The 57,671-nt window shown below is 73.3% G+C and carries 42 protein-coding genes (2 of these 42 cut by a window edge); 21 read left to right on the plus strand and 21 right to left on the minus strand.

Features of this window, described 5'->3' with window-relative positions:
- On the minus strand, window positions 1–969 hold the beginning of the coding sequence (locus B056_RS0108660) for a hypothetical protein (protein ID WP_018501478.1). It extends 1,206 nt beyond the left edge of the window; the window shows 969 of its 2,175 coding nt (coding positions 1–969); the start codon lies at window positions 967–969; its stop codon lies off the left edge, out of view.
- A 121-nt stretch (window positions 970–1,090) separates the two neighbouring features.
- On the opposite strand from B056_RS0108660, the gene rfbD reads away from it, so the two are divergent.
- The 5 genes from rfbD (at window position 1,091) to B056_RS0108685 (ending at window position 8,421) form a co-directional block, all read left to right on the plus strand.
- Window positions 1,091–1,996, plus strand: a complete 906-nt coding sequence (gene rfbD, locus B056_RS0108665) for a dTDP-4-dehydrorhamnose reductase (protein WP_026239480.1) — start codon at window positions 1,091–1,093, stop codon at window positions 1,994–1,996.
- A gap of 118 nt (window positions 1,997–2,114) precedes the next feature.
- Entirely contained in the window at window positions 2,115–3,812 is a 1,698-nt protein-coding gene (metG, locus tag B056_RS35860) for a methionine--tRNA ligase (protein WP_035750803.1), read from the plus strand.
- Window positions 3,813–3,906: 94 nt separating this feature from the next.
- Complete coding sequence (locus B056_RS0108675; protein WP_026239481.1) at window positions 3,907–5,595, plus strand: hypothetical protein; 1,689 nt, start codon at window positions 3,907–3,909, stop codon at window positions 5,593–5,595.
- Window positions 5,592–6,449: an NAD(P)-dependent oxidoreductase gene (locus B056_RS0108680; RefSeq protein ID WP_018501482.1), complete on the plus strand. Its 858-nt coding sequence runs from the start codon at window positions 5,592–5,594 to the stop codon at window positions 6,447–6,449. Before B056_RS0108675 ends, B056_RS0108680 begins: the two co-directional genes overlap by 4 nt.
- Before the next feature lie 97 nt (window positions 6,450–6,546).
- Window positions 6,547–8,421 (plus strand): hypothetical protein, encoded by a 1,875-nt coding sequence (locus B056_RS0108685; protein WP_154676926.1) that lies wholly within the window; start codon window positions 6,547–6,549, stop codon window positions 8,419–8,421.
- Between the two features lie 162 nt (window positions 8,422–8,583).
- Here the strand turns inward: B056_RS0108685 and B056_RS0108690 are convergent, their stop codons facing one another.
- From B056_RS0108690 to B056_RS0108710, 5 genes are all read right to left on the minus strand, one after another.
- Entirely contained in the window at window positions 8,584–9,723 is a 1,140-nt protein-coding gene (locus B056_RS0108690) for a glycosyltransferase family 4 protein (RefSeq protein WP_026239482.1), read from the minus strand.
- A gap of 100 nt (window positions 9,724–9,823) precedes the next feature.
- Window positions 9,824–11,437, minus strand: a complete 1,614-nt coding sequence (locus B056_RS0108695) for a glycosyltransferase (RefSeq protein WP_018501485.1) — start codon at window positions 11,435–11,437, stop codon at window positions 9,824–9,826.
- On the minus strand, window positions 11,434–12,885 hold the full coding sequence (locus tag B056_RS0108700; protein WP_020572395.1) for a glycosyltransferase family 2 protein: 1,452 nt from the start codon (window positions 12,883–12,885) through the stop codon (window positions 11,434–11,436). Before B056_RS0108700 ends, B056_RS0108695 begins: the two co-directional genes overlap by 4 nt.
- The gene (locus B056_RS0108705) at window positions 12,882–14,138 is read right to left on the minus strand and encodes an ABC transporter ATP-binding protein (protein ID WP_020572396.1); all 1,257 of its coding nucleotides are present in this window, start codon (window positions 14,136–14,138) and stop codon (window positions 12,882–12,884) included. The genes B056_RS0108700 and B056_RS0108705 overlap by 4 nt, the downstream gene beginning before the upstream one ends.
- Complete coding sequence (locus B056_RS0108710) at window positions 14,138–15,100, minus strand: ABC transporter permease (RefSeq protein ID WP_230202901.1); 963 nt, start codon at window positions 15,098–15,100, stop codon at window positions 14,138–14,140. Before B056_RS0108710 ends, B056_RS0108705 begins: the two co-directional genes overlap by 1 nt.
- A gap of 308 nt (window positions 15,101–15,408) precedes the next feature.
- Between B056_RS0108710 and B056_RS0108715 the strand changes: the two genes are divergently transcribed.
- Window positions 15,409–18,000 (plus strand): HAD family hydrolase, encoded by a 2,592-nt coding sequence (locus tag B056_RS0108715; RefSeq protein ID WP_018501489.1) that lies wholly within the window; start codon window positions 15,409–15,411, stop codon window positions 17,998–18,000.
- A complete protein-coding gene (locus tag B056_RS45340) occupies window positions 17,997–20,243 on the plus strand; it encodes a class I SAM-dependent methyltransferase (protein WP_018501490.1) in 2,247 nt (748 codons plus the stop codon). The genes B056_RS0108715 and B056_RS45340 overlap by 4 nt, the downstream gene beginning before the upstream one ends.
- Before the next feature lie 91 nt (window positions 20,244–20,334).
- Here the strand turns inward: B056_RS45340 and B056_RS0108725 are convergent, their stop codons facing one another.
- The 3 genes from B056_RS0108725 to B056_RS0108735 form a co-directional block, all read right to left on the minus strand.
- A complete protein-coding gene (locus B056_RS0108725) occupies window positions 20,335–22,944 on the minus strand; it encodes a WD40 repeat domain-containing serine/threonine protein kinase (RefSeq protein ID WP_018501491.1) in 2,610 nt (869 codons plus the stop codon).
- 63 nt (window positions 22,945–23,007) lie between these two features.
- Window positions 23,008–25,095 (minus strand): DUF2142 domain-containing protein, encoded by a 2,088-nt coding sequence (locus B056_RS0108730; protein WP_018501492.1) that lies wholly within the window; start codon window positions 25,093–25,095, stop codon window positions 23,008–23,010.
- A 4-nt stretch (window positions 25,096–25,099) separates the two neighbouring features.
- Window positions 25,100–25,774, minus strand: coding sequence for an acyltransferase (locus B056_RS0108735; protein WP_195905863.1), 675 nt, complete (start codon window positions 25,772–25,774; stop codon window positions 25,100–25,102).
- A 140-nt stretch (window positions 25,775–25,914) separates the two neighbouring features.
- Here B056_RS0108735 and B056_RS0108740 point away from each other — a divergent pair, with 140 nt between their 5' ends.
- The 8 genes from B056_RS0108740 (at window position 25,915) to manB (ending at window position 34,001) form a co-directional block, all read left to right on the plus strand.
- Window positions 25,915–26,859, plus strand: coding sequence for a glycosyltransferase family 2 protein (locus B056_RS0108740; protein ID WP_018501494.1), 945 nt, complete (start codon window positions 25,915–25,917; stop codon window positions 26,857–26,859).
- Between the two features lie 8 nt (window positions 26,860–26,867).
- Window positions 26,868–28,061, plus strand: coding sequence for a glycosyltransferase family 4 protein (locus B056_RS0108745; protein WP_018501495.1), 1,194 nt, complete (start codon window positions 26,868–26,870; stop codon window positions 28,059–28,061).
- Window positions 28,062–28,191: 130 nt separating this feature from the next.
- Entirely contained in the window at window positions 28,192–28,905 is a 714-nt protein-coding gene (locus B056_RS0108750) for a class I SAM-dependent methyltransferase (RefSeq protein WP_018501496.1), read from the plus strand.
- A 64-nt stretch (window positions 28,906–28,969) separates the two neighbouring features.
- The gene (locus tag B056_RS0108755; protein WP_018501497.1) at window positions 28,970–29,164 is read left to right on the plus strand and encodes a hypothetical protein; all 195 of its coding nucleotides are present in this window, start codon (window positions 28,970–28,972) and stop codon (window positions 29,162–29,164) included.
- Window positions 29,165–29,348: 184 nt separating this feature from the next.
- On the plus strand, window positions 29,349–30,536 hold the full coding sequence (locus B056_RS0108760; protein ID WP_018501498.1) for a glycosyltransferase family 4 protein: 1,188 nt from the start codon (window positions 29,349–29,351) through the stop codon (window positions 30,534–30,536).
- Between the two features lie 65 nt (window positions 30,537–30,601).
- A complete protein-coding gene (locus B056_RS0108765) occupies window positions 30,602–31,732 on the plus strand; it encodes a glycosyltransferase family 4 protein (RefSeq protein ID WP_020463323.1) in 1,131 nt (376 codons plus the stop codon).
- 101 nt (window positions 31,733–31,833) lie between these two features.
- A complete protein-coding gene (locus B056_RS0108770) occupies window positions 31,834–32,745 on the plus strand; it encodes a glycosyltransferase (RefSeq protein ID WP_018501500.1) in 912 nt (303 codons plus the stop codon).
- A 182-nt stretch (window positions 32,746–32,927) separates the two neighbouring features.
- Entirely contained in the window at window positions 32,928–34,001 is a 1,074-nt protein-coding gene (manB, locus tag B056_RS0108775; protein WP_018501501.1) for a mannose-1-phosphate guanylyltransferase, read from the plus strand.
- On the opposite strand, the gene B056_RS0108780 is transcribed toward manB, so the two are convergent.
- On the minus strand, window positions 33,982–36,666 hold the full coding sequence (locus B056_RS0108780) for a sensor histidine kinase (protein ID WP_026239485.1): 2,685 nt from the start codon (window positions 36,664–36,666) through the stop codon (window positions 33,982–33,984). The genes manB and B056_RS0108780 overlap by 20 nt on opposite strands.
- Before the next feature lie 146 nt (window positions 36,667–36,812).
- Window positions 36,813–38,492, minus strand: a complete 1,680-nt coding sequence (locus B056_RS44250) for a lytic transglycosylase domain-containing protein (protein ID WP_018501503.1) — start codon at window positions 38,490–38,492, stop codon at window positions 36,813–36,815.
- A 1,722-nt stretch (window positions 38,493–40,214) separates the two neighbouring features.
- On the opposite strand from B056_RS44250, the gene B056_RS0108795 reads away from it, so the two are divergent.
- Complete coding sequence (locus tag B056_RS0108795) at window positions 40,215–40,940, plus strand: hypothetical protein (protein ID WP_018501505.1); 726 nt, start codon at window positions 40,215–40,217, stop codon at window positions 40,938–40,940.
- A gap of 205 nt (window positions 40,941–41,145) precedes the next feature.
- Here the strand turns inward: B056_RS0108795 and B056_RS35875 are convergent, their stop codons facing one another.
- The 3 genes from B056_RS35875 to B056_RS0108810 form a co-directional block, all read right to left on the minus strand.
- A complete protein-coding gene (locus B056_RS35875) occupies window positions 41,146–41,985 on the minus strand; it encodes an IS630 family transposase (protein WP_084647117.1) in 840 nt (279 codons plus the stop codon).
- Between the two features lie 183 nt (window positions 41,986–42,168).
- The gene (locus tag B056_RS0108805; protein ID WP_018501507.1) at window positions 42,169–43,176 is read right to left on the minus strand and encodes a septum formation family protein; all 1,008 of its coding nucleotides are present in this window, start codon (window positions 43,174–43,176) and stop codon (window positions 42,169–42,171) included.
- Between the two features lie 141 nt (window positions 43,177–43,317).
- Complete coding sequence (locus B056_RS0108810; RefSeq protein ID WP_018501508.1) at window positions 43,318–44,586, minus strand: septum formation family protein; 1,269 nt, start codon at window positions 44,584–44,586, stop codon at window positions 43,318–43,320.
- 805 nt (window positions 44,587–45,391) lie between these two features.
- On the opposite strand from B056_RS0108810, the gene B056_RS0108820 reads away from it, so the two are divergent.
- Together B056_RS0108820 and B056_RS0108825 are read left to right on the plus strand one after the other, a co-directional pair.
- Window positions 45,392–45,631: an Ig-like domain-containing protein gene (locus tag B056_RS0108820; RefSeq protein ID WP_018501510.1), complete on the plus strand. Its 240-nt coding sequence runs from the start codon at window positions 45,392–45,394 to the stop codon at window positions 45,629–45,631.
- 69 nt (window positions 45,632–45,700) lie between these two features.
- Window positions 45,701–46,033: an Ig-like domain repeat protein gene (locus B056_RS0108825; RefSeq protein WP_018501511.1), complete on the plus strand. Its 333-nt coding sequence runs from the start codon at window positions 45,701–45,703 to the stop codon at window positions 46,031–46,033.
- 96 nt (window positions 46,034–46,129) lie between these two features.
- Here B056_RS0108825 and B056_RS35880 read toward each other — a convergent pair whose 3' ends face one another.
- The 3 genes from B056_RS35880 to B056_RS0108840 all read right to left on the minus strand — a co-directional run bounded on the left by B056_RS35880 (window position 46,130) and on the right by B056_RS0108840 (window position 49,849).
- Window positions 46,130–47,041: a septum formation family protein gene (locus B056_RS35880; protein ID WP_084647118.1), complete on the minus strand. Its 912-nt coding sequence runs from the start codon at window positions 47,039–47,041 to the stop codon at window positions 46,130–46,132.
- Window positions 47,042–47,090: 49 nt separating this feature from the next.
- Window positions 47,091–48,155, minus strand: coding sequence for a septum formation family protein (locus B056_RS0108835; protein WP_154676928.1), 1,065 nt, complete (start codon window positions 48,153–48,155; stop codon window positions 47,091–47,093).
- 389 nt (window positions 48,156–48,544) lie between these two features.
- Window positions 48,545–49,849, minus strand: a complete 1,305-nt coding sequence (locus B056_RS0108840; protein ID WP_026239487.1) for an acyltransferase family protein — start codon at window positions 49,847–49,849, stop codon at window positions 48,545–48,547.
- Window positions 49,850–50,337: 488 nt separating this feature from the next.
- On the opposite strand from B056_RS0108840, the gene dnaN reads away from it, so the two are divergent.
- Window positions 50,338–51,582, plus strand: a complete 1,245-nt coding sequence (gene dnaN / locus B056_RS0108845) for a DNA polymerase III subunit beta (protein ID WP_018501513.1) — start codon at window positions 50,338–50,340, stop codon at window positions 51,580–51,582.
- A gap of 87 nt (window positions 51,583–51,669) precedes the next feature.
- Here dnaN and B056_RS0108850 read toward each other — a convergent pair whose 3' ends face one another.
- The 4 genes from B056_RS0108850 to B056_RS0108865 all read right to left on the minus strand — a co-directional run bounded on the left by B056_RS0108850 (window position 51,670) and on the right by B056_RS0108865 (window position 56,645).
- Entirely contained in the window at window positions 51,670–52,473 is an 804-nt protein-coding gene (locus B056_RS0108850; RefSeq protein ID WP_018501514.1) for a DUF3105 domain-containing protein, read from the minus strand.
- Between the two features lie 279 nt (window positions 52,474–52,752).
- Window positions 52,753–54,270: a coenzyme F420-0:L-glutamate ligase gene (locus B056_RS0108855; RefSeq protein ID WP_018501515.1), complete on the minus strand. Its 1,518-nt coding sequence runs from the start codon at window positions 54,268–54,270 to the stop codon at window positions 52,753–52,755.
- Window positions 54,271–54,292: 22 nt separating this feature from the next.
- Window positions 54,293–55,411, minus strand: a complete 1,119-nt coding sequence (gene cofD, locus B056_RS0108860) for a 2-phospho-L-lactate transferase (protein ID WP_018501516.1) — start codon at window positions 55,409–55,411, stop codon at window positions 54,293–54,295.
- Between the two features lie 646 nt (window positions 55,412–56,057).
- On the minus strand, window positions 56,058–56,645 hold the full coding sequence (locus B056_RS0108865) for a TetR/AcrR family transcriptional regulator (RefSeq protein ID WP_018501517.1): 588 nt from the start codon (window positions 56,643–56,645) through the stop codon (window positions 56,058–56,060).
- Window positions 56,646–57,058: 413 nt separating this feature from the next.
- On the opposite strand from B056_RS0108865, the gene B056_RS35885 reads away from it, so the two are divergent.
- Together B056_RS35885 and B056_RS0108875 are read left to right on the plus strand one after the other, a co-directional pair.
- Window positions 57,059–57,370 (plus strand): hypothetical protein, encoded by a 312-nt coding sequence (locus B056_RS35885; RefSeq protein ID WP_018501518.1) that lies wholly within the window; start codon window positions 57,059–57,061, stop codon window positions 57,368–57,370.
- Between the two features lie 52 nt (window positions 57,371–57,422).
- A protein-coding gene (locus B056_RS0108875) for a bifunctional FO biosynthesis protein CofGH (protein ID WP_026239489.1) crosses the window boundary here: on the plus strand, window positions 57,423–57,671 show its 5' portion. It continues 2,577 nt past the right edge of the window; 249 of the gene's 2,826 nt are visible here — the first part of the coding sequence; it begins with the start codon at window positions 57,423–57,425; the stop codon falls past the right edge of the window.

Below are 57,671 nucleotides of genomic sequence, written 5' to 3' on the forward strand. Positions count from 1 at the left end.
GATGAGGATGCCGTCGTTGTTGAAGGTGGCGCCGACCCGGGTGAACCCGGGGATCGCCAGCGGAAGGGCCGCCGCGGCCGTGGCGAGCGGGCCGCGCAGGCCGAACCGGCGCGCCGCGGCCCACGCCAGCAGCGGCAGCGGGGCCACGATCAGGATGTTGAGCAGCCGCAGGACCAGCACCTGCTGGTCGTAGGCCCAGTGCTCGGAGCCGGGCAGCGCCTCCAGCAGGCCCGCGCCGACGGCGTAGACGAGCGGCGGATGCTGGATCATCTGGTTGGACAGCCGGCCGTCGTCCACCGGGGTCGGCCCGCCGAGCTCGTCGAACGACTGCCGGGCGTCGCGCGGGGTGGGGGTGATCTCCGCGAACGACGGGGAGCCGCGCCGCTTGCCGCCGGACTGGAACATGTCCTGGAACCGGCCGCGGTCGAAGTCGTCGGACGTCGCCGCCACCCCGGTGGCGATCATCTTCTCGCCCGGTGCCGGCCAGCCGGCCCCGTGCTGCAGGCCGTAGACCATGTCGACGTGCTGGGCCTCGTCGTAGCCCGTCCAGGTCGTGTACACGAACGAGTAGGTCACGAGCAGGGCCACATGCAGCGCGGTGATCAGTAGAACGATGATCGGTACCCGCCGCCCACGTCGCGGGCGCCGGGCGCCGGGCGCCGGCTCGCCGGGCGCGGACTCGTCTGACTCCGGCTCGCCGGGCGTGGGCTCGTCCGGCTTCGCCGCCGGCTCGTCCGACGCCACCGCGGATGCCGCCGGGTCGGCCGGCGCCGGGATGACCGGGATGGCCGGGACGGGTGTGGCCGGTGCGGCTGGCACATCCGGGCCGGGGGGCACCTCGAGGCCACCTGGTGATTGCGGGCCGGCGGTCGCGGCCTCCGCGGTGCCCGTGCCGGCCGGGCCGCCTGACCTGCGGGACTGATCCTCGCGCAGGTCGGGTTTTTCGGTCATCGGCGTCTCGGGCGTCACCGGGATCAGGGTAGCCGCCCCTTCTCGGGCCGGTCGGTGTCGGTCCGGCCGACTGCGCGTGATGGCGAGGTCACTGTCGGGGTGTCGCCGGCTGTTCGGATACGTCTGCCAGACTCGCGGGGTGCGCATCCTCGTCACTGGTGCCGGTGGACAGCTCGGTAGCGATCTGTGTCGTCTCCTCGACGCGGCGTCGCAGGTTGACAACCCGCGAGTGCGGGCCTGGTGCGGGCTCGCCCGATCCGAGCTCGACCTCGCCGACGCGGCCCAGGTGCGCGCGGTCATCGCCGACCAGGCCCGGCCGGCGAAGATCCAGGGCGGGCTGGTCGTGATCAACACCGCCGCCTGGACGAACGTGGACGGCGCCGAGTCGGACGAGGCGGGCGCGTACGCCGTGAACGCCACCGGCGCGGCCCACCTGGCCGCCGCGTGCGCCCAGGCCGGCGCGGCACTCGTCCACCTCTCCACCGACTACGTGTTCGACGGTGACGCGGCCAAGCCCTACGAGGCGGACGACCCGCCGGCCCCGGTGTCGGTGTACGGCCGGACGAAGCTCGCGGGGGAGGAGGCCGTCCTGGCGCTCTGCCCGGAGTCGTACGTCGTGCGGACGGCGTGGGTGTACGGGCGTACCGGCGGCAACTTCGTGAAGACGATCGCCCGGCTGGCTCGTGAGCGCGACGAGCTCGCCGTCGTCGCGGACCAGCACGGCAGCCCGACCTGGTCGGCCGATCTCGCCGCCGGCCTGCTCGACCTGGTCACCGCGCGCCCGGCGCCCGGGGTCTACCACTGCACCGCGGCCGGGGAGACGACCTGGTACGGCTTCGCCCGGGCGATCGTCGCGGCGCTCGGCCAGGACCCGGCGAAGGTCCGGCCGACGACGACGGAGGAGTTCCCCCGCCCGGCCCGCCGGCCGGCCTACTCGGTGCTCTCGGCCCGGTCGTGGCTGGACGCCGGCCTGCGGCCGCTGCGCTCCTGGGAGGACGGGTTCGCCGCCGCGTTCGCCGAGTTCGGCGCCGAGCTGCACGGCTGACACCGGCGTGGCCACGCCGGCGGGCCGCCCGGTCGTCGAGCGGCCGGCGACCGGCCGGCGACCGGCCCGGGGACTCGCCGTCGGTGCAGATCTCGGCTCACGTCCAGCGGGTAGCTTGATGGCTGTGAGCACTCAGACTCCCGACACGGCGGCGCGGCACGGCAGCCGTCCCGTCCTTGTCGCCGTCGCGTGGCCGTACGCCAACGGTGCACCGCATCTCGGGCACATCGCCGGCGCCTACCTGCCCGCGGACATCTTCGCCCGCTACCAGCGCATGGCGGGCAACCGGGTGCTGATGGTCTCCGGGTCCGACGCGCACGGCACCCCGATCACGGTGCGGGCGGACGAGGAGGGCGTCTCCCCGCAGGAGATCGTCGACCGGTACCACCCGGAGTTCGTGCGCATCTGGTCCGACCTCGGGATCAGCTTCGACCTCTTCACGAGCACCCGCACGGACAACCACACCGCGGTCGCCCAGGACGTGTTCACCCGCCTGCGCGAGGCCGGCTACATCTACCCGAAGGAGACCTCGCAGTTCTACGACCCGGACGCGGGGCGCTTCCTGCCCGACCGGTACGTCGTCGGCACCTGCCCGCACTGCTCGTACCAGCAGGCGCGCGGCGACCAGTGCGAGAACTGCGGGCGCACCCTCGACCCGGAGCTGCTGATCGACCCGCGCAGCAAGGTCACCGGGGCCGTCCCGGAGATGCGCCAGACGACGCACTTCTTCCTGCGGCTGTCCGGCCTGGCCGACCAGCTCCTCGACTGGCTGCAGACCCGGCAGGGCTGGCGTCGGCACGTCCTGAACTGGTCGGTGCAGTTCGTCAAGGACGGCCTGCACGACCGCGCGATCACCCGGGACCTGGACTGGGGCGTCCCGCTGCCCACCGACGAGCTCGGCCCCGGCAAGCGGCTCTACGTCTGGTTCGAGGCCGTCATCGGCTACCTGTCGGCGAGCAAGGAGTGGGCGGCCGCCTCGGGTGACCCGGAGGCCTGGCGCGCGTGGTGGGAGGACCCGGAAGCGGCGGCGTACTACTTCGTCGGCAAGGACAACATCCCCTTCCACACCGTCATCTGGCCGGCGATGCTGATCGGCTACGGCGGCCTGGACCTGCCGACGGACGTCCCGGCGAACCAGTACGTCACCTTCGGCGGGGCGAAGGCGTCGAAGTCGGCGGGCATCGGGCGCGGGGTGCGCGAGTACCTCGACCTGCTCCAGCCGGACGCGCTGCGCTTCGCCCTGGCCTCGGTGCTGCCCGAGCAGAACGACACCGAGATCTCCGACGCGGACATCATCCGCCGGGTGAACGACGAGCTGATCGCCAACTGGGGCAACCTCGTCAACCGGGTCCTCGCCCAGATCAACAAGTTCTTCGACGGCGAGCTGCCGGAGACCGGCGAGCTCGACGGTGTGCACGCGGCGCTGCTCGACTCGGTGGACGCCGGCCTCGTCCGGGTCGGCGAGCTGCTGGGCAGGGTCGAGCAGCGGGCGGCGCTGCGGGCGGCGATGGAGATCTCCGCCGAGGTGAACGCCTACCTCTACCGCGAGGAGCCGTGGAAGACCGTCAAGGTCGACCGGGCGGCCGCGGCGCGCAGCCTCGCGGTCTCCATCCAGGCGATCTCCGGCATCACCACCGCGCTGGCCCCGTTCCTGCCGTTCAGCTCGGCCCGGGTGGCCGAGGTGCTGGGCATCGACCTCGACGGCTGGGAGCGCCGGCCCGTCCCGGCCGGCCGTCGCCTCACCTGGTCCGGCGGCCTGTTCACCAAGCTGGACGTCGGCGCGCTGGACAAGGCCCCGGCGGACGCCGGCGCCTGACCTGGGGCCCGCCCGGTCGGGGGCCTGCCCCGCCGGGGCGCCCCGGCGGGGGTGCCGCCGAACGTGTCGGACCGGCCTGGGAGACTGGGGCGCAATGGCGAGCTCATCGGGCCCGCCGCCCGCCCTGGGTACGCCACCCTCCCAGGCCGGGCCGGCGGCGGGGAACCTACCGCTACAGCCCGACCCTGCCTCGCTTGATCGTCACAATTCGCGATCTCATCTTGCGGATCGGCGGCTCGCGGATCAGCCCTCTGCGGACGAACACCCCACGGAGCAACACCGTGCGGAGCGGCCGTCCGCGGCGCGGCGCCTCGGTGGCTTCGCGCGGCGCCATGCCGCCTTCCTGATCCTGCTCGTGCCGGCCGTCGGGGCCCGGGTGGCCGTCCTGCTGGCCTACCGGCCCGCGCTTTTCTACTACGGCGACTCGCCGGCCTACCTCGACCAGGCCACGAACCGGCTGTGGGCGGGTGACTGGCGGCCCTCGGGCTACCCGATGTTCCTGCGGGTCATCGGCGCCCCCGACCACCTGACCCGGCTGGTGCTCGTCCAGCAGACGGCGTCGCTGCTGGCCGGGGTCGGTCTCTACGCGGTGGCGCGTCGCCTGTTCGAGCGGCACGGCCCACTCACGGCGGCCCGCCGCACCGGGAGCTGGCCCGCCGCGGTGGTCGCGGCCCCGGCGCTGCTGGCTCCCTGGGTGCTCGACCTCGGCCAGTTCGTCCTGGCCGACAGCCTGTTCGGGACGCTCGTCCTCGGCGGCCTCGTGCTGCTGGCCCGGCCCGGCCGGCCGTCCGCGTGGCGCTTCGCCGTCGCCGGGCTGCTGCTCGGCGCCAGCCTCACCGTCCGCACGGTCGGCTACGGCCCGCTCGCGGTGGGCGCGGCCGGCGCCGTCGTCCTGGCCGGCACGCACTGGCGGCGGGCCCGCGCGGCGGTCGTCGCGGCGGGGGCCGTGCTCGCGTTCCTGCTGGGGGCGGCCGTCCCGGTCGTCGCGTACTCGGCGTGGAGCGCCGGGCAGGGCAAGGGCTTCACCGTCACCGCGCACTCCGGCTTCTTCCTCTACGGGCGGGTCGCCCCCTTCGCCGACTGCGAGCGGCTGCCGGGCGATCCCGAGCTGCGGTCGCTGTGCGACCCGCGCCCGGTCGGCGAGCGCGGCTCCCCGGTGACCTACCTCTGGCCGGACGACTCACCGCTGCGCCAGGGCAACGACCTGGTGCCACCGGGCCGCGAGGAGCTCGCCGGCGAGTTCGCCCGGCACGTGCTCCGCGAACAGCCGTGGGCGATGGTCACCTCGACCGCCCGCTACCTGGCCGGGTACTTCTCGCCCGTCCCGTACGAGAACCGGCTCACCAGCCGTGCCGACACCTGGGAGCTGCCCCGGACCGGCACCAACCGGCTCGGCGCGGACGGCCCGCACGCCGCCGACGGGTACTTCTCCGTCGCGCGGCTGCACGACCCCCCGGCCGAGCTGCTCGCCTTCTACTCCCGGCTGGGCTACGGGCCGATGCCCCTGGTCGGCCTGGGCCTGCTCGCCGGGGTGTTGGCGGCGGTCGTCGCGCCGGCGCGACGCCGCGCCGGCCCAGGCCGACTGTTCTGGCTGCTCGGGGGAGCGAGCCTGGCCACCCTGCTCCTAAGCTCCCTGACCTCGGCGTTCGATTACCGCTATCTGGGATCGGTCGTCGGCCTGCTCGCCCCGGCCGCGCTGCTCGGCGCGGCCGGGCTGGGGCGGGTGCTTCGACCGCGGCCGACTGGTCGCGGCGAGAGTGTCGACGAGGGAGGTACCGCGTGAGGGTCGCGTTTCTCGGCCTGGGCCGGATGGGCGCCCGGATGGCCCACCACATCCTGGCCGCCGGGCACGAACTGGTCGTCTGGAACCGGACACCCGGGCGCGCCGGCGAGCTGACGGCCCGCGGCGCCGGCGAGGCCACCGACCCGGCGGCGGCGGTGCGCGGCGCGGACGCCTGCGTGCTGATGCTGTTCGACCCGGCCTCGGCGGCCGACGTCCTCGCCGCGGTGATCCCCGCCGCGCCGCCCGGCCTGCTCGTGATCAACTGCACGACGGTCGGCCCCGCGGCCGCCCGTGAGCAGGGCGGCGTCGCCCTGGCGGCCGGCCTGCGCTACCTGGACGCGCCGGTGATCGGCACGATCGGTCCGGCCGAGGCGGGCACCCTGCGGGTCCTGGTGGGCGCCGCCGCCGCCGATCTCGCCGCGGCCCGCGGCATCCTCGGGACCTTCGGTGACCCGGGGCGCGTCGACCACGTCGGGCCGGTCGGCGCCGCCAGCGCGCTCAAGACGGTGTTCAACCTCGGCCTGGCCGAGGCGACGGCCGCCGTCGCCGAGGTGCTCCGCTACGGCACCGAGCTCGGCGTCGACCGCGGGCTGCTGCTGTCCGAGCTGGCGGCCGGGCCACTGGGGTTCGTCGTCGAGTACAAACGGGCGATGCTGGAGTCGGGTGACTACTCCACCCCGGCGTTCACCGTCGCCGGGCTCGCCAAGGACGTCCGGCTGGCCACCGACTCGGTCGCGGGACGGCTGCCGATCGCCGAGGCGACCCTGGCCCTGACCGCCGCCGCCACCCGGGCCGGCCACGCCGAGCACGACTTCGCCGCGCTGGCCGCCGCGGATGTGCCCGACCCGGCCTGAGCCCGCCCGAACCGAAGCCGGCGCGGGCGGGCGCCCCGCGGGGCGGTTCCGGCCGAGGCCGCTCCGGCTTCGGCCGGGCTCGCGGCGGCGCTGGCTGGTGATCGGTGTGGCGGGCGCGGGGCTGCTGTTCGGCTCCGTCGGCCTGCTCACCGCGTTCGCGACCGCCCCGTTCGCGGGGGCGGACGAGGCCCAGCACACCGCCTACGCCCTCGAGGTCGCCGCCGGCCGGCTTCCGGAGCTGGACACCGCGGTGCGTGCCGCCGTCCCGGGCATGCCCGGGCTGCCGGCCGGCTGCCGGGTTCCCCCCGTGGAGGCACGGGCCGCGATCGACCTGCGGGACGTGGCGATCCTGCCCGGCTGCGCCCGCCGTCCCGGCGGGCTGAGCAACTTCGACCTGGTCTACACGGCGAACCATCCGCCGCTGTTCTACCTGCTCGAAGCCGTCCCGCTCGGTGGTGGCCGGGCCGCCGGTCATCCGCTGGCCGGCTTCTACGGGGCGCGGCTGCTCAACCTGGCTATCGGGGTCGCCGCCCTGGTGGCCACGGCGGCGCTGGCCCGGGTGCTGCTGCCCGCCCGGCCCGACCTGGCGGTCGCCGCGACGGCGTTCACCGCGGTGATCAGCGGGTTCGTCGCCGTCGCCGCGCAGGTCTACAACGACGCGCTCGCCGTCGCGCTGATCACCGCGGCGACCGCGGCGACGCTCACCCTCGCCCGGCGCGGGCCCTCGGCCCGGACCCTCCTCCCGGTACTGCTGCTGATCCCGGCGGCCGCGCTGAGCCGGGCCAGCGGCGCGCTGGCCGCCGCGGTCCTCGTGCCCGCCGTCGGCGCCGCGTTCGCGTTGGGCCGCGCCGCGCGCCGCGTGCCGGATCTCGGCGTGCCGGACCGCGCCGCGCCGGCCCGGGCCCGCGTCGAGTGGGCCCGCGACCTCCTGCTGGGAACAGCCGCGGCCGCCGGGACAGCCGTCCTCACCGTGCTGGCCGCCGGCTGGTTCTACCTGCGTAACATCCGGCTCTACGGCGATCCGACGGCCACCGGACGGATCGCCGACATGTTCCCCACCGGAGCGGAACCGCGCTCGGCGCGCGAGGTGATCACCTCCGGTGACTTCTGGTGGTTCGTCTACCGCGGCTTCTTCGGCCGCCAGGTCCTGCTGACCGGCGCGGCCCGGTGGGTGGCCGGCTGCGTCGGCCTGGTCATGGTCGTCGGGCTGCTCGCCGCGGCCGTCCGCGCGGCCGGGAACCTCCGACGCACCACAGTCGTCAGCCCGCCCGGAGACAGCCCGCCCGGAGACAGCCCGCGTGGTCACGTGACGTCCGACGGCGGGACGTCTGACGGCGGGACGTCCGACAGCAGAACGCCTGACGGCGGGATGTCTGACGATGGGACATCCGACGGCGTCGGCCCGGCCACTCGCCGCCGTGTTCGGCGAAGTACCGCGGTCGGCGTGCTGTGCTGGCTTGTCGCCATCGCGCAGGCCGCGGTCGCGGTCGCCACGCTGGTCGGGTTCGTCGCCGCCGGGGGCGCTCCGTTCACCCGTTATCTGCTGCCGGCGCTGCCCCTGCTGGCGGTGGCACTGGCCGGCGCGTGCTCGGCGCTCCCGGCCGCGCGGGGCGGGCTGCCGACATCCGCCCTGGTCACGGCGCTCGGGATCACCGTCGTGGTCATGCTTGGCCGCGAGCTGGCCCGGCGTGATCCGCGGCTCGCCGGCCGGAACGTCCTCGGCCGGCTGCATGACGCGCTCGCGGTGACGGCCGTCGGCTCGGACGGTGCCCTGGTGTTACTGGGCGTCCTGGCTGTGCTGGGCGCGCTCGGAGTAAGCCTGGTCGGTCTTTCGCTGGTCATGTTGGGCGCCGCGGAACCCGGAAACGGGGAGAAGCGGCCGGCTCGGGTCCGTGCTGATCGGCGGCCTGAGGGCGCTCGACCAGTGGAAGACCCAGATCCAGTTCCGCAGGTGGGCGATTACTCTCGGTAGTGGCTACCGTGCTTTCTGGCACCCGGCCACTCGCCATTTGGTTTCTTCCTCGCCGTTCAGACAGCATCCCCGGTGAAATCTGCCCTGAAAGGGCAAGGAAGGCGCCAAACGGCGAGCAGGCCCGCCGAAACGGCGAGCAGGCCCGCGGGGCGCGTCGGGCGGTCAGCCGGCGACACGGCGGTAGACGGCGGCGGTCAGCTCCGCGGTGCGCCGCCAGGTGAACGCGCGGGCGTGCTCGCGGCCGGCGGCGGCCTCGGTGGCGGCCCGGGCGGTGTCGGCCGGTTCGGCGAGCGCGGTGCCGAGGGCCCCGGCGAGGTCGTCGGCGAAGACGTCCCACCGGCCGGGGGTGACCAGGCGGACGCCGGCGGCGGCGCCGACCACCTCGCGGACCGCGGGGATGTCGGCGGCCACGACCCGGGTACCGGCGGCCAGCGCCTCCAGCGGCGGTAGCCCGAAGCCCTCGTAGCGGGACGGAAAGCACAGCGCGGCCGCGCCGGCGACCACGGAGCGCAGCTCGGCGTCGTCGAGGTAGCCGAGGGTGACGACGGCGTCCGCGGGCAGGCCCGAGGTGTCGAGCGCCGGGCCCCAGCCGGGCGGGCCGACGAGCGCCAGCGGCGGGGTGTCGGGCTCGTCGGCGCGCAGCCGGCGCAGCGCCTCCAGCAGCACCGGCAGGTTCTTGCGCGGCTCCGCGGACCCGACGAACAGCAGGTACCGCTCGGGCAGGCCGCGGGCGGCGAGCCAGCCGCGGGCCGGGGGAGCGGCGTCGAACCAGGCGGGGTCGACGCCGAGCGGGGTCGGGGTCACGATGTCCGGGTCGAGCCGGTAAGCGGCGATCACCTCGTCGGCGACGGCGCGGCTGGGGGTGAGCACGGCGGCGGCGCGGCGCAGCCCGCGTGGCACCAGCGTCGCGTAACGCGCGGAGGCGGCCGACACCGTGTCCGGGGTGCGCAGGTAGGACAGGTCGTGCACGGTCAGCACGCCGCGCGCCGACGACAGCGGGCCGAGGACGAAGTTCGTCCCGTGCACGATGTCCGCCCGCCCGGTGAGCCACTCGGTGGGCGGGCGCTCCGAGCGGGTCCAGGCGTCCTGCAGCAGCCGCGCCGGGACGCGCCGCGCCGCCGGGCGGACCCCGGCCGGCAGTGCGGCGCCCAGCCCCGCCCCGCCGCGCCAGGTGAAGGCGGTCGCCGCCACGTCGAGCTCCGCCCCGGGCAGCTCGACCAGCCCGGTCAGCAGCGCCGCCGTGTACCGGCCGACGCCGGTGCGCGGCCCGAGCAGCGGGGTTCCGTCGAGGACGACGCGCAGCTTCGACACCGTGGTCAGCGGCCCGTGCCCGGAAGCGAATCCGTGCCCGGAAGCGAGTCCATGGTCAGCGGTGAGCCCGTGGTCGGCGGTGAGTCCATGGTCAGGAGTAGAGCCGGCGCTGTTCGGCGATGCCGTGCCAGCGTTCGGCGAACGCGGCGTCGGAGAACTGCTGGGCCCGCTGCACGGAGGCGGCGGCCAGCCGGGAGCGCAGCCCGTCCTCGGCGGCGAGCCGGCGGGTGAACGAGGCGACCTGCTCCGGGCCGGTCCAGCGGTAGCCGTCCACCCCGTGCCGGACGATCTCGCGCTGCCCGGCCCGGTCGATGACCACCGGCACGCAGCCGCCGGCCATCGCCTCGACGGTCGTCATCCCGAAGTGCTCCGCCGTCCAGGGGCGTTTGCGGTCGTCCTCGCCGTAGCCGGTCGCGGACCAGAACACCGAGCTGGTCGACAGCAGCCGCTCCACCTCGGCGCGCGGGGCGTTCGGCAGGACCTCGACGGGTACCCCCGCCCCGGCGGCGCGGACCTGCTCGACGTAGGGCTTCTGCGAGTCCTCGCAGCCGCCGACGACGTACATCCGCCAGTCGGGCAGCGCCCCGGAGCGGTACAGCTCGGCGAACCACTGGACCATCTCGAGCTGCCGCTTGGCGTGGCCGAGGCCGGGGGCGAAGAACCGGCCGACGGTGACGACGGCCTTCTCCCGCTCCGGTGCCGGGGTGAGCCGGTCGACCTGGATCGGCGGGAAGAGCACGTCGGAGTCCCGGCGCCACATCCGCCGGATCCAGCCCCGGGTGTACTCGGAGTTGGCCATGACGGTGTCGTAGCCCTCGAGGTAGCCGAGGTCGGCCGGGTCGCGCAGCAGCCAGGGGAAGCGCAGCGCCATCCGCTCCAGCGCGCCCTCGTCGGCGTCGGTGACCCGCGGCCGGCTGACGGCCACCCCGAGCTCGCGGACGTCCGCCGGCCCGGGGGAGAAGACCTCGCTGACGAAGGTGAGCTCCGTCCCGGCGGTCGAGGACGGCAGAGTGATCTCGAACGGCGCGAACGCCTGCTCGATCTGGAGCTTGGCGAGGACGGTGCCGTCCGCGTCGACGACCCGCAGCCGCACGCCCTCACTCGCCCCGGGACGCCCGATGTCCGCGCGCAGGGTGCGCCCGCCGCCCGGGTTGACGGCCAGGATGCCGTCGCCGTTCGTCCAGGTCCACTGCCGCCGACGGCCCCCTTCGGGCGGGTACCAGCCCTGCCCGAAGCTGACGGCCGGGCTGACCCCGCGCAGCAGCGGCCCGGCGGTGCGCACCGCGGCCTTGCGCCAGGCGGCCATGTCGTGGTCGAACGGCGTCGGGAAGAAGCACAGGTAGGCCGACCGCGGTGAGCGTGGGGCGAGCCGGCTCATGTACGAGCCGTTCACGAACAGGTGGTAGGACTCGGACAGCGCGGCGATGGCGTCCTCGCCGCGGTCCGGCAGCCGCCGGTAGCGGCAGCCGGACAGGTCCAGGCCCAGGTGGCTGCCGAGCGCGTCGAGGTCGACGTCGGAGTGCCCGATCAGGTCGACGTCGAGCCCGTCCGCGGCCAGCACCTGCGCGATCATGCCGTTGTGGCGCTCGCCGCCGCCCATCGAGTGCCAGAAGCGGTTGTAGACCGCCGCCCGCAGCCCGGGAGTGGCCCGCGGACCGGCCGCCGCCGGCAGCTCCGCGGCGTCAGCGGAGTCGGGGGTCGTCATCGCTCGACCAGCCAGCTCTGCAGGCTGACCCGGCGTTCGGTGGCGGTGGCGCCGATCTCCCGGCGGCGGCGCAGCATCGCCGGCAGCAGCCGCAGGTAGGAGGCGAAGACCCGCACCCGCAGCACGGTGGGGCGCACCGCCGGGCGGCTGCGCGAGCGCCAGGCCTGCCGCCAGGTCCGCACGGCGATCGACGCGGTGGTCAGCGGGTAGCGCGCGACCGCCGAGACGGCCGTGCGCGCGGTCGCGTCCTTGGTCAGCATCAGCAGCCGGTTGCGGTCGGTGTGGAACACGAACAGCGGTGACCACTCGACACTCGACGCCGAGTGGACGTGGCGCAGCACCGCGCCCGGCACGTAGCGGATCTGGTAGCCGCGGGCCCGGATCCGCCAGGAGAGGTCGGTGTCCTCGTAGTAGAGGAAGAAGTCGTCGTCGAACCAGCCGAGCGCCTGGCCGAGCTCGGTCCGCATCGCCATGCCGTTGCCGCAGGCGGTGAAGACCTCCTCCGGGTTGTCGAACTGGCCGGCGTCGATCTGCTGGTAGCCGCGGTCGGCGCCGTAGCCGTCGGTGAGCACGATCCCGCCGACGTTGTTGATCACGTCGACGCGCGGGGCGCCCTCGTCCACGGTGAACGACACGGTGGACGGCTCGGCGCCCGCCGGCAGCGTGCGCGTCGCGGTGGTGTCACCGGCGCCGGCCCAGCCCAGGGTGACCTGCTTGGCGGTGTCGCCGGCCCAGGTCAGGCCGATGGTGACCGGGCCGCCCTCGGGCACCGGCACGCACAGCTCGCCCTCGCCGCGGGTCCAGAAGAACGGTGCGTCCGCCGGGCCCTCGGCGCCGAAGGTGAGCTTCTCCCACAGCACCTCGCGCAGCGCCTCGCGGCCGTTCACCGTCACCGAGCTCACCCGGACGCCCAGCTCACGCGGGTCGTGCGGCCCCGGCGAGAAGGTGGACGTCGACAGGGTCAGCCGCAGGAAGCGGGGGAGGAACACGACCTTGCCGGTGACGGCGCCGAGCCGGTTGCCGCCCGGCTCGGCGAACGGCGCCAGCAGCCGGGCCAGCCAGTCCGGCTCGGGGATGGCGTCGTTGTTCAGCAGCACCGCGTACGGGGTGGTGACGCCCCGCAGGGCCAGGTTGTTGCCGCCGGCGAAGCCGAGGTTGCGGTCCGAGGGGACGAGTTTCGCCCAGGGGTAGCGCTGCGCCAGCACCTCCCGAGAGTCGTCGGCCGAGGCGTTGTCGACCACGTGCGTCTCGAAGGTGAACGGCGCGTCCTGCTTGGCGACCGCGTCCAGGCAGGGCGGGAGTAGATGGGCGCCGTTCCAGTTCACGATGACGATCGTGGCCAGTGGCTCGGGTGCCGCCTGGTTCGCCTGGTTCGCCTGGTTCGCCGTGGCCGGGCCGGGGCGCACTCCGTTGCTGGTCGCCCTGTCACTGGTCGCCCGGTCCGTCATCGGCGCAGCCTCGCCTCGTAGTCGACCTTGAGTAGCCCGGCGACCTGCGGGCCGCTGACCCCGAACAGCTCCTCGAAGCGCCGGACCGTCACCGGCTGGCCGGTGGCGGCGTCCGACACCCGGACGTTGATCGCGAACGCACCCAGCAGCTCGGGCAGCCGGGGGACGACGAAGTCCACCACGGCGGTCCCCGGGCCGGGGCTGATCCCGCCGGGCGGGGTCTCCATCATCCAGATCGGTACCTCGCCCTGCCCCATGATCTCCACGTGCAGGTAGACGTACTGCGGCGCGCTGTCGGTCAGGTCGAGCTCGACGCTGACCGTGAGCTGCTCACCCGGGTCGTACTGCACCTCGGACGGCCCGCCCGGGTTGCGGCTGAACATCACCGCGGTCGGCTTCACCGGCGCGAGGTCGAAGGGGAGCGGCCCGTCCACGGGCAGGCTGCCCAGGCGCTGGCGCAGCAGCTTCGTCCCGACCACCGGCTGCCCGTCGAAGATCATGTTGCCGGACTCCAGCACCAGGATCCGGTCGCACATGTTCTCGATCAGGTCGAGGGAGTGCGTGACGAACAGGATCGTCCGGCCCTCGTCGCGGAACTGGGCGATCTTGGCCAGGCACTTGCGCTGGAACGCCTCGTCGCCGACGGCGAGCACCTCGTCGACGAGCAGGACGTCCGGGTCGACGTGCACGGCGACGGCGAAGCCGAGCCGCACGTACTGGCCGGACGAGTAGTGCTTGACCTCGTCGTCGATCTTGTGGCGCAGCTCGGAGAAGTCGACGATCGAGTCGAAGAGCCGGTCGATCTCGCGCTTGGACAGCCCGAGCAGGGACGCGTTGAGGTAGACGTTGTCCCGGCCGGAGAGCTCACCGTTGAACCCGGCGCCCAGCTCGAGCAGGGACGCGATCCGACCACTGACGGACACGTCGCCGTGGGTCGGGCGCAGGATCCCGGCGAGTACCTTGAGCAGCGTCGACTTGCCCGAGCCGTTGGCCCCGGCGAGGCCCACCGTCTGCCCGCGGCCGATCTCGACGTTGATGTCGCGCAGCGCCCAGAAGTCCTCGCCGCTCGTCGTGTCCCGCCGGACGAAGCGTTCCTTCAGGCTGGTCGCGCGCTTGTGGTAGGCGACGAACTTCTTCCCGACGCCGGTGGCGCGGATGACCACCGGGGCACCCGGTGCCGGCGGCGCCGACGGTGCGGCGGCGGCCGGCTGCGCGGGCTGCATCGGGGGCGGGGCGAGCGGTTGCGACGGCACTAGAGGTCCTCGGCGAAGTCGGCCTGCAGCCGCCGGAACACTCGCAGCCCCAGCCACAGCACGGCCAGCGAGATGAGCCCGGCGATCGCCAGGTGTTCGAGGTAGAAGCGATAGCCCGCGTCCGCGAGGACGGTCGTCGACCCGACGGTGTTCCCCGGGGGCGGATCGTAGATCGCCCGTTGGAAGGTGATGACGACCACCGCCATCGGGTTGAGCAGGTACACCCAGGTCCACTCGTGCAGCCGGCTCTGGATCAGGCCGAACTGGTAGACCATCGGGTTGACCCAGAACCAGGCGAGCAGCGCGACGTCCAGCAGGTGCTGGGTGTCGCGGTAGCGGACGTTGAGCGCGGCCACCAGCAGCGACAGCGCCACGGTGAACAGCAGCGCCACCGCCCCGGCCGGGACGAGCAGCAGCAGCTCCGGCCCGAACAGGCTGTAGCCGAGGCCGAGGACCACGACGAAGAGCACAGCGAGCTGGAGTGCGAAGTGCACCGCGGAGAAGCCGACCGCCGACAGCGGCAGCACCAGCAGCGGGAAGCGCACCTTCTTCACCAGGTTGGCATTGGCGACCACGCTGCCACACGCCGCCGAGACACTGCCCGAGAACGCGTTCCAGACCAGCAGACCCGACATCAGGTAGATGCCGAACCGCGGAATTCCGGACTTCATCACGACCTGGAAGACGAACGTGTAGACGACCAGGAGCAGCAGCGGATTCGCCAGTGACCAGGCGAAACCGAGGGTCGAACCCTTGTATTTGACCTTCAGGTCCTTGCGGATCAGGTTTCGCAGCAGCTCCCAGCGGACCCGCGTCTGCGCGCGGCTGCGGTGGTCGACATGGCGCGCACCGGACCCGCGCGGACGGTTCGCCGGAGCGCCGCGCGTCGGCTCCGGTTTCGGGAGCGTGGACAGATCAGCCACCCTCGACATGGCCTTCTTCTCCCCGCGTCGGGCGTGCATCTCGGACCCGCACCGTGCTCGGCCCCTCCTCCGCCCAGCGCAACCGTCACCGGTTGGCTCGTGTCGTCAACTCGGGTTCGTGACGATGGCCGTAGACCGTACCGCGCACCCGCCCGAGAGGTGATGCCCCCAGTCCGGTGAGTGCCACCTCCAGGGTGGTTCATAGTATCGAGCCGTCTATCTGGCTCCGGCCGGCAGCCGCCACGACCCGAACAGCGCGTCTCGTACCCGAGCAGCCTGTTCCCGCCGGGCGCCTGGCCGGCCCAGAAGAGGCGACCGGGGACCCGGTCGCCTGGAGGGGGCGGGCAGTGTTCACCGACGTCCGACTTCGCGAGGTCTGGTCGCATCTGGAGTCGGGCGGTGCGCAGGCCCTGACTCTGGATGTATTCGACACTCTGCTCTGGCGCATGGTGCCCGAGCCGGCTCACGCGTTCATCACGCTGGGACATCGACTGACCGATCTCGGTCAGCTCCCGTCCGGGGTCACCCCGGGGGAGTTCGCCCGGCTGCGTGTCTACGCCGAGCACCAGGCCAGGCTGCACTCGCACGAGGTGCGCGGCACCCACGAGGTGCGCCTGGACGAGATCTGGCAGGTGCTCGTCCCCGCGCTGCCCGGCGCGGGCGGCATCGGCGACCTGATGGACGTCGAGCTCGCCGTCGAGCGGGACCTGTGCCGGGCCGACCTGGCCGTGGTGGAGCTCGCCGAGCTCGCCATGACCAAGCTCGGCCTGCCGGTCTACCTGCTCTCCGACACGTACTTCTCGGCCGCGCAGCTGGAGCGGCTGCTCAGCCGCCCGGAGCTCGCCGGGGTGCCGTTCACCCAGATCTTCACCTCCTCCGACGCGGGCATCAGCAAGAGCGACGGGCTGTTCCGGCACATGCTGGCCGCCTCGAACCTGCAGCCCTCCCGGGTCGTCCACCTCGGGGACCACCCGGTGGCGGACGTGGAGAGCGCCCGCGAGCACGGGCTCGTCGCCATCCACTACCCGAAGTACTCCGGGTCACTGAAGGCGACGATCGAGCTGGAGGGCCTGCTCACCGGCCCCGGGGACGACACCCCCCTCGACGCCGCCAACGGCGACTACGGCATGACCGCGCTGCGGGCCCGCTCGCTGCACCGGGCGGACGCCGCCGCCGTCCCGCCGGGGCTGCGCCGCTACTGGGAGTCCGGGGCGACCGTGTTCGGCCCGGTCTTCACCGGGTTCGCCGACTGGGCGGTGGAACGCACCGGGGACCACGGCGCCGACCACATCTACTGCCTGATGCGCGAGGGTGACTTCCTCTCCCGGCTGATCGCCGACCCGGGCGCCGACGCCGGGGTGACCACCTCGACGCTGTGGGCGTCCCGGCAGGTCTGCGCGCTGGCGAACGTGTTCGAGGGCAGTCCCGAGGAGCTGCGCGGGTTCCTCGTCCGCCGGCACGCGCCCAGCGTCGGCCAGCTGCTGCGCCAGCTCGGTGTGGCCATCGACAACGTCGCCGGCATCTCCTCGCTCACCGACCGCCGGCTCGACGTCCCCGGCCTGCTCGACGACACCCTCGAGGCGCTGTGCTCCGACGAGCGCATCCGCAGCGAGATCGTGCTGACCGCCGGCCGGCTGCGCGACCGCTACGTCCAGTACCTCGACACCCAGCTGCCCGACTCGGGCCGCATCGTGCTGGTCGACCTGGGCTGGGGCGGCACCATCCAGGCGCTGCTCGCCCGGCTGCTCGCCTCCACCGGGCGCGAGTTCGACGTCGTCGGCCTGTACCTGGCGACGAACGCCGCCGCCGGCACGCACCGCCTCGCCGGCCTGCAGATCGAGGGTTACGCGGCCTCCGGCGGGCAGCCCGAGCTGATGGCCAACCAGCTCATGCGCAGTCCCGAGGTGCTCGAACAGCTCTGTATGCCCGACATCGGCTCGCTGGTCTCCTTCGACGACGACGGCCGGCCCGTCCTGAGCATCGACCGGACGTCGCGGACCCAGGTCGCCCAGCGGACCGCCGTCCAGGACGGCATCCTCGCCTTCCAGCGGGAGTGGCTGCGCTACCGGCGCTCGGAGACGGCGATGCCGTCGCTGTCCGAGCCCGGGGCCCGGCACGCGTCGCTGCGGACGCTGACCCGGTTCGTCTCCCGTCCCACCGCGGCCGAGGCGTCGGCGTTCGGGGCCTGGGCGCACGACGACAACTTCGGCTCCGACTCCACCGAGGGCCTGCTGCCGCCCGAGCTGGTCCGCCGGATGCCCTACCTGACCCCCGCGGACGTCGAGAAGATCACGATGCGGGAGCTGTACTGGCCCGCGGGTGTGGCCGGGGTCGCGAACCGGTCGCTCGCGGTGATCAGCGGCCTGGCCGCCGCGGCCGGGGTGCCCGCCGAGGAGGTCTCCCCGGAGGCGGCGGCCGGCCCGGTCGAGCTGTACGTCGACACCGGCACCGACTTCGCCCACGGCCAGAAGGAGATCGCGGTCACCCGCTCCGGCCGGGACGGCATGTCGATCGTCCGCCTGCGCATCGACGGGATCGGCGTCCGGCGGGTGCGCATCGACCCGGCCGGCCGGCGCGGCCTGCTCCGCCTCGACTGGCTGACGATCTCGTTCCACCTGCACAACGCCGTCGAGCCGTACAAGGTCACCGTCACCTCGCTGGACGACCTCGCCGGCCAGCAGCTCGCCCTGGTCGGGGTCCGCCTGCTGCAGGCCAACCTGCTGGAGATCGTCGGCGACGACCCCCAGATCATCTACACGATCGATTTCACCACCCAGCCCACGCTGGGCGGGACGTACGCGATCGAGGTCGAGATGGCCTTCGGCTGGCTCGGGATCCGGGCCGACCCGCTGCAGGTGCGCACGGCCGGCGTCGCCCGCACCGGCCTGCCCGTCCGCGCCGCCCGCAAGATCCGCCGTGAGCTGGGCGGCCTGCGATGACGTCCGAGCCCGGCGGCCCGGACGACATCGACGGGGCCGACCGGGACCACGCGGGCGGCCGAGACCGTTCACACAGCCCGGACCGCCCGCACAGCCAGGACAGCCCGCACAGCCAGGACCGGCCGGACCGCCCGGACCGTTCGGGTGGTCGGGGCCGTGACGACCTGGTCCGCGCGGACGGCGCCGACAGCCCGGACCGGGCGGGCCCGGTCCGGGGTACCGGGCGGCAGCCGGCCCAGGGCCGGAACGATCCCACCGGTGGGGAGGACGCCGCCGGCCGCTGGTTCCGCCCGTCGACGGACCCGACGGGTGCCTGGCCGGGCCGCCAGTCCGAACGCGGGGCGGCCGGCCCGGGTCAGTCCCCGCCGCCGGCGGGCGCGGTGCCGCCGCCGACCGTGGTGCCGCCGGCGGGCGCGGTGCCGCCGCCGACCGTGGTGCCGCCGGCGGGCGCGGTGCCGCCGCCGACCGTGGTGCCGCCGGCGGGCGGGGTGCCGCCGGCGGGCGGGGTGCCGCCGCCGACCGTGGTGCCGCCGCCGGCCCTGCCGAGGCCTCCGGTCGAGCAGCGTCCACCCACGCCGCCCTCGACGACACCACCACCGACCGCGTTGCCCCCGTCCTCCCTCTTCACTCCGCGCCCGGCCCCGCCCGCGGCCGGGCAGCGTGCCGCGGAGCAGCCGGGCCCGCTCGGCGGCCGGCCCGCTCCCGTCTCGTCCGGGTACGTCGTCTCGCCGGGGAGCTCGGCGACGTTCGACGCGCCCGTGGATGACCCGGGCCGCCCGGAACCCCGGGGCCGGCGCGCCGGCCCTCCGGCAGCGGCCCCGTCGAGCGGCGTGACGCCCGGCGGCCCGGTCCCCGGCGGCCCGGTCCCCGACAGCCCGGTTCCCGGTGGCCCTGCTCCGGGCGGCACCGAGCCTGGTGACGCCGGCGCCGGCAGGCGCACACCCGCGACCGCGGCGGCGGCCAAGGCGGCGGACCTGGAGGTGCGTGACAGCTTCGCCGAGCTCGCGGCCGTCACCTACGACGGCGGCGACCACGCCCCCGAGATCACCGAGATCACCGAGAAGACCCTCGCGCCGCTGTTGCTGCACTCGCTGTCGGACCTGCGTGAGATGTGGGTTCCGCTGCTGGAGGCGTCCGGGGCGCGCAGCATCGCCGAGATCGGCTCGGAGAGCGGGGTGACGACGTCCCTGCTCGTCGACCTGCTGCGGCGCGGCGGTGGCGGGCGGCTGCTGGTCATCGACCCCGAACCGGGTGTGGCGCCGTCCTCCGGCGGTGGTCTCGACGTCGAGGTCGTCCGCGGTTACAGCCCCGAGGCGCTGGACGGCCACGCCCCGACCGACGCCTACCTGATCGACGGGGACCACAACTACGCCACGGTCCGCGGCGAGCTCGGGATGATCGAGACCGCCGTGCGCGACTTCGGCCGCTCCTATTTCCCGCTGGTCATCCTGCACGACGTCGGCTGGCCCGCCGGCCGCCGGGACCAGTACTACGCCCCCGACCGCATCCCGGAGTCGGTGCGCCAGCCGAACTCGTGGGACGTTGGCGTGGAGATCGACCGGACGGACGCCGTCCCCGGCCGCGGCTTCCGCGGCATGGGCGCGTTCTCCTGGGCGCTGGCCGAGGGCGGCCCCCGCAACGGGGTGCGCACCGCCGTCGAGGACTTCGTCGCCGAGCATCCCGACCTGCGTTTCTTCACCATCGCGCCGATCTTCGGACTCGGTGTGATCCTCGACCGCCGTGCCCCCTGGGCCCGCCGCGCCGCCGACCTGCTCGCACCGTGGGTCGCCAACACCCTGCTGGCCCGGATGGAGCGCAACCGCGTCGACCTGTACCTGCGGGTCCTCGCGCTGCAGGACGACGCGGTCGGCGCCGCCCGCGCCCGGCAGCGGGAATGGGCCCGGATCGACGCCGAGCGCAGCGAGGCCGCCGCCCGTGACCTGCAACGGCTGAACCGGATCAGCGAGCTCGAACAGGAACTGGCCGCCGCGCGCAAGGTCCCCCGCCCGCCGTGGGTGCCCGCGTCACCGGACGAGTCGAAGCTGGTCACCGCCGCCCGGATCGCCAACGCCGCGCTGCGCTCCCGCCGCGGTGGTGGGCCCGGTGGGCCCGGCGGCCCCGGCGTGCCGTCCGCCGCGAGCTCTCCCGCCAGCCGCGTCGGCAATGCCGTAGTCGCCCGGCTGGGCTCCGGCCTGACCCGCCGCACCGACCACGGATCCACCCCCGGCCGCCCCGCCCGGTGACACCCGCCGAAGTGAGTTGTCAGAGCCGCTCTGTGTGCTGCTCACGCAACTCGCTTCGGTGTGGGCCCGGGCTGGGCCGGCTGGGGTGGGGTCAGCAGACTGGCTGGTAGGGGACGTCTGTGATGTCGCGTTGCCATTCGGCCGCGGTGATCTGGCGGGACGGGTCCGCGCAGGCGCGCGCGACCAGGCCGGCGTCGTCGATGCGGGAGATCCGGGCCGTGTGGTCGTCGCTGACGGTCACGATGGACGTGCCGTCCGGGGTGAACTCGACGGCCTGGACCCAGTCCCCGTGGCCGGAGACCCGGCCGGCCGGCGCGGGCTGGCCCGGCGCGGTCAGGTCCCACAGGTGGACGCTGGTGTCCCAGCCGGCGGTGGCCAGGGTCCGGCCGTCCGGGCTGTAGGCGACGTCGAAGACCCACTTCTCGTCCGCGCGGAACGACGCGGTCGCGCCCGGCCGCGTCGGGTCGGTGACGTCCCAGATCTTGACCAGGCCGTCGTAGCCACCGGTGGCCAGGCGCCGGCCGTCGGGGCTGAAGGCGACCGTCCAGACGAAGTCCGTGTGGGCGGTGATGGCGGCCAGCGGGCGGGGCTGGCGCGGGTTGGCGATGTCCCACAGCCGCGCCGTGTGGTCGGCGCTCGCGGTGGCGAGGAGCTTGCCGTCCGGGCTGAAGGCGACCTCGTTGACCCAGCTGGTGTGCCGGTTAAGCACGGCGAGCTCGTGCGGCTGGCGCGGGTCGGTGATGTCCCACAGCCGGGCGGTGTTGTCGTAGCCCGAGGTGGCCAGCATCCTCCCGTCGGGGGAGAAGGCGGCGTCGAGGACGTACCCGTTGTGCGCCAGCATGACCGACAGCTGCTTCGGCCTGGTCCGGTCGCTGATGTCCCACAGGCGCGCGGAACGGTCGTAGCCGACGGTCGCCAGCAGCTTCCCGTCGGGGCTGAACGCCGCGTCGAGCACCCAGGCGCCGTGCGCGTCGATGGTGGCCAGCTGCCGGGGGCGCGTCCGGTCGGAGACGTCCCACAGCCGGGCCACGTTGTCGGCCCCCGAGGTGGCGACGGTCCGACCGTCCGGGCTGATGCCCAGGCCGAGCACGGAGCCGGTGTGCCCGCTCAGCACGGTCGCGGTGGCGGCGGAATAGGACGTCCGCAGGCTGGCGCGGGCCTGCGGCACCGGGCTGATCCGGAACGCCGCGAGGCTCAGTCGCGCCGCCCGACCGGCGTCGGAGTCGCGCACCGCCTCGGCGGTCGCGGCCACCCGCCGCGCCACGTCGGCCTGTGTCTCCTCCTTGCCGGCACCGGTGCTGAAGGCCAGCGGGATGAGCGCGGCGATCAGCAGCAGCGCGAGCACCGGTGCCGCGAACAGCGCGATCCGGCGCCGCGAGGTGGCCGCGAGGAACCGGGTGGCCCGGGGTCCGGGCCCGCCGCCCGGCGCCGGCTGGCGGCGGTCGGCGGCCTGGTCGTGCTCGGGCGCCGGCTGCGCGGGGACGTCGGCGAGCGAGCGCGCCCCGTGCCCCGCCTCCCCGGCCCCGGTGCCGCCCGTGTCGGGGCCGGTGCCGCCCGTGCCCGCACCGGTGCCGGCGCTCGCACCGGTGGACTGCCCCCCCCGCGCGGTGCCGCCGCTCCGGCCCGGCGGCGGGGTTCCTCCGGCCTGCCCCGGCAGCGCGGCACCGGGGCTCTGGCCCGCCGGTGCGGCGCCGGCGGGAGCGCCGTCCACCGGCGGCGCCGCGGAACCGGCCCGCGGATCCGTGGCCGGGGTGATGACGGGGGTTGATCCCGTCCTGATGACCCGGGTGACGTCGGGGTCGGGATGGGTCGCCGGCCCCATGCCGACCAGCCGCAGGAACAGCTCCTGCGCGGACGGCCGCTGCGCCGGGTCCTTGCGCATGGCCTGCTCGACGATCGGTCGCAGCGCCGGGTCGAGGCCGTCCAGCAGCGGTTCCCGGTGGACGACCCGGTAGAGCTGGACCGGCGTCGGCCCGTCCCCGAACGGATAGGAGCCGGTGCCGGCGTAGGTGACGAGGCCGCCCCAGGCGAAGATGTCGGCCGCGGCGGTCACCGCCAGGCCGTTGGCCTGCTCGGGTGCCATGAACGCCGGTGTCCCGATGCGCTGGATCTCCTGGCTGAGCATGGTCTGGGCGTCGAGGGCCCGGGCGATGCCGAAGTCGATCACCCGCGGGCCGAGGGTCGAGAGCAGCACGTTGGACGGTTTGAGGTCACGGTGCACCAGCCCGGCACCGTGGATGGCCGTCAGCGCGGCGGCGACGCTGACCGCCACCCGCTCCAGGTCCGCCGAGCGCAGCGGGCCCTCGACGGCCACGGCCTGCGCCAGCGTGAGGCCGTCGACGTACTCGGTGACCAGGTACGGCTGCCCGTCGGGCGGGTCGACCACGTCGAGGACCTCGGCCGTGCAGAAGCGGGCGACCCGCCGGGCGACGTCCGCCTCCCGCCGGAACCTGGCCCGGAACTCGGGGACACGGGCCAGGTCGGCCCGAATGACCTTGACGGCCACCAGCCGGTCATCCGGGCTGCGCCCGAGGTAGACCGTGCCCATGCCGCCCTCGCCGAGACGCCCGAGCAGCCGGTAACGGCCGAGTTGTTCGGGGTCGTCCGAACCGAGTGGCAGAGCCAGGTTCGACGCGGCGGTGGTCGAGGGTCCGGTGGGATCCGGAGGCGGCGCGGTCTCCCAGTCCCGCTTTCGACGCACGGCTCCCCCCGAACCGAGATGGCTGACACCGCAGAGCCTACGCGTGCGCTCCGCGGCCTGCTTTCAGTGTGACGGCACCGGGCTCGTCACGCTCGGCGGGTCGCCTTTTGCCGTGGAACGCGTTGTCGCGGTCGTGGGGGTACTCGTGGCCTGGGAGCGTCCCGGCCCGGAAGGCCGGGAGTCGACGGATGCGATGTCCACGGGTTCGGAGTCGTCCATCGTCGTGGATTCGGTCGACCCGTCCGGGGAAGACACCGGATGTGAATCCGCCGGTCGTGAATCCGCCGGTCCCCAGTCGGTCGTTCTCGGATCGTTCGTTCTCGGATCGTTTGTTTCCGGGCCGGCGGTTCCTGGAGTGGCGGTTTCCGGAGCGGCGGTTCTCAGGCGGGCCGCGCCCGGACCGGTCGGGCCCGGACGGGTCGGGCCCGGGTCGGCGTCAGGACCCTGGAACGCGATCCATCCGCAGCTCACCAGCACTGCCAGCGCGAGCGCGGCGCCGACCCACACCGTGGCGACGGCGGCGGCCGGCGGCCAGGGGGACCAGGCCGTCATCGCGTCCCAGGCGTCGGCGAGATCGCCACCCGGGGGCTTCCAGAAGTACGGCAGAACGGTTTTGACCGACCACCACTGGGCCGCCGCGGCGGCCGCGAAGAAAAGGACCGGAAAGACCCGGGAGACCCGTCGGCCGAAGGCCAGCGAGCCCATCCCGACGCCGATCGCCAGTGCCGGCAGGCCCGCGTACAGGTAACGCCCCGAGATCCCGCTGACGTGATGATGGTCGGCGAACGCGAGGGCCGACTGCAGGGTCATCAACCCGAACAGGCCGATTGTCGGCCACAGCAGGAACAGCAGATTCACCCGCGTCCGGCCGTCGCGTCCCCGGATGACCGCCAGCGCGAAAAGAACGACCACCGCGACGCTCGCGGGGCGGACGAACTCCGTCGGCAGGTTCGTCTCGAACCAGCCGAACGAGCCCCACCAGCGCAGGATCGTCCCGTTGACCAGGACCTCGGTGTAATCCCCCCAGTCGTCCAGGAGGTTGCCGAGCGGGAATCCGGGGGTCTCGGGCTGGAAGGTCCGGTACCGGACGAGGTTGACGACCCACCACCAGCCGCCGAACCCGATCATGAGCACGCCGCCGAGCAGGATCTGCCGCCAGGGCGGCCGGGTCGAGCCCGGCGGGACCGCCATGAGGCCGGTCTCGGCGAGCAGGAACGGGGCGTCCGGGCCGCGCCGCGGCGGCGCGGGTGGGGCGTGCGCGTCCCGCCGGGCCCGCCGCCAGGCGACGAGGTAGGCGAGCGCCGCCATCGGCACGAGCACGATCGCCAGCGATTTGGAGAACAGGGCGAGGCCGATGAACACCCCGGTCCACGCGGCCGTGCGCAGGGAGGTGTCCCCGCACAGGACGTAGACGATCGTCACCGTGGCCAGGCCCGCGGTCAGCGCGAGCAGGTTGTCGTTGTTGACACTCGATCCGATGTGGCTGAGCTGCGGGACCGCCAGGGGTACCAGCGCGGCGCAGGTGGACGCCACCCGGTTGCCGTCGCTGACCCGGTGCGCCCCCGCCCACGCGAGCAGCGGGATCGGCGCCACCATCAGCGCGCTCATCAGGCGCAGGATCCCGATGGTGACGTCCCAGCGCAGGTCGTCACCGTCGCCGCCGGGCAGCGCCCAGAGCACGGCGGCGCCGACCCAGTAGTACAGCGGCGGATGCTGGACGAGCTGCTGGATCTCCCCGGCGGGCTGCGGCTCGCCGTCGGGCTGGCGGATGTCGCCCATCTCGTCCCAGGTCGGGCGGTCGCCGCGCGGGGTGGCGTCGTCCTTGGCGATCGGGGCGTAGTCGAGGTCGTAGGGTAGCTTGTCGGTTCCGTAGGGTGATGCGGCTATCGCGCCGACCCCGTCGGGACGGACGAACGCGTGGCCGGGGTGTGGCCATCCCGCGCCCTGGACCAGCCGCATCACCGCGTCGACGTGGTTCGGCTCGTCAGGCGCGTGGTACTGCGGCACCAGCACCGACCAGCTGGCGAGCAGGGCCGCGAACAGCCCGGTGATCAGCCAGATCGGCAGCGGTGCCGAGCGCAGCAGCATGATCGGCCGAAAACGCGCTCCGACCGGGTAACCGGTGGGGGAGACGGTCGGCGACGCGGACACCGGCTCAGCGCCAGTGGTCGATGTGTCCGACGATCTTCGCCGGCGAGCCGGCCGCGATCGCCTTGGCCGGGACGTCCTTCGTCACCACGGCACCGGCGGCGACGACGGCGCTCTCCCCGACGGTCACACCCTTCAGCACGATCGCCCCGGCGCCGATCCAGGCCCGGTCCTCCAGCACGATCGGCCCGCTCATGGGCTGTTCCACTCCGTCCACGACCATGGGATGGAAGTCGTTGTCGAGCAGCTGGGTGTTCCACGACACGTTGCAGTAGGCGCCGATCTTCACCCGCTCCCGGACGAGGATCTTCGCGAAGCCGTTGATGTTGGCGAACGGGCCGAGCTCGAGCACCCCCGAGTCGACCACGACGCGGATCCCGCGCTGCAGCGAGACGACGCCCTCGCAGCGCACCCGGCCCTCCGGGTGCACGCGCAGGATCGAGACGTCGTGCTTGGTGGTGAGCCCGAACGGGGCGAGCCCGATGCGCAGCGCGGCGCCGTCGGCGAACTCGATCCGCTCGTGACCCTCGATCACAGTCGGTGAACCGATCCAGATCGGCTGCTTGTGTGCCAGCGGATACCGAAGACCGGCCACGAACGAACGGGCCGAGGTCTCCCTCGCGGCCCGCAGAGTCCGTACATGGCGCACATACTCCCGTAGATCACCTCTGAACGTCCCCACGAGCGGTAACAGTAGGCGCAGTCCGGGGGCGACCGGAGTTCGGGCCCCGGTGCGGGCCGTGTCACCCTGGAGAGCGGACTGCCCGCGACCTGCCGGGGACGGAACGCGGGCGCGCAACGACGACCGGGAGTCACACCGACGTGAGTGTCAGCGCCATCCATCCAGCCGAACAGCCGACGAAGACGGCTGTGGAGACACCGCCCTACGTGACCGTGGTGCTCCCCTGTTACAACGAGCAGGATCACGTCGTCCTCGAGCTCGAGCGCATCACGGCGGCGATGGACGTCAGCGGTTACAGCTACGAACTGCTGGTGATCGACGACAAGTCGACCGACGGCACGCTGGACGTCCTGCGCAACGTGGCGGAGAACTTCCCCCACATGCGGCTGATGCCGTTCCGGCGCAACGGCGGCTCGGGCACGGCGCGCCGCATCGGCACGCAGGAGGCCCGCGGGAAGATCGTCGTCTGGACCGACGCGGACATGACGTACCCGAACGAACGTATTCCGGAGTTTGTTCGCTACCTGGACGAAAACCCTGACGTGGATCAGGTCGTCGGTGCACGGACGACCGAGGAGGGCACGCACAAGTGGGCCCGCGTGCCGGCCAAGTGGTTCATTCGCATGGTCGCGCAGCGACTCTCCGGGACGAAGATTCCCGACCTGAACTCCGGCCTACGCGCGTTCCGCCGGGACGTGTCGCTTCCGTACCTGCGCCTGCTGCCGCCGGGATTCTCCTGCGTCACCACCATCACGATGGCGTTCCTGTCCAACCAGCACCCCGTGGACTACCTGCCGATCCACTACGCGAAGCGCTCGGGGACGTCCAAGTTCCACCCGTTCAAGGATGCCCGCCGCTACATCCTGCAGGTGCTGCGGATGGTCATGTACTTCGACCCGATCAAGGTCCTGATGCCGGTCGCCCTGTGGATCATGGCGCTCGGTTTCGTGAAGTTGATCGTCGACCTCGTCCGGTACGACCTGCGGGTGACCACCTCCACGCTGCTCGCGATCCTCGTCGGGTTCCAGATCGTGGTCCTCGCGCTGATCGGTGACCTGGTGGCCCGGTCGCGCAGCGACACCTGAGCGTCGGCGTGCGTATCGCGATCATCGGGCCGACCCATCCGTACAAGGGCGGGATAGCCCAGCACACCACCGAGCTGGCGCACCGCCTGGCCGCCCGCGGGCACGAGGTGCGGGTCGAGTCGTGGTCCCGCCAGTACCCGGCGCGGCTCTACCCGGGCCAGCAGCGGGTCGACACCCCCGAAGGGACGCCGTTCCCCGCGACGTCCTACCCGCTGTCCTGGCGCCGCCCCGACTCGTGGCTCCGGCTGGGCCGCCGGCTGCGCGGCCCGGGCACCCCCGGTTCCGCCGCCGCCGCGGATCTCGTCGTGCTGGTCGTCGTGACCCCGATCCAGGCTCCCGCCTACCTGGGCATCCTGACCGGGCTGCGCGGGCTGGCGGGGCCGCGGGGTCGGGCCGCGGGCACCCGGCCGTCCCGGGCCGTCCTCGCGCTGTGCCACAACGTGCTGCCGCACGAGCGTCGGCGGATCGACGAGCCGCTGGTCTCCGCGGTGCTCCGACGCTGCTCGGCCGTGCTGGTGCACACCGACCCGCAGGCGAAACTCGCCGCCGAGCTGACCGCCGCCCCCGTGCGCGTCGCCGAGATGGCACCCCACCTGTGGACCGCCGCCGACCAGGATCCGGCCCGCTCCGGGCCGGCGTCCGAGCCGACGCGCGGGCCGGCGTCCGGGCCGGCGCGTGAGCCGGCGCGTGAACTGCTCTTCTTCGGGCTGGTCCGGCCGTACAAGGGCCTCGACGTGCTGCTGCGCGCGCTCGCCGCCGGCCCCGAGGACGTCCGCCTGACCGTGGCCGGGGAGTTCTGGGGCGGTATCGAGAGCACGCGGGCCCTGGTGGCCGAGCTGGGCCTCGGCGAGCGGGTCACGCTGCGCCCCGGCTACGTGCCGGCCGAGGACGTCCCCGCGCTGTTCGCCGCCGCGGACGCCCTCGTCCTGCCCTACCGGGCCGGCACCGCCTCGCAGAACGTCGACCTCGCGCATCTGCACGGCGTCCCCGTCGTCGCCACCCGCGTCGGCACGCTCACGACGTCCGTGCGCGACGGGGTGGACGGCCTGCTCGTGCCGCCCGACGACCCGGCGGCGCTGGCGGCGGCCCTGCGCCGGCTGTACGAGCCGGGAGTCCTCGCCGGGCTGCGCGCGAAGGTGGCCCCACCCGACATCGACAGCGCGTGGGACGGCTACCTCGACGCCGTGCTCGAACCGTGCTGACGGCGCGGGCCCCGCTGCCGGCGGCCGGGGAGCGGGGCGACCCGAAGTGTGTCGCCTATGAGTGTGTTCAGTTGGGTGTTCAACGGGTCGGGACCAGGTCCCGCCTGGTGGGAAAGGCAGACTGTGCGCCATGAGTTCCCTACGTGACGACGCCCTGGCCTACGCCGGTCACCAGGTGCATGTCATGCGCCGCCGCGAGGTCGGGACCCTGCTCTCCTGGGCGGGCGACCTGCACGGACGGACCATGCTCGATGTCGCCGGCGGCGACGGCTACTGGGCCGGCCAGGCGGTCCGCCGCGGCGCCCGCGCCGTCAGCCTGGACCTCGCCCGCCACAAGCTGGACTTCGGCAGCCGCCTGAAGCACCGCCCGAGCCTCGTCGAGGGCGACGCGCTGCGCCTGCCGTTCGCGCCCGCCACCTTCGACGTCGTCATGTCGGTCTGCGCGATCGAGCACTTCGACGACGGCCCGGCCGCCCTCGCCGAGATGGCCCGCGTGCTGCGCCCCGGCGGCGACCTGGTGATGTCCGCGGACGCCCTGACCCGGGCCGAGCGCTGGCCGGACCTGTTCGCCAGCCACCGCGAGCGCTACCACGTGCAGCACACCTATCCGGGTGAGCAGCTCACGAAGCTGCTCGGCGACGCCGGGCTCGAGGTGGTCCGCCAGACCTACATGTTCCGGTCCGAACGGGCGGAGCGCCTCTACCTCAACCTGTCCGCCAAGGGCGGGCGCATCGGCTGGAACGCGGCCGCGGTCTTCTCCCCGCTGGTGGCCCTCTCCGACCGGCGCGCACCCGACACCACGGGCAGCGTCGTGCTGACCCACGCCCGCAGGCGGCAGCCCTGAACACCGCGGCCGTGAACGCCGCGGCCGTGAACGCCGCGGCCCGGAAGCGGACCGGAGCCGTCTCGTGAGCGCGCCCGCGCCGCCCGCGCAGAAACTGCTGGCCGCGTTCCTCACCGTCATGCTCTTCGCGCTGGTCGTCTTCGGCCTCGGGGCCGCGTTCGACTCCTTCGGGCACCGCGGCTGGGGCTACGTCGTCGGCCTCGGCTGCTGCGCCGTCATGATCATCGCCGGCCTGGTCGCGGCCCGCCGCGACCACTGACCCCACCCCCTGCCCCCCGCGCCTGCCGATGTGGGGCGGGTCGGTGAGTCCATGGACTCACCGACCCGCCCCGGTTGCTGAGGCTTGCGCGCCGCCTGTTGGGATTTTGTTGATTTGGGGCGGAGCTGGGCTGGGCGGGTGGGGTGGGGTCGGTGGGGGGCGCGGGGCGGGGGAGACTGGCGCCATGCGGGTCGGTTTCCTGGTCGAGCAGATACTGGCGCCGGTCCCCGGGGGGACCGGAAGGTACTCCGCGGAGCTCGCCGCCGCCCTGGCCCGGACCGCGGATCCCGGGGACGGTGTCGTCGGGTGGTGCGCCTTGCGGCGGGACACCTCCGCGGCGGCTCTGCCGGGTGTCCTCGGGCCGCTGCGGCTGGGCCTGCCGCGCCGGGCGCTGGCCGCGGCCTGGGCGCGCGGCACGGGCCCGACCCCGACCGGCGCGGACATCATCCACGCGCCGACCCTGCTCGTGCCCCCACCCGGCCGGCGGGGCCGGGCCGCCGGTGCGACCCGGGCCGGGCAGCGGCTGGTGGTCACCGTGCACGACGCCGTCCCGTGGACGCACCCCGAGACCCTGACGCCGCACGGCGTCCGCTGGCACCGGGAGATGGGGGAGCGGGTCGCCCGGCACGCCGACGCGGTGATCGTGCCGACCCGGGCCGTCGCGGCCGACATCCGGGAGCAACTGCCGATCGACGCGCGGCGGCTGCACGTGATCGGTGAGGGGGTCGCCGAGGCGGTGCTGCGGGTGCCGCCGGACGCGGATCACCGGGCCGCCCGGCTGGGCCTGCCCGAACGGGGGTACCTGCTCACCCTGGCCACGATGGAGCCGCGCAAGGGCCTGGACACCCTGCTCGCCGCCCTGCGTCACCCGGACGCGCCCGACCTTCCGCTGGTGCACGTCGGAGCGGCCGGCTGGGGTGATCTCGGTCCCGCCGCGACCGGGCCCGGGGGCTTCGCCGAGCTTGCCGCGTCCGGGCGGTTCCTTGGTCTCGGCCGGATCAGTGACGAAGATCTCGCCGTGGTGCTCTCCCGGGCGACCGTGCTGGTCGCGCCGAGTCGCTCCGAGGGCTTCGGCCTGCCGGTCATCGAGGCGATGGCGCACGGGGTGCCGGTGGTCGTCTCCGACACGCCGGCTCTCGTCGAGGTCGCCGGCGACGCGGCACTGGTGGCCCGGATCGGTGATCCGGCCGGCTTCGCCGAGGCGCTCGCGCGTATCGTCCAGAATCCCCGGCTACACAGTCGTTTGTCGCGTTCCGGACCGGTCCGTGCGGCGGGATATACCTGGAATGGGGCGGCGCGATCGTGCTGGGAGCTCTACCGTCGAATCAGCGGCTCCCCTGCCGTGTCCGTCGCCGACGACGGGCGGGCGTAGTGTTGCCCCCGTTGAGAAGCAAGCGGCCACACTGAATTCAGGCGGCACGTCTCGGAAGGAGCGCCGTGGGACCCCGGGTGCTCGTTGATGCGACCTCGGTTCCGGCCGACCGCGGTGGTGTCGGGCGGTATGTCGACGGGCTCGTCGCTGCTCTGGGCGCGGCCGGCGCCGACATGGCGCTGGTGTGCCAGCGATCGGACGAGGAACGCTACAGCCGGATGGCGCCGCGGGCGACCGTCCTGTCGGGCCCGGCGGCCATCGCGCACCGGCCGGCGCGGCTGGCGTGGGAGCAGACAGGCCTTCCGCTCGTCGCCGAACAGGTGAACGCGGATGTCATCCACTCGCCGCACTACACGATGCCACTACGCGCGCAGCGGCCGGTGTGCGTGACCATCCACGACGTCACGTTCTTCACCGAGCCGGAGATGCACACGGCGGTGAAGGGCACGTTCTTCCGGTCGGCGATGCGGACGGCGGTGCGCCGGGCGAGCCGCATCATCGTCCCCTCGAAGGCGACCCGCGACGAGCTCGTCCGCGTTCTCGAGGGCGAGTCGACGACGACCGACGTCGCCTATCACGGGGTGGACACGACCACGTTCCACCCGCCGACGGAGGAGGACCGGCGCCGGGTGCGGTTGCGCCTCGGCCTCGGTGACACCCGCTATGTGGCCTTCCTCGGAATGCTCGAACCGCGCAAGAACGTCCCGAACCTGATTCGCGGCTGGGCGGAGGCGGTGCACTGGCGTGACGAGCCGCCGGCGCTCGTGCTGGCCGGCGGCTCCGGCTGGGATGACGACGTCGACGCGGCCGTGGCCTCGGTGCCGAGCCACCTGCGGGTGATCCGGCCCGGCTACCTGCGCTTCTCCGACCTGCCGGGCTATCTCGGCGGTTCGGAGCTGGTCGCCTACCCGTCGCACGGCGAGGGCTTCGGCCTGCCGGTGCTGGAGGCGATGGCCTGCGGCGCCCCGGTGCTGACCACCCCGCGCCTGTCGCTGCCCGAGGTCGGCGGCGACGCGGTCGCCTACACCCAGCCCGACCCGGACTCGATCGCCCGCGAGATGAGCGCGCTGCTCGACGACGCCGAGCGCCGCGCCCAGCTCGCCGCGGCCGGGCTCGCCCGGTCCCACGAGTTCACCTGGGCGGCCTCCGCGGAGGCCCACCTGGCGAGCTACGCCCGCGCGGTGGCCGACGCCTGACGGCTCCGGCCCAGGCGCCTGACCGCCCCGGCCCGGAAGCCTGACCACCCGGCTCGCCGGGCCGGTGCGGCGGCCGGCGGCTGACGCGCTACGGTTCCCCGGTGGACAAGCCGGAGATCCGGGTCATCGTCGTCACCTTCCGCTCCGGGGAGGTCATCGGAACCTTCCTGGACTCGCTGACGAAGTCGACCACCCGCCCCTACGAGGTCGTGGTGGTCGACAACTCGCCGCAGGTGGACGTCGGCACCCGCGCCGCCGGTGAGCGGCCCGAGGTCACCCTGCTGCGCCCCGGCCGCAACCTCGGCTACGGCACCGCGGCGAACCGCGGGGCGGCCGGCGCCGGCGCCCCCTGGCTGGTCGTCGCCAACGCCGACATCGCCTTCGGGCCCGGCAGCCTCGACGAGCTGATCGCCGCCGCCGACCGCTGGCCCGGCGGCGGCGCCTTCGGCCCCGGCATCACCAACCCGGACGGCGCCCTCTACCCCTCCGCCCGCGACCTGCCGTCGCTGGGGCGCGGCATCGGCCACGCCCTGTTCGGCTGGTGCTGGCCGACGAACCCGTGGACGGCGTCCTACCGCCGCGAGCGCGGGGCCCCGCGGGAGATGACGGCCGGCTGGCTCTCCGGTTCCTGCCAGCTGCTGCGCCGGGAGGTCTTCGAGGGCGTCGGCGGCTTCGACGAGTCGTACTTCATGTTCATGGAGGACGTCGACCTGGGCCGGCGTATCGGGCTGGCCGACCGGCAGCTCGTCTACGTCCCGTCGGCGGTCGTCGAGCACCTCGGCGGGCACTCGACGAAGCGGTCGTCGCGGAAGATGGTGCTCGCCCACCACCGGAGCATGATCCGCTACCTGTGGCGGCAGTACGACCGGCCGGCCCAGCTGCCGCTGCGGGTGGCGCTCACCGTCGGCCTGGGTGCCCGGCTGCTGCTGACCCTGGCGTTCGCCCGCGACAGCGCCGGCGCGCGCGCGACCCGCTCCGCCGAACTGCTCACCTCCGCCCGCAAGCCACGCTGAGGCCGCGGTCGCGGCCGGCTCCCGCGGGACCGCCGCGGGGCCCCGCGGCCTCCGTGACCCCCGCGGGACATGAACGCCGGCCCGACGATGTGTGTCCAGCCTGTGGCCTCTCGTTGAGCATGGGGGTCACCCGGCCGGGCACACGCAACCGACTCGGACGTGCTCTGCGACACTGACGCCCCATGGACGCAGTGATGCTGGTCGGCGGGCAGGGAACCCGTCTCCGCCCGTTGACGATGTCGGCACCGAAGCCGATGTTGCCGGTCGCCGGCGTGCCGGTGACGGCCCACATGCTCGCCCGGGCCCGCGACGCGGGGATCACCCGGGTGGTCCTCGCCACCTCGTACCGGGCCGAGGTCTTCGAGGAGTACTTCGGCGACGGTTCCGGGCACGGCCTCGAACTCGAATACGTCACCGAGACCGAGCCGCTGGGCACCGGTGGCGCCATCCGTAACGTCGCCAGCCGGCTGCGCTCCGGCGCCGACGAGCCGGTGGTCATCTTCAACGGCGACATTCTCTCCGGCCTCGACATCGGCGCCCTCGTCGAGCGGCACACCACCGCCGACGCGGCCGTCACCCTCCACCTCACCAGGGTCGACGACCCGCGTGCCTTCGGTGTCGTCCCGACCGACCCGGCGGGCCGGGTCACCGCCTTCCTCGAGAAGACCCCCGATCCCCCCACCAACCTCATCAACGCCGGCTGCTACGTCTTCCGCCGCTCGGTGATCGACACCATTCCCGCCGGACGTCCGGTCTCGGTCGAACGGGAGACCTTCCCCTCCCTGCTCACCGGCGGGGTGCCGGTGGTCGGCTACCCGGACGACACCTACTGGCTCGACCTCGGGACGCCGGCGGCGTTCGTCCTCGGCTCGCGGGACCTCGTCACCGGGCGGATGCCGTCCTCGGCGCTGCCCGGGCCGATCGGGGACCGCCTCGTGCTGCCCGGGTCCACGGTGGCCACCGACGCGAAGATCGGCGGTGGCTCGACGATCGGCGCGGGCGCCTCGGTCGGCACCGGCGCGCGCATCGACGGCTCGGTGCTGTTCGACCGGGCGTCCGTGGGCGCGGGCGCGTACGTGCGCGACAGCGTCGTCGGCCGCGAGGCCGTGATCGGCAACGGGGTGGTGCTCGAGAACGTCGTCATCGGCGACGGCGCCGTCATCGAGCCGGGCAACGAGCTGCGCGCCGGGGCCCGGGTGTTCCCGGGCGCGGTGCTCGGCGCCGGCGCCGTCCGGTTCAGCTCCGACCGAGCCTGACGGCCCGGCCGGCCGACCAGGCGAGCTCCACGCACACCTGGCCGTCGTCGACGTCCGCGCTGACCGAGAGCACCCCGCCACCGGCGGTCCCCTCGGTCGGCGCGCTCTCCTCGGCCGCCTGGGTCACCGCGGCGAGCTCGGTCACCGTGGCCAGCGCGGCGGGCTCCGGCGGGGCGGAGGCCGGGTAGGTCAGGAAGAGCCGGCCGTCCCCCTCGTCGCAGAGCAGGGTGAGGACGGCGTGCCCCGCCCCCGCCGCCGGGATGGCGCGCAGCAGTCCGGGCAGCACGGCGGCGAGCCGCTCCCGCGCCCGCGCGGGAATCCGCGGCGCCTCGCCGGCCACCCGCACCTCAAGGTCCAGCCCGCGGGCCCGCGCCTCGAAGACGGGCTCGGCGAGACTGCCCAGCGCCCCGGTCGCACCCGTGACCAGCGCCCGCCGGACGGCAGTCGCGTGCCGGCCGCACCGCTCGCGCACCGCCGGGTCGCCGGGGTCGAGCAGCCCGTCGGCGACCGCCTCCAGCAGCGGCAGGACCTCCCGCTCGACTGTCGCGAGGCCGCGGGCCCGGTCCTGGCGGATCGCGGCCGCGGACCGCGCGGCCGCGGCCTGCCCGGTCTCCGCCGCCACGGCGCGGGCGACCTGGTCCGCGGTGCGCCGCAGCAGCGGGCCGCCCATCGACACCATGACCTGCATGGCGATCTGGCCGTTCGTCGCGGTCAGCAGCTGGGCGAGCGCGAGCGGGCCGGTGCCCGCGCCCCGGAGCACGAGCAGGTCGAGCACCGTCACGGTGGCGGCGATCGCCACGATCCACTCGACGAACAACCGGGACACCGCCAGCAACGCCAGCAGCAGCGGCAGGATGAGGACCGGCCAGGTGCTGATCCTGCTCGGCGGCCCGCCCGTTCCCGCGGCGGCGTCGGCGTGGGTGGGCGCGATGTTGAAGCCGACCGCCGTCGTCACCGCCAGCGCCAGCGCCATCAGGACGATCGCCTCGGCGCGGTGCAGCGGCCGGTGGTAGGCCGTCCAGGCGGCGGGCAGCACCACGAGGGCCATCGCCAGCCAGTGCAGCACGGCGGCGGGCACCGACCGGCTCGACGGCGCGACGAAGACCAGGACGACGACGGTGCAGAAGAACCAGAGCGCCGTCACGGCGGCGACCGTCCGGCGCAGGCCGGCGGCGTAGGAGTCCCGGAGCTCGGCCGCGGTGGTGCCGGCCGCAGTCGACGGGGACCCGGCCCACCGCCCGCCCGACCCGGCCCACCACCCCCGGTACCCGGCCCACCACCTTCGGGGCCGCGGGCTGGTGCCTCTGTGGTGGGCCGGCCGGTGGGCGGGTGGCCGGGCGGAGTGGCGCCCCGCCGCCCGCCCACCACCGGTCTCCCCGCGGCGTTCTCCGCCGTTCTCCCCGCCGATCCAGGTCAGCCGGGCGGTGGTCCCGCGACCGGGCTCGGAGGTGATGGTGGCCTGCCCGCCGATCTCCGCCATCCGCGCGTGCACCGACCGGGCCAGCCCGAGCCGGTCGCCGGAGACGTCGCCGGCCACGAACCCGGCCCCCTGGTCCGACACGATGACGGTGACCGCCCCGTCGGGGCGCCGCCAGCGCACCTCGAGCGCGGCGCGGTCCGTCCCGGCGTGCCGGCGCACGTTGGCGAGAAGCTCCTGGGCCGCCCCGGCCAGCGCCACCACCACCTCGTGGGGAAGATCCGTCGCGGGCAGCGCCCGGACGTCCACCCGCAGGCCGCGGGCCCGCGTGACGGCGACCACCCGCCGCATCGGCTGGGCCAGGTCGCGCGTTCCGCCGGCGGTGCCGTCCAGCATCGACCGGACGGCCTCGATCGCGTGGCGGCACTGCTCGGCGGTGAGCTGCCCGGGCCCGACCGGCGGTCCGCCCGGCTGGTCCGGTCTGCCCGGCTGGTCCGGCCTGCCGGGCCCACCTGGCCCGCTCCGTCCGCTGTGAGAGGCACCGCCGCCCCAGGCGATGCCGGTGAGCGTGTTCAGGACGGTGTCGTGCAGCACCCGCTCCCGCTCGCGCTCGTCCCGCAGCCGGGCCGCGGCGACCGCGGCCACCTCCTGCTCGGCCGCGGCCGTGGTGAGGCGGGCGTCGGCGTCCAGCGCGATCGCCCGCAGCCGGTCGACGGCCAGCCGGAAGAGCTGCGCCAGCCCGGCGAGCATCACGACCCCGACGACCGCCCGTTTCAGCGGGGTGTGGTTCCCGCCGAGGGCGGGATCGTCCAGGGTGACCTGGGCGACCACCGCGCCGCCGAGGAGCGCCGCGACCATCGCGGTGATCACGACGGCGTGGGTGCGGCGGCCGTACACCGTCGCGGCGACGAGCGCCGCGTGGGTCGCGGTGGAGAACACCCAGGTGCCGGAGCCGCCCACCGAATCCGGTGGCAGCCAGAGCACCGCGCCGGCGCTGGTGATGATCGCGAGGGCCACGTTCCCGGCGACGAGGCGGCGGGGGAGCGCCTGCCGGGCGAGGCAGACGGCCACGAAGAGGACACCCCAGGCCGCCGTGACCACGGCCGCGCCGAGCCCGACCGGATGGTCCGCGTACCAGGACCGCCACACGATGACGTAGCCGACGAGAACGGCGATATTCAGCGTACGGATGACCGCGAAAGCGCGCACCATGACCGTGTCGAGTGCATGGAGGGCGTTTGCCGGCACGTTCGCAAGTCTGGACCGCGCCGGATGCTTCTGGGACCGCTTGCGGCGAAGTGCGCGCGACTGCGCCATCCGGCGCGACCCGCCTCCGTCGGGCGACCGGCTCTCGTTGATCTCCGGCTGGACGCCGGTTGGCGAACGCCTGTCTCTCAGGGTGATGCGGTGGGCGGGGGGCCGTCCGGGGCTGAAACGGCCGGCGGGGTCGTGACCGGGGTCGCCTCGCCCGGCGGCGCGGCCGAATCGGCGGCGGGCGGCACGGCTGCCGGTGGCGCGGTCGTGGGCGGCGCGATCGCGGGCGTGGTGGTCGCCGGCGGCGCGGTCGTGGGCGGTGCGGTCGCGGGCGGCGGGGTGGATGGTGTGCCGGCGGGCGGTGCGCCGGCCGGCGTCGTCGGCGTGCCGGTGGGTGGCCCGCTGGTCGGCGGCCCGCTGGCCGGAGGTCCGGTGGTCGGCGGCGTGCTGGGCGGTGGCGGGGCGGCCGGCGGGGCGAACGACTCCGGGTGGACGTTGCGGATGCGCAGGCGCACGACCGCGGGGCAGGCCCCGTCCGCGGGCTCGGCGGTGAGGGTGAGGACGATGCTGTCGTCCGCCAGCTCGGCGGTGGCGAGGCCGGCGCCGGGGATCCGGGCCAGCAACGCGGGCGCGGCGCTCGCGGCCTCGGCCGGCACGGTTCGGCGGCTCGTGGTGATCGCGGTTCCGGTGGTCGTGTCCACCCGCGTGTCGACGGTGACGTCGACGTCCGGCCACGGCGTGCGGGTCGCGGTGAGATCGAGCGCCTCGTAGCCCGCGACATCGGGATCGAGGTCGGTGAGAGCGACGGTCAGGTCGGCCGCGCGCAGCGGCTCGCATCCCGGCGTCGGCGTCGGGCTCGGCGTCGCCGCGGGGGGTGAGGTACCCGGCGGGCTGGACGGCGCGCCGCCCTGGCCGTTCGGCGTCATCGCCACGATCGGCACGCCGTCCAGGGTCGGAGATCCGGAGCCGGCCCCGGACTCGGACCCGGAGCCTGAACCGGTTCCGGGAGCCGGCGTGGACGGCGGCAGCACCGCGGCGCCGCCCTGCCGGTAGCCGTTCAGGTAGGTCAGAACGGTGCGGACATAGGCGTCCGACGGGTTGTAGGCGAGAATCGCCGCGCGGAGCTGACCGGCGTCGGCCAGATCCCGGCCGTGGGCGCAGAGGTAGTAGCCGGCGGCCAGGGTGGCGTCGTAGATGTTGTGCGGGTCCTTGCGCCCGTCGCCGTTCCCGTCGCGGCCGGCCGTCCGCCAGGTGGTCGGGATGAACTGCATCGGCCCGACGGCGTGGTCGTAGGTCGTGTCGTCGTCCAGGGCGCCGCGGTCGCTGTCGCGGATCAGCGCGGTGCCGGCGGCGCCGTTGAGAGGCGGGCCGACGATGCGCCGGGTGACGGTGCCGTCGGCGGCGATGGGCCGCCCGGCGGCGTGCCCGGATTCGACCTTCCCGATGGCGGCGAGGAGCTCCCAGGGCAGGTGGCAGCCTGGTTCGTCCTCGGCGAGCCGGTCGGCCGCCTCCTTGTAGGCGGCCAGCAGCCGGGCGGGGACGCCCCGCGCCGCGGCGGTCAGGGTGATCGTCGTATGGGTGCCGCCCGGGTCGGCGGTCGCGTCCTCGGCGAGCGACTGCGAGGTGAGGGCGGTCGGATCGGGCGTCGCGGTCGGACCGTTGGGGACCAGCTCGGGCATGGCCCAGTCGCCCGGGTGGACCGGCTGGGGAGCGGTGGTGCCGAGCTGGTCACGGTCGCCGCCGTCGTCGTCGTCGCGGGGTGCCCCCGCGGCGCAGAACAACATCAGGGCGGTCGCGAGCACGGTCGGCAGCACCGTCATGCGGACCACGCCCGACCGTCGGCTCCGGTGTGCCGGTGCCTGCCGCGCCGGCCTGGCGTGCCGGGCACCACGGGGGCTGGCGCCGGGGGGTCTGGCGGGGGGCGGGGGGCGCCGGTGCCGGGCCGTCCCGCCGCTCGGGCCGCCCTGCGCCGCCGGTGTCGCAGCCGGGCCCGAAACAACAGCCGGTAACACCGCGGTCCGAACTTCAGGAATACTCGCGCCGGTTGCCGGGACCGCCTTCCCCAACGGTCGATGACGGCCGGTGTCCTGCCGGGAGGCGCGTGGCTTTCCGTGCGCGTTGAACTGAACCTGCTGGCTCAATGATTCGCGTACAGAGGGAGGACCGGTCGTGGATTCACTAGGTCGGCGATGACGGCTCACCGGCACGCTGCTCCTGGGCTCGGAGGCGCCCGACGGACAGTGCTCCACCTACCGGACGCGGGGGCGCGTGTGACAAAACTACCTGTTCAGGACCCATAAGCCTGGTCCGGTGAAGGCGAAATCTCGCCGACCACCGGGCCAGGCAGGGCGCCGTGCGGCTGTGACGGAAGCCGTACGGCTGCTCGAGGGCCACGGACCGGTAGACGAGACCGGCCCGGAGCGGGCTGCCGGCTCTCTAGATCATCACTCTCCGTGAGAAATCCTGGTGCACTCGCGGCGGTTGATTGTCAACCGGGAGCCACGGTCTTCGCTACGGCGATGCGTTGCGAAACAGGACTGTGACAGAAAGTCCGGACTGTCCGCTACCGAAACGGGAGGGTTCGGCCTCGACTGTTGTCTTGATAACAGTCGGAGGGAAAGGGTTGGCTGGATGGATCGTCCGTGTATCGGCAGGGCGATCACGCAACATCGATCATCGGTGGGGTGACGGTCGAACGTCATCTCGGGCTGGCCGGTCGGCCGGGTCGGGGTGCGGTGTGGTGCGGCGCGGTGTCGCGTGGGCAAGCGCACGAGCGTGGAGTACCCGGGTCGACCACCAGCCGTCAATCCTCCTACCCGGAGGTATCTGATCCTGTACTGAAGGCTTGGCGGGGCGGCAAAGGCTGTGCAATGCTGCGCTCCGCAAACATTCAGACACCGGATTCCGGCTCTGCTGGCTCCCGGCCGACGGACCATGTTTCGGAGCCCACCGGAACGCGGTCCGTGTCGCCCGTCCAGCCCACAGGGCGGTGGCTCGATCGGGATTCCCGTCACCCGACGTAGTTCGCATTGCCCGTGATCTCTGCTGCGCCCGTTCCCGCGGGCGCAGGTCACCGGCGTGGTTTCCGCCGGCCGCTTTTCCCGACCCGTCGCGTCGACCGCCCGCGCCCGCGTTCCGTCCTCCCGCCGTCTCCCGTCCCACACCCGTCCCCTGATGCGTGCCGCCTGCCGGGTTCCCCTCCCGGCGGGCGGTTACGGCGCCGCCGCCTGCCCGTTTTCAGCGGCGCCGTAACCGGCCGGGGCCATCGAGCCCGCCGTCCCGGCCGCGGTCGACAGGACCGTCCCCGACCTGCCGGGCGCGGTGCCGACCACGCCGGGTCTGGGCGATGTGCGTCTCACCGACCGCGGGCCTCGCTGGCCCCGTCCGCGCCGCCTACGCCGCCCGAGCCCGCCAGCGGTCCACCCGCCGCGGCGCGGCCCGGCGGGGCGCTCCGCGCGGAGTTCGGGGAGTCCCGGATCGTCAAACCCGATCCGGGCCCCGGGCGCCGTGGCGGCAAACCCCAGGCGGGACGCACGGAGATCGTGCAGGAACGCACGGAGAGCACCCGTGAGTTCCACAACCCCGACGGAACGTTCACCACCGAGTCGACGATGGGCCCCGTCCGGTTCCAGGACGAGAAGGACGCCTGGGTCGACATCGACACGTCCCTGGAGCAGGCGGAACCGGGCCGGCTTCGCGCGGCCGAGACCGAACACCCGGTCGAAGTCGCGCAGACGGCGACGGACCCTGAACTGGGGCGCGTCGAGCTCGGCGACGGCATGTCGGTGTCGTTCTCACTGGCCGACTCCGCGTCCGCCACGGCCCGGGTCGACGGCTCGAAGGCGACGTTCACCGGCGTGCGCGAGTCGGCCGACCTGGAGCTCGGCCCCTACCCGGATGGCCTGAAGGAGATCATCGTCCTCCGCTCGCCGGAGGCACCGACCACGTGGGAGCTCCCGCTAGCGCTGGAGGGCCTGACCGCCAGGGTCGACGACCGTCAGGTCGTCCTGGCGGACACGGCCGGTGAGCCGCGCGCCGTGATCCCACCGGGGTGGATGGAGGACTCCCGCACCGAGGGCGGCACGCCCGCCACCTCCAGCGGCGTGACCTACGCCCTGACCGAAAGCGAGGACGGCGCCCAGATCCTTCGGGTGGACCTCGACCGGGAATGGCTGTCGGACCCCGCCCGCGTCTTCCCCGTCAAGGTGGACCCCACCTTCAACATCGTGGGCCAGAATGTACGGGCCCAGACCGACGACACCTACTAATGGGAAACTAAGTTATCGGAATGTTGATGTAGGTCAAGTCTGGAGATCGGAAGAACCCTCGGATGGCCTCTGGCGTAGCCAGGAGGCGAGCGAACGCTTTCTTGACGCTGTCGCGTAGCTCGTCGACGGCACGGGCGGCGACTTTTCCGGCGTTGTCGTTCTTCACGTTCTTCCAGACCCACTAGTCGGGGTTAAGTTCTGGCGATTAGGGCGGGAGCAGGAAGATCTTGAGTCGGCCTTCGGTCGACGCCACGTATTCCCGTGTGGCGGCGGACTTGTGGGCGCTGTGCCCGTCGACGATGAGAAAGACGGTGCCATCGATGTCATGGAGGAGCTGCTGGCAGAACTCGATGAACGTCGCGGAGGTGGTCGTGCCGTCCACGAGCGAGAAGTGGAGCTTCCCCTGCGCGGAGATCGCTGAGATCATGTTCACGGTCTTGCGGTTACCGGTGCCACGCACGATCGGGGTCTGACCGACTGGCGCCCAGGTGGTACCGGAGTGGAAGTCCGTCCGGACCGACGCCTCATCTCCGAAGAAGATCGACGCTCCCGTGGCCTGCGCTTCCGCGTGGATCTTCGGGTAGTCGACCTGCTTCCAGCGTGCGGCGAGCTCGTGGTCCTGCTCCCAGGCTCGCGTCAACGGGCGTTGTGGCGACAGCCCCATCCGGCGCAGCAGCTTGCCGACGCCCTGGGCGGTGTACTCGACCCCGAACTCCCGACGGATCAGCTCCCGCACCATCTCCCGGGTCCACAGCGCGAAGTCGAACTGCATCTGTCGCGGATCCCGACCAACGATCAGCTTCCACAGCTGTGTTGTCTGCTCCTCCGGGAGTCGCGGTGGACGCCCGGACGCGACCTTCACCTTCAGCGCCTCGGGCCCACCCTCGTTCCGCGCCTGCAACCAGCTGTACACCGTGGAAACGCCAGCCCCGAAAGCCAGCGCCGCATCCCTCGGATGCATGCCCTTGTCCACCGCGCTCAACGCGAGCAGTCGGACATCTTCCAGATTGCGTCGCGGAATACGAGAACCGGACCCCTGATCCATGAGTAAATTATCTCATGCCATTCCCGGCGACCTGACGTCGGTCAGTCAACATTCCGATAACTTAGTTTCTCATTAGTATACGGTCAGGGTTGTATCGGTGAAGGCGGCTCGTGCCTCGCGAGTAGGTCGATTGCTAGTCGTGGTAGTCACTGGTCTCTTCCTCGCGAAGTCAGGGTGCGGCGGTCAGTGGACCGCCGCGGTCATGAGTCCGGTGACCGGCAAGGGGGAGCCGGTCTCGTCGGCGAAACCGATGAAGCAGGTGGCGAGGCGGCTTCTCGCGCGCCAGCTTTCCGGCGAGATGACGCCCCATCGCGGTTCCACGAGCGCGCCACCGAAGCGGCCGACCTCCAGGTATGGAGCGGCGAGGTCGCCGCATCGCGTTCCGAGTGCCTCGCGGAGCCAGTCCTCGGACGGCACGCCGCCGCCCGGGGGCTCCGGCGCGCGGACCACTCCCACGCTCTGCGTGTGATGGGGGGTGTCGCAGGGAGTCTCGACGAGGCCGCCTTCGCCGGCATGGCGAAGGCAGGTTCCAGCCGCGAACGTCCTGGCCTGGTCGGCGCCGCGGGCGTCTCCTTCGAACGGGCGGAACGCGGGCGGATCGGATGCGGTCATGCCCGCGGTGATTCCACAGGTGACCGTGCGCTGGCCGATGTCCCAGCCGGGCTCCTGTGGACGGATCATGCCGGCGGAGAATCGTCCGGCGGGATCGAGCGGATGACCCAGGAATTCCTCGATCAGGGGTAGGCAGTACTTGTCGGTGATGGCCTGCCATCGTTCGGGGGTGGGATAGGCACCGTCGCCCGGCTGGTCCGGCCGAATGTCTGCGTCGCCGACCGCCTCGAAGTAGTGGACACCCGCACAGGGAACGTCGGTGGTCGAGGTCGAGTCGACGTGCTGTCGCCAGGAGTAGCAACGGCCGGGCTGGTAGGTCTCCTGCGCGAACTCGACGACGGCGTCGGCGGCCGGGGACGCCGTCGGCGACCCATCGACAGGGCCGACGGTTGCTGCGACGGTCTGGTCCGGATCGCCGGACTCGCGGTCAGCGGCGCGGTCGCCGAGCAGCGCGACCAGCCCGTAGATCACGGCGCCGAGGAGAACAGCGTTGATCGCGATGGTCGTGAGATGGTCGCGCCATTCGGCTGCCCGCACCCGTCGGAGCCGGCGGGCGAGCCGGGCGGCTCGGTTGCCCACTGAGGTGGACCTTTCGTGGTTGTTACTTTCGGGCACGCCGGTTACTCCCTCGGACACACAGAATCAAAATGCGCCGCGACTGGCCGTGGACGTCCACAACAGCCCCGGATACTCAGATCAAAGCGACGGTTCGCGCCTCGCCTACGTGGTGAACGTTCCCGAGCTGTCCGTGGGGCTGAGCGGACCGGTGGTCTCTACTTCATTTCCTGCCTGGTCAATGAAGCTGACCGTGCAGCTGGTGGATCGTGTTCCCGCGAGCCAGCTCTCGGGATGGATCAGGTGCCAGCCGCCTCGGGCTGTGGCGCCGTCGAAGTGCTGCGCGAGATAGGGGGCTGTCTGGGGCGCGCAGGCGGCCTGCACGAGGTCCTTGAACACATCGGACGAGGGTGGGGCGCCGTCGGCGGTGTCGGCCAGGGTGATCGTGCCGACCGTCTGCGCGTGGTGCGGCTCCTGGCAGGAGACCCGCTCCTGGCTGCCGTCGGTCGTGTTGCGGAAGCAGGTACCCGGCGGGTAGTTCATGGCCTGGTCCGCGCCTCGAACGCTGCCCGAGAAGGTGCTCATGAGCCATGGCGTGTCGGCTGGGGCGTCACTCCGAAGGCTCAGTCCACAGACGACGTCTCTGTCGCCGGTCTCCCATTCCGGCCGTCGCGGATGGATGGTGCCTGCCGCGAAGCGCCCGAAGGGGTCGAGCGGGTGGCCGAGGTACGGCGTGACCAGCGGGCCGCAATGGCGCGCTTCGAGGTCGTTCCACTGGGAGATCGACGGGTACGGGGCGTCCCGCGGGTAGGCGGGGCTCAGGTCGAGCGGGCCGACGACTTCGAAAAGATGTGGTTCGGCGCAGGGGACGTCGTCGACGGGGACGTCCGTGCTCACCTGCGGCCAGCTGTAGCAACGCCCGGACTTCCAGTCCCACCGACGTAGATCCGGACCGTGGTCGTCGAATGCGTCGGGGTCGGTGGCCGGATCGCCGGGGGAGGAACCGGACGAGTCGGGCCCGTCGGCGGAAACAGTGGTCGGCGGCGCATTGTTGATCTTCGACATGACGAACGGGTACACCACACTGCCGAGCAGGACGAGGCTGATCAGCGCCAGGACGATCCGGCCGCGCGACCCTGTTCGGGGCGCGGCGTCCGGGAACGGCCGGGTGGATCGCAGTCGTGACCGCCGGGCTCGTGAATGCGGCCGCCAGGCGGTCCTTCCGTCCTCGACCGGTCCGAAGCGCGCGATGGCGGCCCTGGTGCGGGCGGGCGCCTCGTATCTGGTGGCCCCGGCGACGAAGCTCTCGTCGAGGACGAGGCCGGCGAACGGGTCCGCCTGGTCGACGTCGTTCTTGTCGCGGTCGTCGCCGCCGCTGCCGCGGTTGTCGCTGTCGTCGTTCTTCGGCGCGGGCGGCGCACTGTCCCCGGGCATGCCGGCGTCTCCTCGGGAGCTGGGATTCTCGGTGGTTTCGTGATCAGAGGAGCGGGAGGCGTCGCGACTGGTGGCCGACGACCGCAACGATCACCGTCGTCCAGATCGGCTGATGCCCAACGCGATGATCTGAGTACTGGTGGCCGTGCAGCAGGCCATATTAGGGCAGGATGCGAAGGAGTCCCCACTCGGGTTCGTCCCGTCCGGGCTCTGTGGGGCGGATGGCCTGCTTTCTCTTTGTGTGGGCAATAGTTGAGAGTGTCCAGGGTCCAAAGACCTCTGCTCTCGGTTACCCGCGAGCACCCCCTGGAACGGCACCGACTAATCTGCTGAGCTTTCCGTTCTCTTCGTGCGGATCACCGCTGGAAGTCGGAAGCCGCCGTTCACGGGGTAGCTGACCAGGTGACTCCTGGCACGGAGAAAGGGTGCAGGTGCAGGTGTCCTCCTTCGGCGCGTCCCCGAGACAGGCCGATTCGCTCGCGCAACGCTCGCCCAGATCGTGCTCGCCCACTTCTCGCTCACTTCTCGCCGGCTCGGCCGAGGCCGCGCCGGGCTCATCGCCGCGGGGCTTGGGCTTGTCGGGCTCGCGTTGAGCGGCTGTCAGCCCGCGCCGGGCGGCCCCGGTGGCCCGGCACCGACCAGCGCACCGCCGGTCACGGCGACTCCGGTGTCTCCGGAGACACCGACTCCGACCACGCCACCCGCCACGGCGACACCGACCCCCGGGGATTTTGAGCCCACACCGAGTGGCGACCCCACCTCGACACCCACAGCGCCGGCGGGCGAACGCCTCAGCCCGATGGGGATGATCACCCTGGTCCAGGAACACGAGGGTGAACCGGTATCAGTTCGCATCGCGCTGAGCATGGTCGGTTCGCGCCGCCCGACCATGTCCGGGACGGTCGAGATCGTCATCAACGACACCCTCCGCGACACCGTGACGTTGAAGCCCGGCCCCGGCTCCGCCACGGGCGAATGGGTGGTCCGGCTCGAACCCGGCGTCCAGCGCATGTCCGCCACCTACAGCGGCGACGAGTTCTACTAGCCGATCAGTTTCAAGGGCGGGACGACGATCCGGAACGGCCGGATCGAGGTCACGCCACCGGACCGGATCGTGGCCGGGCAGCCCTACACCGTCCGGGTGCGGATCGTCCCGATCAACGGAGCCACCGGAACACCGGCCGGCACAGTGGTCATCTCCCACGGATTCTGGCCCGACCAGGCGACGGTCACCCTGGACGAGAACGGAAGCGCCTCCGCCACCATCACGGCGTCGTTTCCCTCGGGAAACGTGCCGTCCGCACTCATGATGTACGTCGAGTACCAGGGTGACGGCACCTTCCTGCCGACCACGTGGACCGCCGTGCCCGCCATTCCGTACTCACTGCCGGACGCCGACCCGGCAGAGGGGCCGGAGACAGCTTCGACGGCTGCCGGCGGGGCCTGAGCGGTCAGCGGGATCGATCACGGCGGGGCGGTGGGCGCGAGCTTTCGTGGCCGTGCCCACTGCCCCGGAATCTCCCAGGCGCCGGCTCGCCCGTCGTCACGTCCGCGCCTGGTCGGCTCCGCGGACCTGTCCTTCCAGGTCGGGCACCTCGTTCGGCGCCTCGGGCGCGGGGCGGAGCGACAGTCCGCAGACGATGTCCCGCTCGCCGGTGTTCCACTCGCGTTCCCCGGGGCGCAGGATGTTCATCGCGAAGCGCCCGGCCGGGTCGAGTCCGTAGCCGAGATACGCGGTGACGAGCGGTTCGCAGTGCCATTCGCCGAGCGCGTGCCACTGCGCGGGTGACGGGTACGGCTCCCCGCCGGGGTACGTGGATCCGACGTCGAGCGGGCCCACTACCTCGAACAGATGCCGATCGGCACAGGGGACGTCGTCGACCGCGCTCCCGGCGTCCGGCTGGAGCCAGGTGTAACAGTGGCCGGCCGTCCAGTCCCGTCGGTGGAGATCCGGTAGGGATTCCCCGGCGACGGCAGCAGCGGCGGCGTCGCGGCCGGAGCCGCTCCCGGCCGCGGGTGGCGGGCCCGACGAGAGCGTGGTGGACGGTGGACTGTCGCCGGCCGAGGCCACGAACCCGTAGACGGTGGTCGCGAACAGGACGACGCTGAGCAGCGCCAACACGATCCGCGCCCGGGACCGCGCCCGGGACCGCGGCGGGGGCGAGATCTCCGGGAACGGCCGGAACGTCCGCCGGTGGGTCAGCGGCTGGCCGGAGGTACCACCAGCCCGCCTCGGCCGGTCCGCGCCGTACGAGCGCCAGGGCGTCGTGCTGTCCTCGAGGAGCCCGAAGCGGGCGAGGGCGGCTCTCGTCCGGGTCGGGGCCTCGTACCGGGTGGCTCCGGCGATGAAGGCCTCGTCGAGGACGAGGTCGGCGAACGGGTCGCCGAACGGGCCGGCGGCGGACATCGGGTCAGGTCCGTCGCCGTTCGGGGTGGGTGCGCTGTCTCCGGGCATGCCGGCGTCTCCTTGGAACATGGGATCTTCGGTGGAGTCGGTGCCGCGCTCAGATGACCGGCGCGGTGATGCTCCCGGTGACCGGTACCGGGGAGCCGGCTTCGTCGGTGAATCCGACGAAGCAGGTCGTGCGGCGGGTACCAGTCCGCCAGCTCTCCGGTCCGATGCGACTCCATTGCGCGTTCACGAGCGCATCCCCGAAATGCCCGACCTCGAGATGCGGGGCGGCGAGCTCCGCGCACCGCGGGCCGAGCCGCGCGTCGAGCCACGTGTCGGACGGCGGGGCTCCGTCGTCGGTCTCCGGCGCGGTGAGCGGTCCTACGCTTTCCGCGTGATGCGGGGCGCCACAGGGGACCTCGCCGAACAGGCCGTCGTTCTCGCGGCGCAGGCAGGGGCCGGTGGGGTACACGAAGGACTGGTCGGCGCCGTGGGCGCCGCCTTCGAACGGGACGAATTCCGGCGGGTCGGACCTCGTGCCGGCGGAGATGCCGCAGGAGATCGCGCGCTGGTTCGTCTTCCAGGCGTTTTCGAGGGGCCGCATCAGGCCGGGCCGGAAGCGCCCGTCAGGGTCGAGCCGGTACCCCAGGTAGCGCTCGATCATGGGTATGCAGTACCGGGTCGAGACGGCCTCCCACTGGGCCGGGGTGGGATAGGCGGCACCCGCCGGGTAATCATCCCGGATGTTGGTGGCGCCGACGGCCTCGAAATGGTGGACGTCTTCGCATGGAACGTCGTGGACCAGTGGTGAGGTGCCGCCCCGCGGCCAGGAGTAACACCGGCCGGGCAGATAGTCCCACTGCGGGAACCCGACGGACGCCCCGGAGCCCGCCGGAGGCACGGGCGCGAACCCGGCCGCGGACGGGCCGGCGTCGTTCGGGCCGGTGGACCCGCCGCCGGCGGAGTGATCGGCGCGGAGCTCGGTCACGCCGTGGAGAACGGCGCCGAGGAGAACCAGGTTGGCGATGACGGCGATCACCTGGCCGCGCCGGCCGATCGCTCGCAGCCGGGCCCGCATGGTCCTGCGGGTGACCGCGCGGGCGTCGGGGCGCCCTCGCCGGCCCCAGGTCTCTCGTTCCGAACGACGGTCCTCAAGACCGCCGTAGTTTCCGGGCACGCCGACTGCCCCCTCGGGCACGCAGGATCAGGACGCGTCGCGAGTGGTCGCCGACGTCCGCGACAGCCGACGGTCAGTAGATCAATATGCGCGCAACGCGATGATCTGGCTACCGAGGGATGTGCAGCCGGCCATATTAGGGCTAGCTGTGAAGAAGTTGTCAGCTGGGTCGGGTCGGCGGCGTGCCGAAAAGCCCGGCCGCTGGAGCACCGTGACGGAAGGCGATGGCGTGCCGCGCGCGCCCGATCCGTCCTGCCACGTCAGGGTTCCGGGGGCCCGGACGACGGCCAGCCGGCCGCGGGCGACGTCGTTACCGACAGTCGTCGCCCGCGGCCGGCTGGCCCAGGTCCACCTGGTGCGCGGCCGACCCGTCCGCGGCCGGCGGTGCCTCAGGAGCGCAGGCGCCGGGCCGGCTCGGGCTCCCCGCTCACCGCGAGGGGCTGGGTGGTGGCGAGCAGCGGTTCGGCGGACGGCGCCACGATCGACGTCCGAGCGCGGCGCGGCGCGGTGCCGCGGGCGTTCACCCACGCCGGCCGGCGGCGCTGTACGGGCCGCTCGACGAGGTAGTAGGACGCCGACGCCAGCCCGAGGCTGACGACGAGCGCGGCGCCGGCTGACGGGACGCGGCCGAACCGGGGGACGAGCGAGTCGTTGGCGACCCCGGTGACGGGGAAGTGCCACAGGTACAGGCTGTAGGAGATCCGTCCGACCCAGGCGGCCGGACGCGAGCTGAGTACCCGGTCGTACCATCCGGGCCGGTGCTGGTCGGCCCCCAGGACAGCGACCGAGGCGAGAACGGCGACGAGCAGATAGCCGCCGCGGGCCATCCAGTTCGGGTCGCCCTTGAGGCCGGGGCCGGTGAAGAAGAGGATCACCAGGCCCAGCAGGCCCAGTGGGCCGAACGACGCGGCGCGGGACAGCAGCTGTGCGGTGCGGCCCGTGGCCCGGGAAAGGTCGCCGTCCAGGACGCGGCCGCCCGCCGACGACCGCAGCGCCTCGTAACGCCAGGTGGCGAGCAGGCAGCCGACGAGCAGCGAGTCACAGCGGGTGTCCGGCGCGTAGTAGATGCGGAAGTTCGCCACGCCGCTGCCGATCAGGATCTCCCGCCAGATCAGCACCAGGATCACGGCGCTGATGAGGATCTCCGGCAGGCGCCGCCGCCAGCGCTCGCTGCGGCAGATCAGCACCAGGGCGATCGGCCAGAGCAGGTAGAACTGTTCCTCGAGGGAGAGCGTCCACACATGCCCGAACCAGGCGCCGCTGTCCGGGGGATTCAGTGTGCGCTGGATGTTGGCGACGTAGAAGACCGCTGCGAGACCGTTGCGAAGGAACTGCCACTGGTCGTCGGTGTCCTTGACGAGAAGGACGAGCGGAATGCCAGCTGCTACAAAGATGTAGAAGGCGGGAAGGAGTCGGAAACCCCGCCGGGCCCAGAAGGCGCGCAGCGAGATCCAGCCCTCCCGGTCGCGCTCGGCCAGCAACAGGCCGGTGATGAGGAACCCGCTGAGTACCAGGAAGAGGTCGACACCCAGGTAGCCGCCGGGCACCAGGTCCATGTGGTGGAAGAGCACCGTCAGGACGGCGAGGGCCCGCAGTCCGTCAAGCGCCGGGTTATGGCCGCCGATGGTTGCTCGGCGAACAGTCCGCGCCGGTGGCGCCGGTGCTCCGCTCGTATCTTCGGTCAGCTTCTCCACGATGGTTCCCCCCACAGGTCCCAGTAGTACGGGTAGCACTGACTGAGAACGATAGACGGGTCTTTTTCGATCAGTGGTGCCCACCTCGTCGGGGGTACCGGAAGGTGCCGCGCAATAGCCGGCGCAATGGCGTCGCGGATAGCCTGGTCCGCCGCGTGGATGATCCGCGGTTTGACACGCCATACGAGTCGTCGAGCTCTGGACACGTCGAGCGGACGCGGTGGCGGCGCGTCGCGGCGACACCGGCGACGCCAGCAGCGACGAGGCCGGTGCCGGGACGCGGCGGCGGCGCGGCGGGACCGGGCCGACGCCGCGGCGAGCCGGCGAGCCGGCGGGTGCGGCGGGGCGCCCCCTCCCGGCTCCCGCCCCGCCCAGGTCCCCGGGATGTCGCATCAACGGCCCTGGTGACAGGTCTGCCGCGCCGCCGCGAGCGGTGGGTGGTTTGCGGAATGCGGAGATTCGGCGTTGTCCGGCGCGACAATCCCTGCATGAGGTTCAGCGTGGAACGCGACGTACTCGCCGACGCGACGGGCTGGGCCGCCCGGTACGTGCCGAAGCCCACCGCCGGCGCCCAGCAGGTGCTGACGGGCCTGCTGCTGGAAGCCACCATGCCGACCCCGGACCAGGTCCACGACCAGGCCGGGGATCAGACCGGGGATCAGACGCCGGAACAGGCCCAGGCCCAGGCCCAGGCGCGGGCGCGGGCGTCGGGCCCGGTGCTCACCGTCTCCGCGTTCGACTCCGAGGTCGCCGCGCGCGCCCCGGTCGAGGCCGTCGTCACCGAGCCCGGCCGGGTCGTCGTGCCCGGGCGGCTGCTGGCGGACGTCGTGCGCAACCTGCCCGACGCGCCGGTCGTCGTCGAGGCCACCGGGACCAGAGTGATCATCGAGTGTGGCGCGGCCCGGTTCCGCATCCCGGCGCTCTCCGCCGAGGACTACCCGGTGCTGCCCGCGTTCCCCCCGCCGGTCGGCGAGGTGGACACGCTCGGCTTCGCGGCGGCGGTCGCGCAGGTGGCGCCGGCCGCCGGCCGGGACGACGCGCTGCCGGTGCTCACCGCCGTCCGGCTCGAGATCGCCCGGGGCGGGCTGACGATGGTCGCCACCGACCGCTACCGGCTCGCCGTCCGGACGATCCCGTGGCAGCCCACCGTCGACGACCCCGACGCGATCGCGCACGTGCCGGCCCGGCTGCTCGCCGACGTGGCGAAGCTGCCGACCACCGCCTCCCGGGTCATGATCGGGATGGGCGTCGACGAGGCCGGGGTCCTGCGCTTCGGGCTGTCGGTGAACGGCCGGCAGACGATCGTCCGGCTGTTGGAGGGGAGCTTCCCGAACTACCGCCGGCTGCTGCCGGAGACCTCCGAGCTCACCGTCACGGCGCCGACGGCGGTGCTCGCGGCGGCCGTCCGCCGGGTCGCGCTGGTGGCGACGCGTACGGCGCCGCTGCGGTTCACGTTCTCCGCCGGCCAGGTCGTGGCCGAGGCCGGGGACGGCGGGGGCGCCCAGGCCTCCGAGCTGGTGCCGGTGGAGTACGACGGCCCGGAGCTGTCAGTGCTGTTCAACCCCGGGTTCCTGCTGGACGGCCTGGCGGCGGTCGAGGGCGACGAGGCCATCATCGGGTTCGCCACCGCCGACCCGGAGGTGGCCTCGACCAAGCCGGCGGTCCTCACCGGCAAGGACGACGGTGAGGACTACCGCTACCTGCTCATGCCGATCCGCACCGGCGCGGCCTGAGCGCTCCGGCGCCGCCCCGGAAGGCCGGAGCGGGCCGGGAGCGCGGGCCGGAGGCCAGAAGCCGGAAGCAGGCCGGAGAGCGTCGGCTCAGGGCGCGGTCGGGGCCTGGGTCATCGTGCCGGCGCCGGGCACCACCCCGCCGGCGGCGGCCGCCGCCGGGTCGATCGGGCCGTCCTCGGTGACGTTCAGGGTGCCACCCGCGGCCCCGGATTCCGGTGCGGTCGGCGAGTCCCAGGTCACGCCGTCGAGCGGCGGGTTCGCCCACTTCTGGACGAACTCCTTCACCACGTCGGGGGAGACGGTGCCGCAGCGCTGGGTGCGGTCCCAGGCGGTCAGCACGAAGTGCTGGCCACCGGTGAACTCGTTGCGCGTCCACGGCACCGCGATGAAGCGGTTCCCGGCGTCGGCCGCGACCGTGCGCAGCTTCTCGACCTGGTCGGCGGGCAGCTTCGCGTCGTACCAGCCGACCACGAAGCCGTGCTCCAGGTTGTGCACCGCCCGCTCGGCGCGGATGCCCGAGTCCGGGTTGTAGAACCGGATGGCGTCGGGCAGCGGGTCGGACTCGTGGTTGCCCGACGACGGCGGGGAGTCCTTGTACTCGACCGTGTCGGTGGCCCCCACATGCTGGTTGCCGTACGACTGGCCGTTGACGATCCCGGTGCAGTTCGCGGTGACCGCGGCCGGGGAGGGCGCGGCGATGTAGCCGACGCTGCGCTCCTCGTTCTTCGACCGGTTGTCGAAGACGCTGTAGACGATGATCCCGGCGAGGAGGGCGAGCGCGACGAAGCCGGAGGTGCCGTAGATCAGCAGTGCCCGTCGGCGCTCCTTCCGCTTCTGCTCGCGGCGGAGCTCCTCCAGGCGGGCGTTACGCGCGACGCTCTTCTTCCCCACGAGGCCCGATCCTACGAAGTGTCGAACACGCCTCGACCGCCGCGGTCCGCCCGACCCGCCGCCGACCGCCGGTTTCGGCGGGATCGGCGGCCCTTCCGCCGCGAGGCGGAGATCGCGCGAACCGGACGTCCTACGAACCGGACGGTAGCCGTACGTAGTTCAACATGACCATTAAGTGAATGCCATCGTAGCGGCCCGGCCGGCGAGTGGAAGACCCCCGCGCCGGGGATCTCGGCTCAGCGTCGTTCCACGACCAACCTCAGCGTTCCACGACCAACCTCAGCGCTCCACGACGAACGCCGCGACGTCACGGGCCGGCCGCGGATACGCCGGCGCGGCCGGATGCCCCACCCCCACGACGCCCATCGGCGTCCAGGTGCGCGGCAGGTCCAGCGTGTCGGTCACGACCTCCCCGCAGAACAGCGCGGACGACACCCAGCACGAGCCCAGGCCCTCGGCGGCGAGCGCGACCAGCAGGTTCTGCACGGCGGCGCCGAGCGCCACGGTGAACATCCGCTCCTCGGCCCGCGCCCGGCGCTCGTCGGCGTAGGAATGCGCGCCGTCGGTCACCATCATCGGGACGATCAGCACCGGCGCCCGGCGCAACACGTCGCCGCGGCGCAGCCGCCGGCTCACCGAGTCCTCGTCGAACCCGTCGCGGCGCAGGTCGTCCGTCCAGGCCATCGCCATCGCGTCGAGCAGGGCGTGCCGGCGCGCCTCGACCAGCACGAACCGCCACGGGGTGGTGTGATGCGGGGCGGGCGCGGTGATCGCCGCGGCGATCGCCTGGCGCACCGCCGCCGGGTCCACCGGGAGGTCGGCGAACTCCCGCACCGTGCGCCGCGCGAACGGCGCCGAGCGGCGCGCCTCGACCGTGCCGAGCTGGAACATGTCCTCGTCCCAGGGGCGCAGCAGCGAGCGGGACCCGGTCCCGTCGTCGGGCCGGCGGGTGAAGCCGCGGACGATCGCCACCGGCGTGGCACCGAGCTTGCCCTTCACCAGGTCCGCCGCGGCCGCCAGCTCGTCGGCCTCGGCGATCTCGGTCATCCCGAGCTCGTTACCGTAGGCGTCGACGTCGCCGATGTGGCTGCGCAGTGCCGCCATCCCGGCGACACCGATCGCCATGTCGGTCAGCCCGCGCCGCCAGGGCCGCCCGGCGGTGTCACTGATGATCACGGCGACGTCGACGCCGAGCCGCTCGCGCAGGCCGTCGCGCAGCGCCTGGGCACTGGCGTCGGGATCGACCGGCAGCAGCGCGATCGAGTCCTTGGTGATGTTGGACGCGTCCACACCCGCGCTGGCCAGCACGAGGCCGTGGTGCGTCTCGACGATGCGGGTCGGGCCGCGGCGCGCCACCTCGCGCACGGACTCGGCGTCGATGGCGGCCTGACGCGTGGCCTCCCGGTCGCTGTCGCCTTCGATCCGGATCAGCCGGTCCTCGGCCTTCGAGACAATCTTGGACGTCACGACGAGCACGTCGCCGTCGCGCAGCCCGGGGCCGGCGACGGTGCCGGCCCCGGCAGCGGCGCCGCCGCCCGCGCCCGCGCCGACGGCCTCGGCGATCAGCGCGGCGAGGTCGTCGCCGGGCCGCACCTCGCCGATCCCGGCCAGCGGCAGGATCCGTAGCTCCCGCTCCGCCGACGGCTCCGTGCTGACCCGCTCCGCCGAGGGCTCCGCCGCGACCTGCTTCGCCACCGGCTCCGCGTCGACCCGCTCCGCCGGCGGGGGGACTTCCGCCCGGGGTGGGGCGATGCCCGGGATCGACGCCTCCGTGGGCTCCGGTCCGTCCTTCGTCATGGCTGTCCCCGCCGGGGACAGGTCAGACACCGGCGAGCTCCAGCGCCGCCTCCACGATCGCCACAGTGGCCTCCAGATCGGTCATGAGAAGCGGTACGGCTTTAACGGTAGCTCCGGGTACGGCGTCGGGGTCCGCGGCGATCGCCGCGTCCACGACGTCCACCAGCCACCCGTCCAGCAGACCGTGACCAAGCTCTTCGGGTGTTCCCCCGGAGGTGGCACCGCCGGCCCCCGCCTGCTCCGCCACCGAGCCCGCCGCCCGGGACGGGTCGGATTCCCGGGACGGGTCGGCCACATCCGAGACCACACCTGAACCCGAGTCCGGGAGTGGGGGCCGGCCGGTCCGGTGCCGGCCGCCGTAGTGCACACCGACCGCGAGCGCCGACGTCTCGACGCCGATCGCCTTCAGGCAGGCGTCGGCCATCCCACGGACCGCCGCCCCGCCGATGATCGGGGAGACGCCGATGACCGGGGCCAGGGTGACCCGCAGCGCGTCCGCGACACCGGGAACCGACAGGATCGTCCCGATCGAGACCACCGGGTTGGACGGCCCGATCAGCACGACGTCGGCGTCCGCGATCGCGTCCAGCACACCCGGCGCCGGCTTCGACTCGGCGGCGCCCACGGACAGGATCGCCTCGGCGGGCACCCCCGCCCGCATCCGCAGCCACCACTCCTGGAAGTGGACGGCCCGCCGGCCCTCGTCGTCGGTGATGATCACATGGGTCTCGACCCGGTCGTTCGACATCGGCAGCAGGCGCACCCCCGGCTTCCACCGGTCGCACAGCGCCGTGACGACGTCGGAGAGCGGGTAACCGGCCTCGATCATCTGGGTGCGGACGAGGTGCGTGGCGAGATCACGGTCGCCGAGCCCGAACCAGCCCGGGCCCACCCCGTAGGCCGCCAGCTCGGCCGAGACGACGAACGTCTCGTCCTCCCGGCCCCAGCCGCGTTCGGCCGAGATCCCGCCGCCCAGGGTGTACATCACGGTGTCCAGGTCTGGGCAGATGCGCAGGCCGTGCAGCGTGATGTCATCACCCGTGTTGCCGATCACGGTGATCTCGGCGTCGGGGCGGGCAGCCCGGACACCCTGCAGAAAACGCGCGCCGCCGATGCCGCCGGCCAATGCGGTGACCTTCACACCGCATAATCCTGGCACCCGCACCGCCCCGTCCCCTCGACACCCCGGGCCTTGCGGACCCCGGTTCGGTGGGCCGGGGCCCCACCGGCGTCCGCCCGTGGGGCCGTGGTCGACATGCCGTGAGGCTCGTGAGGCCGCGGCCGACGCGCCGTGGGGTCGCGGCCCACGTGCGCCGCTGAGGGGTCCACGGACGTCCCCGCCGGCTCAGGGCCGCGAATCCCGCCGGGCCCCCGGCTCAGGGCCGCGAATCCCGCCGGCCCACAGGGTCGCGAAGTCGGGCGGTGGTGGGGCGTGACAAGCGGCACGGGGGGCTCTGCTACTCGCCGTTCGGTTTCTTTCTCGCCGTTTCGAGGCTCGTTTTGACCGAAAACTCGTCCGAAAAGGCGAGAAGGATGCGAAAGGGCGAGCAGGCCATCCCGGAGCGTGGGGAATTTTGTCTGATAGATGGCGGTTCGCCCGGCGCTCGGGGCAGGGCGCCGGCCTTCGGGGTGGAGCGCCGACACTCCGACTGGGCGCCGGTACTCCGACTGAGTACCGGCACTCCGACCGGGTGCCGGTACTCGGGCCGGATGGTGTGGAGTGCCCTTTTGGCCCGGGTGGCCCGGGTGGCCCGGGTGGTCCGTGGTCCGCGGGCGGTGCGGGTGGTTCAGGTGGTGGCGATGGTGACCTCGGTGGCCGCGGCGTTCGGCGCGTGTTCGACCGCGGCGAGTGACGCCAGCAGATAGCGGACGAGATGGCTGGTGGGCCGGCTCGGCGCCGGGTTGGCCAGCCCGCCCTCGATCGTGGCGACCACGGCGTCGGCGGCGATCTCGTGGTCGGGCTCGGGGACCAGGTCGGCCACGGCGCTCAGCGCCAGGCCGTGCAGCCACTCGTGCAGCCGCTCGTGGTACTCCATGATCGGCGGGGCGTGCGGGGCGCGCTCGGCGACACAGGGGTGCAGCGTCCGACGTCGCTCGACCGAGTCCAGCGCGGCGAAGAGTTTCTGCGCCGCCTCGCCGGGCAGCTCGGCGATGCGGTCCACCTCGCCGTCGAGCAGGCGGTTCAGGACGGCGGCGAACGCGTGATCCTTGGACCGGAAGTACCAGTACACCGAGCCGGGCTCGATACCGGCGGCGCGGGCGATCTCGGCGATGGAGGTACCGGCGAACCCGCGGGCGAGGAACTGCTGTTCGGCGACCGCGAGCAGCGCGTCGATCCGTTCCTCGCGCGGGACCTCCTGGCGGTTGCGTGGCACCTGATCAGCGTAACGACCCTGGCGGGGGGCAGGAGGGGATTGTCCGGTACCCGTGTCGTCCCGCCCGCTCCGTCCACATCGCTCCCTGTGTCGGTGCGATCCCACGCGGACACTCGCGGCAACCGCCGCCCCGCCCGTCTGGCCCCGCCGCGGTATTGCCGCCCCACCGCGCCCCGCCGGCCAGCCGCCCTGCCCCACGGCCCCGGGGCTCCGGAACCGGGTGGCCCTGGCGTCTCGGTGTGCTGGTGCGCCGGGGCGTGATGTGCCTGAGGGCGCGGCGCGGCCTTCGTGGCACGGAGAAGGCTGAATGGTTGCTTTGCGTGACCATCCACGCCGACGGAAGCCATCTCTTGATTCTGGTTAGAGAGCGCTGTGAGATGGACCTAGCTCTCCACGTCGCTGGAAGGACTGCCATGTCCGCGATCAGGACCCCCCGGACTACCAGGAGCCCCCGCACAACCAAGAGCCTCGAAGCCCTCTCCGCCACCCTCAACCGAGCCCTCGCCGGGGCCCGCGCGTCACAGGCCGCGGCCGCCCGGCACGCGGACCCGACCAGCGGCGCCCCCACGCCCCGAGCCGCGCGTACCGACACGCTGGCCGCCCGCAGGCGCACGAACCTGCTCATCGGCACCCTCGAACGGCTGCGGGGCCCGGCGGCCGGCGCCCGGGCCACCCGTGACCGCGGCACCGGCACCGGCACCGGCACCAGCACCGGTACAGCCTGACCAACCCGCGACATCCACCTCCGATCATCCATCGACTACCCAGGGTGAGCGCATGACGAGTACGGCGGCGGTACCGGACGGATCACGACCCGGGCAGGTGGTGGTCCCGGACCAGGGGAGCCGGCACCGGCCGGAGCCGCCGCCGTCCGCCGCCGCGATGCGCCGCGCCCTGCGCCGCGCGCGCGACGGCGCCACCCTGGACGTCACCGAGGCCGCGATCCTGCTCGCCGCGCGCGGCGCGGATCTCGCCGACCTCTGCGCCTCCGCGGCGCGGGTGCGGGACGCCGGGCTCGCCTCCCTG

It is taken from the genome of Parafrankia discariae, assembly GCF_000373365.1.
GTDB lineage: Bacteria > Actinomycetota > Actinomycetes > Frankiales > Frankiaceae > Parafrankia > Parafrankia discariae.

What these genes read in the sequence shown, in the direction of transcription:
- B056_RS0108820 (WP_018501510.1), top strand. Translation starts at nt 45,392, where the DNA reads ATGATCACCCTGGTCCAGGAACACGAGGGTGAACCGGTATCAGTTCGC.
- B056_RS35875 (WP_084647117.1), bottom strand. Translation starts at nt 41,985, where the DNA reads ATGGATCAGGGGTCCGGTTCTCGTATTCCGCGACGCAATCTGGAAGAT.
- dnaN (WP_018501513.1), top strand. Translation starts at nt 50,338, where the DNA reads ATGAGGTTCAGCGTGGAACGCGACGTACTCGCCGACGCGACGGGCTGG.
- B056_RS0108695 (WP_018501485.1), bottom strand. Translation starts at nt 11,437, where the DNA reads ATGACGACCCCCGACTCCGCTGACGCCGCGGAGCTGCCGGCGGCGGCC.
- B056_RS35880 (WP_084647118.1), bottom strand. Translation starts at nt 47,041, where the DNA reads ATGCCCGGAGACAGCGCACCCACCCCGAACGGCGACGGACCTGACCCG.
- B056_RS0108700 (WP_020572395.1), bottom strand. Translation starts at nt 12,885, where the DNA reads ATGACGGACCGGGCGACCAGTGACAGGGCGACCAGCAACGGAGTGCGC.
- B056_RS0108760 (WP_018501498.1), top strand. Translation starts at nt 29,349, where the DNA reads ATGCGGGTCGGTTTCCTGGTCGAGCAGATACTGGCGCCGGTCCCCGGG.
- metG (WP_035750803.1), top strand. Translation starts at nt 2,115, where the DNA reads ATGGCTGTGAGCACTCAGACTCCCGACACGGCGGCGCGGCACGGCAGC.
- manB (WP_018501501.1), top strand. Translation starts at nt 32,928, where the DNA reads ATGGACGCAGTGATGCTGGTCGGCGGGCAGGGAACCCGTCTCCGCCCG.
- B056_RS35885 (WP_018501518.1), top strand. Translation starts at nt 57,059, where the DNA reads ATGTCCGCGATCAGGACCCCCCGGACTACCAGGAGCCCCCGCACAACC.
- B056_RS44250 (WP_018501503.1), bottom strand. Translation starts at nt 38,492, where the DNA reads ATGACGGTGCTGCCGACCGTGCTCGCGACCGCCCTGATGTTGTTCTGC.
- B056_RS0108810 (WP_018501508.1), bottom strand. Translation starts at nt 44,586, where the DNA reads ATGCCCGGGGACAGTGCGCCGCCCGCGCCGAAGAACGACGACAGCGAC.
- B056_RS45340 (WP_018501490.1), top strand. Translation starts at nt 17,997, where the DNA reads ATGACGTCCGAGCCCGGCGGCCCGGACGACATCGACGGGGCCGACCGG.
- B056_RS0108710 (WP_230202901.1), bottom strand. Translation starts at nt 15,100, where the DNA reads ATGCACGCCCGACGCGGGGAGAAGAAGGCCATGTCGAGGGTGGCTGAT.
- B056_RS0108675 (WP_026239481.1), top strand. Translation starts at nt 3,907, where the DNA reads ATGGCGAGCTCATCGGGCCCGCCGCCCGCCCTGGGTACGCCACCCTCC.
- B056_RS0108750 (WP_018501496.1), top strand. Translation starts at nt 28,192, where the DNA reads ATGAGTTCCCTACGTGACGACGCCCTGGCCTACGCCGGTCACCAGGTG.
- B056_RS0108855 (WP_018501515.1), bottom strand. Translation starts at nt 54,270, where the DNA reads ATGACGAAGGACGGACCGGAGCCCACGGAGGCGTCGATCCCGGGCATC.